This is a genomic window from Streptomyces sp. NPDC048473 (assembly GCF_043200155.1).
Lineage (GTDB): Bacteria > Actinomycetota > Actinomycetes > Streptomycetales > Streptomycetaceae > Streptomyces.
Genome location: NZ_JBICXE010000006.1, coordinates 171278 through 228614 on the forward strand (window position 1 = coordinate 171278; position 57337 = coordinate 228614).

The following is a 57337-nucleotide window of genomic DNA, read 5'->3' on the forward strand; positions in this document are numbered from 1 at the left end:
ACCCGTAAGGGTTTGAATCCGGTCGGCCCCGGAGTGCACGCCATGCACTCCGGGGCCGCTGGGTAATTCGCCCCCGCACGGTCAAGTCCGGGGGTATTCCGGAAGGTAGAAGGCAGGAAACAACCTATGCGACAGGTCACGCGTAAAGGCCTGATCACCATGGCGGCCGCGGGCGGCGTGCTCGCCCTGAGTGGCGGTTATGCGCACGCCGACGCGGGAGCGTCCGGCGGCGCATCAAATTCCCCGGGGGTGCTTTCAGGGAATTCGGTCCAGATCCCGGTCTACGTACCGGTCAACGCATGCGGTAACTCCGTGAGCGTGGTGGGGCTGCTCAACCCGGCGACAGGAAACACCTGCGGAAACGGCTCGCAGAGCACTGCTTCGGGCCGGCACGCTTCGGGCAGCCAGGTGTCCGGCGACCGGACCCGGGCACACCGGGCGGGGACCGGCAAGCACCGGGCCGTCACGAGCGACACCGGGAGCGGGGCAACGGCCGAGGGGGTCACGAGCGGCTCGCCCGGTCTGCTTTCGGGCAACAACATCGCGGTGCCCATCGATATCCCGGTGAATGCATGCGGGAACAGCGTCACCATTGGCGGACTGCTCAACCCCGCCTCCGGCAACGACTGCGGAAACGATGCGGACGTTGTCACGCCGCCGGTCGGCACTCCGGTCACCGAGAACGAGCCCCCGGCACCCGGACCGCGGACCGTGCCGAACGTGCCCGAGACACAGAATGTCGCCGAGCTCGCACACACCGGAGCGGGCGGGCTCGACCTGCTGGTCCCGGCGAGCGCGGGCCTGCTGCTGGCGGGTGCGGGAACGGTGCTGTACCGCCGCGCCCGGATGTCTGCATAGCGGACCGGGGCGGCGACGCAAGCACGGCGAAGGGAGCGGGCCCCGCGACTGCGGGGCCCGCTCCGTCTCACCAGGTGGCCCGGAGCTGGCGGATGATCCGTCGGCGCAGCCGCACCCTGCGGCTGCCGTCACGGCGCAGCGTCAGTCGGTCCAACTCCCAGTGCCCGTACTCGGCATGGTCGGTCAGCAGGCGGGCCGTCTCCTTCCGGGACACCCCGCGCGGTACGTACACATCGACAAATTCGTATTCCGGCATCGCATCTATTGTGCGGGCGGAGCCCGTGTACGGATAGCGTCTGCACTATGTCTGATGCTGCGCAGCCCACCGCTGCCGAGGTACGCGCCGCCGCCGAAGCGATCAAAGCCGCGCTCGACCATCACCTCGAGGCGGTCGAACGCCGGACAGGGGACGACGATCCTGCTGTCTACGACGCGTTCAACGCACTGGCCGCTGCCGCCGAGTTCTACGACGAACTGCTCTACGACCGCTACGACGAGGTCACCCCCTTCGAGATCCCGGGCGCGGAGGACTCCCTGCCGCCGTACACCGGTCCCGAGGAGCCGAACGCGCTCAGTGTGCTGATCCGGCGCGACTACGCGGTGATGGAGCCGCCGCGGCTGCTCGCACAGGCCCAGCGGATCGCCGACCTCGATCCGGACGACCGCGCCGACGGGAGCGCCGCGGTGGTCGGTTCCAGCGTCCACGCCGCGCTCGGAGTGCTCTTCGGTGAGTACGAACCGGACGAGATCGCTTCCCGGCATATGGAGTTCGGTCTGGAGGAGGGTGACTCCACGCTCTGGGTCACGGCTGCGCAGGAGCTGCCCGAGGCGGGGGAGTGGCTCAGCGCACCGTTCGACGAGGCGGACCCGCAGTTGGTGGTCTGCCGCTTCGACGTCAGCGCCGTCTTCGACGAGGACGAAGCGGACGAGAAGCCTGCCGGCCTGGTCGTGGACAGCTCCTGATCAGCCCGCTGGACGGGCTCGGAACCGAGCCCGTCCAGCGGTGGGGGACAGGGCGCGGCCCGGTCATCCGGCCGGAGCCTCCAGCAGGGTGCGCAGTCGCGTGGTGCGGTCCTGGGCCGTGGACTGGGCGACGGCGTGCTGGAGCGCCTGATCCACCCCGTGCACGACGGACAGATGCCGCTCGCCGCGGCTGAATGCGGTGTACACCCAGGGGCGGCTCAGCCCCTGCGCGGCATCGCCCGGCAGCACGACGACCACTGCGGGCCACCGCATCCCGGCCGCCTGGTGAGCGCTGAGGGCCCAGCCGTGGCGTACGGACGACTCCACCCGCTCCTGCGGTACGACGACCTTGGTGCCCGCGCAGTCCAGGTGCAGGCCCTCCTCGTCGGCCGAGACGACCACCCCGGGCACGGTCCTGCCGGGCGTCGGGACATGGACGACACGGTCGCCCGGGTCGAAACCGCCGAACCGCCCCGGGCCGGGGTTGAGTCGCTGCTTCAGTGCCGCGTTCAACGCCCGGGTGCCCGCCGAGCCGCCGTGGCCGACGGTGATCACCTGAGTGTCGGCCGACGGTACGCCGATGGCGCGCGGCACCGAGTCGGCGACCAGCTGCACGGTGCGGTGCACCGCCTCGCCCGCGTCGCGCACGGGGACGATCACCACCTCCTTGCCGGGCGCCGCGACCTGGTTCAGCTCACCGATCCCGATGCCGGAGACCAGTTCGCCGATCGGTCCCGGATCCGGCGTGCGGGACACGATCTGCGGGCAGGCGCGGGCCGCCAGCACATCGGCGAACACCCGCCCCGCACCTGCCGAGCCCAGCACGCCCGGGTCGCCGCTGAGCACCAGCCGGACGCCGTCGGCCAGGGACTCCACGAGGATCGCGGCGGTCTCGACGTCCAGCTGCGGGGCGTCCAGCACGACGAGCAGGTCGACGGCGATCGCCCCCTCCTCGTCCCGCCCCGGGCCCTCCGCGCCGGAGAGCAGCCCGGCGAGTGTGACGGCCGCCGACGGATCGCCGGTCGCCTCGGCCAGCCGACGCCTGCCGTCGACGCTGTGCACGGCACCCAGGGCGCGCAGTCCGAGGCCGCGGGCCGCGGTGATCAGCGCGGCGGGTTCGGCCCTGGCCGCCTCGCCGCCGGTGTGTGCCACGAGGCCATGGGCCGCGACCGCACGGATCAGCTCGGCCGCCGACGGGGAGCCCGCGGCCGAGGCCGCCTCCGTCCAGTCGGCGTCCTTCTCGCAGGCGTTGATGAGGCGGGCCAGGCCATCGGCGAGGCTCTCCTCGGCGAGTGCGTACCGGTCGAGACCGAGCAGCACCTGCACCGGTTCCTGCCCGGCCCGGTCCTCCGCGCCTTCCTCGGCGTCCTCGCCGGGTGCTGTGGGTGCTGTGGGTGCTTCGGATTCCTGGTCGTCCTGCCCGTCCTGGAAGACCAGGACGACGCCCTCGGCCACGGCATGCTGGACAGCCGATTCGGGGTCGCTCACCGAGCGCTCGGTGAGCGCCGCACGTACCGCCGTCGCGTCCAGCGCCGTATGGCCCTGGAGCGCGGCCCGCTCCAGCAGCCAGCCGACCAGGGCCGCGGTGCGCCGCTCGTCGTCCGGACCGCACTCGGCGCCCAGCATCGCCCGTGCGAAACCGTCGGCCTGCTCGGGCCTGACTCCCGGCAGGGCCAGCAACTGCCACGGGTCCTCGCGCAGGGCATCGGCGGCCTGCGCACCGAGGGCCTCGGCCGCCGGGCCCGCCAGCGCTTCGGGCGCCCCGCCCTCGGCAAGTACGGCGGCCGCCGCGGCGACGGCCTCCGGTGAGGCGCCCTGCAGAGCCGCGGCCGGCTCGGGCGCGCGGGGGCGTACCGGAGCGGGCGTGGGAGCGGCCCGCCGGGGCGCGGCGGGTGCGGGCGAGTCGAAGAAACGGGCGGCGGGCTTCTCGCCGCTCTCCACGGCGCGCACGGCCGCCAGCAGATCGGCCGCCGGGCCGCTCAGCTTCGTACCGGCGGCGATGGGGCCTTCCTTCTCGGCCTTGCGCTTCTCGATCCGCTCCCTCAGCTCACGCTGGGCGGCGAGCTCGGCCTCGGCCTCGGAGAGCGGTGCGGGGGTCGTGGCCGCCCCGTCCACGGCGCCGTCGGCCGCGACCGTCCCGTCGGTGTCCGTCGTGCCGTCGGTCTCGGCGGCCGCTTCATCGGTGTCCGTCGTGCCGTCGGTCCCGGTGCCCGCTTCGGCTGTCTCTTCGGTCCCGGGGGATGTCTCGACGTCGACTGTCCCGGCGGCCCGGGAGCCGTCGCCGCCCGTCTCCGCGGTGTCGGCGGCGGCATCGGCCGTCGTCGATCCCTCACCCCCGTCGTGGCCCCCGTCCTCCGCGGACGGGGCAGGCACGGCGGCGGAGGGGTCCGCGACAACGCTGTCGTCGTCGGCGGCCGGGGAGCCGGGGGTTTCCCCCCGGGGAAGCGCAGTCACAGCGTGCTCCAGTCCTGGTCCGGATAGCGGTGCACGGGCGCCGACACATCGTCGAGCGCCTGGCAGATCTCGTCAGGAAGACTAAGCGCCTCCACTGACAATGCCTCCGTGAGCTGCTGCGCGTTGCGTGCGCCGACGATCGGGGCCACCACTCCGGGCCGGTCCCGCACCCAGGCCAGAGCCACCTGGAGCGCCGTCGTGGCCAGGCCGTCGGCCGCTGTCGCCACCGCGTCCACGATGCGGCTAGCCGGGTCGTCGAGATACGGCTCGACGAACGGAGCCAGCAGCTCCGAGGCGCCGCGTGAGTCCGCCGGAGTGCCCGTCCGGTACTTGCCGGTCAGCACCCCGCGGCCCAGCGGGGAGGACGGCAGCAGCCCCACGCCCAGATCGAGCGCGGCCGGCAGCACCTCGCGTTCGACGCCCCGCTGCAACAGGGAGTACTCCATCTGGGTGCTCGCCAGCCGGGTGCGCACCCCGGGCGAGGCGAGCTGCCAGGTCGCCGCCTTGGCCAGCTGCCAGCCGCAGAAGTTCGACACCCCCGCGTAGCGGGCGCGGCCGGTGGACACCGCCAGGTCCACCGCCTGAAGGGTCTCCTCCAGCGGAGTCACGGGGTCGAAGGCGTGGATCTGCCACAGATCCACGTAATCCGTACCGAGCCGTTCCAAGGAGGCGTCCAGCGCGGCCAGCAGATGCCCGCGGGATCCGTTGAACCGGCGGTACGGGTCGGCCACGCTGCCCGCCTTCGTGGCGATGACCAGATCCTCCCGTGGTACGAGGCCTTCGGTGAGCCGCCCGAGCAGATATTCGGCCTCCCCACCGCCGTACACATCAGCCGTGTCGACCAGCGTGCCGCCCGCCTCCCAGAAGGCTTTCAGCTGTTCGGCAGCGTCGTGCTCGTCGGTGTCCCGGCCCCAGGTGAGGGTGCCGAGCCCGATCCGGGACACTCGAAGGCCGGTGCGGCCGAGATGCCTCTGCTCCATGTGCGCTGAGATTACTGGCCAGAGCCCCACTCGGCGGAAGCCTGTGGACAACCCGGCATCAAGTCGCCCCTGCCGGAACACGTTGCCGCGCGCTAGAGTCCGGAGCTCAGGGACGTTACTGATCAGTAAGGGGAGCGGTTATGCGGCTCGGCATCAATCTCGGTTACTGGGGCGCGGGAATGGACGGCGACAACCTCGCCGTCGCCCAGGAGGCCGACCGGCTCGGTTACGACGTCTGCTGGGCGGCCGAGGCGTACGGCTCCGACGGGCCGACCGTGCTCGCCTGGGTCGCCGCCCAGACCGAATCGATCGACGTGGGCTCCGCGATCATGCAGATCCCGGCCCGCCAGCCCGCGATGACGGCGATGACCGCCGCCACCCTCGACTCGCTCTCCGGCGGCCGTTTCCGGCTCGGCCTCGGCGTGTCGGGACCGCAGGTCTCCGAGGGCTGGTACGGCGTCAAGTTCGACAAGCCGCTGGCCCGCACCCGGGAGTACGTCGAGATCGTCCGCAAGGCGATGTCCCGTGAGCGGCTGTCGTACGAGGGGCAGCACTGGACGCTCCCGCTGCCGGACGGCCCGGGCAAGCCGATCAAGCTCACCGTCCACCCGCAGCGCGAGCACATCCCGCTCTACATCGCCGCGATCGGCCCGAAGAACCTGGAGCAGACCGGTGAGATCGCCGACGGCGCGCTGCTGATCTTCCCGTCCGCGGAGCACCTTGAGGACACCGCGGTGAAGTTCCTGCGGGCGGGCCGCGAGAAGGCCGGCAAGACCATGGAGGGCTTCGACGTCTGCCCGACCGTGCCGCTCGCCGTCGGTGACGACATCAACGGCCTCGCGGACACGTTCCGTCCGTACACCGCGCTGTACGTGGGCGGTATGGGCAGCCGCAAGCAGAACTTCTACAACCAGCTCGCACAGCGCATGGGGTACGAGAAGGAAGCCGCCGAGATCCAGGACAAGTACCTGTCCGGCGACAAGAACGGCGCCGCAGCCGCTGTGCCGCACCAGCTGATCGACCAGACCACGCTGCTCGGTTCGGTCGAGCGGATCGCCGAGCGGATGCAGGCGTATGCCGCGGCGGGTGTCACGACGCTGACTCTGGCTCCGGCCGGGTTCACGCTCGATGAGCGGATCACGGCTCTGCGGGCCGGTACGGATGCGCTGGAGCGGTCCGGGCTCGCGTAGCGCGGGCTCCCGGGTTCCGGGGCAGCACTACGGCCGTGGTGGGGGCTCGGGGGTCCTCCCCGCCACGGCCGTTACGCGTAACAACGCATCCGGGGCCGCGCGGTTACGCCTGTGGACGTGCGGTTCGGCGCGGGGCCACCAGGATGACGGTGTCATGTGGTGCGGGGGGTCACCGGGCTTGACGGTTCCGTTCTCAAACGCCGGACGGGCTGGGGAGGCCGCCGGACGGGCTGAGATTGTCGCAGCCCCGTCCGGCGTAGCCCGGGGGCGTTCCTGTTGCTCGGGTGGGCGTGTCGCATTTGACTGGCGATGGGCGGACGCCGGCACGGAGGTGACAGTGATGCTCTCGGCAAGGAACCTGTTCCAGGAGATTCTCGACGAAGACGAGTCGTTCCGGCTGTTCTGTTCCATCGCGGCCGGCGGGGAGTCCCAGGGCGGCTGGGAGAACGGGCGGATCGCGGCCCTCGTGCCCGAGAGCCAGCGGGCCCTGGCGCCCAAGATCGCGCGGCACGGCGCCGACGAGGACAAACACGGCCGGATCTTCAACGCCCTGCTGAAGAGGCGCGGGCTGCAGCCGGTCGAGGTTCCGCACGCGACCGACTACACGATGCTGCTGGAGAAGCACGGCATCGGCCTCGCGCATGAGCAGCTGGGCGGTGAGGAGCCGCTCTCCGAACGCGACATCATCACCTACCTCGCCCACAGCCGCGTCACCGAACAGCGTGCCTCCGAGCAGATGACGCTGCTGCGCAAGTACTTCGCCGACCACCCCGACCTCGGCCGCGCCGTGAAGATGATCTCGGACGACGAGGACAACCACCTGGCGTACTGCCACGAGGAGTTGCTCCGCTTCGCCCGCTTCGGACACGGCCGTACGATCCAGCGCATCCTGCGCGAGTGCGCGCTCACCGAGATCCGGGTGTACCGCGACGTCAGCCTCGCCGTGATGGATCACATGGGCCGCATCCTGCACTGGCCCCGGGCCAAGGCGGCGGTGCTGGCCGCGGGGATCCACGGGGTCTACGCGTACGAACGGCTCGTGGGGTGGCGGCGCATGGTGAGCCTGGCGCCGCCCGAGCGGCGCGACGCACTGGGCGGTCCCGCGGCGCAGACGCCCGAGTTCACCTGATCCGGGTGCCGCGCCCGGCCGCCCGTCAGAGCCAGCCGCGGCGCTTGAACTGCCGGTACAGGCCGAAGACCACGGAGCCCATCAGCACGATCACCGCCGGATAGGCCCACACCCAGTGGAGCTCCGGCATGTGCTCGAAGTTCATGCCGTAGATCCCCGCCACCATGGTCGGTACGGCGGCCATCGCCGCCCATGCCGAGATCTTGCGCATGTCGTCGTTCTGCCGCACGCCCACCTGGGCCAGATGCGCCGAGAGGATGTCGGAGAGCAGTCGGTCCAGCCCCTCCACGTACTCGTTGGCGCGCGTCAGATGGTCGCTCACGTCGCGGAAGAACGGCTGCGAGTGTTCGTGGACGAACGGCACCTCCGCGCTCGCCAGCCGGGTCATGGGAGCGCTCAGCGGACCTGCGGCACGGCGGAACTCCAGGATCTGCCGCTTGAAGGTGTAGATGCGCGACGCCGTGTTCTTGGTGTCCACGGCGCCGGTCGGCGCGAACACCTCGGTCTCCAGCTCCTCCAGGTCGACCTGGAGCTCACCCGCCACGTCGATGTAGTGGTCGACGACGTCGTCGCTTATCGCGTACAGCACCGCGGTCGGCCCGTGCTTGAGAACCTCCGGCTCGGACTCCAGACGACGGCGTACCGCGGCGAGCGGCGCGCCCTCCCCGTGCCGGACCGTCACGACGAACGAATCGCCGATGAAGGCCATCAGCTCGTCGGTGGTGACCGTGTCGCTCAGGTGCTCGTACACCACCGGCTTGATGACCGCGAAGAGCGAGTCGTCGTACACCTCCAGCTTGGGCCGTTGGTGCGCGCTCAGGGCGTCCTCCACGGCCAGCGGATGGAGTCCGAACTCGCTGCTGACGAGCTCGAATTCCTTCTCCGTCGGCTCGTGCAGACCGATCCAGAGAAACGCGTCCCCAGTGGCCCGTGCCTCCGCGAGGGCATCGGAGAGGTCGGCGGGGCCGTCGGTACGCCGCCCGTCCCGGTAGATCGCACTGTCCACAATCACGGCGCGCATTCTGCCCTGCTCCGGTCCCCGGCGCACCTCACCGGCGGCAGCGGCCTACGCTGGCCCGTATGCCCACCCTGATCCTCGTACGCCATGGACGCTCCACCGCCAACACGGCCGGGGTCCTCGCGGGCCGCACCCCCGGTGTCGCGCTCGACGAGCGCGGTGCCGCACAGGCCGCGGCGCTGCCCGGACGGCTGGCCGCGCTGCCCCTCGCCGCCGTCGTCAGCAGTCCCCTGCAGCGCTGCCGGGAGACCCTGCAGCCGCTGCTCGAAGCCCGGCCGGAACTGGTGCTGCACACCGAGGAGCGGATCAGCGAGTGCGATTACGGCGACTGGTCGGGGCGCAAGCTGGCGGAACTCACCGACGAACCGCTGATGAGTGTCGTGCAACAGCATCCGTCGGCCGCGGCGTTCCCCGGCGGCGAGTCCATGCGCGCCATGCAGGCACGTGCCGTCGACGCCGTACGGGACTGGAACGCGCGGATCGAGGCCGAGCACGGTGACGACGCCGCCTATGTGATGTGCTCGCACGGCGACATCATCAAGGCCCTCGTCGCCGACGCGCTCGGCATGCATCTTGACCTCTTCCAGCGGATCCAGGCCGACCCCTGTTCGGTCACCGCGATCCGCTACACCAGGCTGCGGCCCTTCCTGCTGCGGCTCGGCGACACGGGGGACCTCGCCCCGCTGGCGCCCCGTGAGCACACTGCCGGAACGGACCGGGGCCGGCGCCCGGAGGCGGACGCCGATGCGGACGCGGCGGTCGGGGGCGGCGCTGGGGCGCCGTGATCGCTTTGCGCAGTAGGGTGGACGCGCCGTAGGCCCCCCTTCCCGGGGAACCCCCCGGGCCCCGGCCGCCCCTCATCTGCCGTCAATTTTCAAGGGAGACAGGACGTGTCCCGTCAGGTGTTCCTCTACGACCCCCCGGACCGTTTCGTGGCCGGTACGGTCGGGTTGCCTGGACGTCGTACGTTCTTCCTGCAGGCATCCTCAGGCGGACGCGTCACCAGCGTGGCCCTGGAGAAGACTCAGGTCGCCGCGCTCGCCGAGCGCATCGACGAACTGCTCGACGAAGTGGTGCGGCGGACCGGCGGAAACTCGCCGGTGCCCGCCGTGGCGCCAATGGATGTCACCGACACCGCGCCGCTCGACGTGCCCGTCGAGGAGGAGTTCCGGGTCGGCACGATGGCGCTCGCCTGGGACGGCGAGGAACAGCGGATGATCGTCGAGGCGCAGGCGCTGGTCGAGCTGGACGTCGACTCCGACGAGGATCTCGCGGAGGCCGAGGAGCGGTTGCTCCAGGACGAGGAGAACGGCCCGCCGATGCTCCGGGTCCGCCTCAGCGGCGCGCAGGCCCGCGCCTTCGCCAAGCGCGCCCTGGATGTCGTGAACGCCGGGCGACCGCCGTGCCCGCTGTGCAGCCTGCCGCTCGACCCGGAAGGACACGTATGCCCGCGCCAGAACGGATACCGTCGCGGAGCCTGACCGACACCGAGTTGGTGACCCTTCTCACCGAGGGCCGGCTCACCGTCCGCGGCCAGATCCGTGGGGCGTCCAACGCGGTGCTCTACTGCACGGTCGCCCACGAGGGCGACGAGGTGACATGTGTCTACAAGCCCGTGGCCGGGGAACAGCCCCTGTGGGACTTCCCGGACGGCACCCTCGCCCAGCGTGAGGTGGCCGCGTACGAGATCTCCGAGGCGACCGGGTGGGGGCTCATACCGCCCACCGTGCTGCGGGACGGGCCGTACGGCGAGGGCATGTGCCAGCTGTGGATCGAAGCGGCGCCGGACAGCGACGAGCCCTCCGCGGACGGCTCGCCCCCGCTTCTGGCGCTCGTCGAGGACGAGGAGCCGGGCGAGGGCTGGAAGGCCGTCGCTCTCGCCGAGGTCGGAGAGGGGAAGACGGCGCTGCTGGTCCACGCGGACGATCCTCGGCTGCGGCGGCTGGCGGTCCTCGATGCCGTGATCAACAACGGTGACCGCAAGGGCGGCCATCTGCTGCCCGCACCCGACGGCCGGCTCTACGGCATCGACCACGGAGTGACCTTCAACACCGACGACAAGCTGCGCACCCTGCTGTGGGGGTGGGCGGGGGATCCGCTGACGGCCGAGGCCGTGGAGGTCGTGGACCGGCTGGGTACGGAGCTGGCGCCCGGGACCTCGCTCGTCACCCGGCTGGCCGAGCTGATCACCGCGGTCGAGATCGAGGCGTTGCGGGGACGCGTGGAGGGGCTGAGGACATCGGGGCGGCACCCGGAGCCGAGCGGTGAGTGGCCGTCGATCCCCTGGCCGCCGGTGTGACGAGAACAAGCCACACCGGCGGCTGAGGCGCGGGGCGGCACGCGGCGGGGCCCGTACCGAGCAGATGAACCGACGCCGCGCAAGACCGCCTCTTCGGTCAAGATCAGGCATCCGGTTCGTATCCGGAACATGCATCCGGTTACGCTCGTGGCATGCATGCCTGGCCCGCTTCTGAGGTCCCCGCCCTGCCTGGCAAGGGCCGCGACCTTCGGATCCACGACACCGCGACCGGCGGACGGATCACTCTTGACCCCGGTCCCGTCGCCCGTATCTACGTCTGCGGCATCACGCCGTACGACGCGACCCACATGGGTCATGCGGCGACTTACAACGCGTTCGACCTCGTTCAGCGCGTGTGGCTCGACACCAAGCGGCAGGTTCACTATGTCCAGAACGTGACCGACGTGGACGATCCGCTGCTGGAGCGGGCCGTGCGCGACGGTCAGGACTGGACCGAGCTCGCCGAACGCGAGACGGCCCTGTTCCGCGAGGACATGACTGCCCTGCGCATGCTTCCGCCGAAGCACTACATCGGTGCCGTGGAAGCGATACCGGGCATCGTCCCGCTCGTCGAACGGCTCCGGGACGCCGGCGCCGCCTATGAACTCGACGGGGATGTGTACTTCTCCGTCGAGACCGACCCGCACTTCGGCGGGGTCTCGAACCTCGACGCCGAGGCGATGCGACTGCTCTCCGCCGAGCGCGGCGGCGACCCGGAGCGCCCCGGCAAGAAGAACCCGCTCGACCCGATGCTCTGGATGGCCGCCCGTGAGGGCGAGCCGAGCTGGGACGGAGCCTCGCTCGGCCCCGGCCGGCCCGGCTGGCACATCGAGTGCGTCGCCATCGCCCTTGACCACCTCGGCATGGGCTTCGACGTCCAGGGAGGCGGGTCCGACCTCGCCTTCCCGCACCACGAGATGGGCGCCTCGCACGCCCAGGTGCTCACCGGCGAGTACCCGTTCGCCCAGGCGTATGTGCACGCCGGAATGGTCGCCCTGGACGGCGAGAAGATGTCCAAATCCAAGGGCAACCTGGTCTTCGTCTCGAAGCTGCGCCGTGACGGCGTGGACCCGGCGGCGATCCGCCTCGCCCTGCTGTCGCACCACTACCGGTCCGACTGGGAGTGGACCGACCAGGTGCTCGCCGACGCGGTGGAGCGGCTCGGGCGGTGGCGGTCCGCCGTCTCCCGGCCCGACGGACTGCCCGCCGAGGCCCTGGTCGACGAGGTCCGCGAGGCCCTCGCCGACGACCTGGACGCACCGGCCGCCCTGGCCGCCGTGGACCGCTGGGCCGACCGCCAGAACGCCGAGGGCGGTACGGACGAGGGCGCACCGGGCCTCGTCTCGCGCGCCGTCGACGCGCTGCTGGGTGTCGCACTGTAGTGCGGCTGTAGTGCCCCGTTCGGTGACAACCCGCTGATCGCCATCCGATGAGCCGGCCTTGGACTTCTCGACGAAGTTCAGGGCCGGTTCCGTTTTGTCCATGGTCAAGTGCTTGATGTTGCGCTAAAAGCGCTCTATGCAATCATCAACGCGCATCAGAACGGCGGCAGTTGCAGCCTTGCTGGGGCTGATAGCCGTCTTCGCGGGGCCCGGTGCGGCCCAGGCCGGCGCCGCCGAACCGGACACCACCACGGTCGGCGACCTCACCGGCTTCTCCGCCGACGGACCCGTCTACCACTTGAGGGCCGGCACCGCCGAGGCCCGTGTGAGCTTCGTCTCCGCCGAGACCTTCCGTATCGAACTCGCCCCGGACGGTACGTTCTCCGACCCGACCGGCGACGACATCGTCCTGCCGCAGGGCGCCGGGCCGCACACCCGGTGGAAGGAGCGGAGCGACCGCTACGAACTTTCCACCGGCAGCATCACCCTGCGCGCCTACAAGTCGCCCCTGCGCTTCGCGCTGTTCCGGGCGGACGGCACCCGGGTCTGGTCCGAGGCCAAGGGGCTGAGCTGGAACGGCGAGCAGACCACGCAGACGCTGGCCCGCGGTGCGGACGAGCAGTTCTACGGCGCCGGAATGCAGAACGGCCGAGGCAACACCTCGCACCGCGACCGGACCGTCGAGGTCGGCGTCGACTACAACTGGGACGACGGCGGCCACCCCAACTCGGTGCCGTTCTACCTCTCCTCGGCGGGGTACGGCGTCTTCCGCAACACCTATGCGCCGAACACCTACGCCTTCACCGACCCGGTGACCACCAGCGCGAAGGAAGAGCGCTTCGACGCCTACTACTTCGCGGGCGACAGCGCCAAGGACGTCATCGGGCAGTACACGAAGCTCACCGGCAAGCCCTTCCTGCCGCCCGTGTACGGAATGGAGATCGGCGACGCCGACTGCTACCTCCACAACGCCAACCGCGGCGAGCGCCGCACCCTGGACTCCCTGAAGACCGCCGACGGCTACGTCGAGAACGACATGCCGAACGGCTGGATGCTCGTCAACGACGGTTACGGCTGCGGCTACGAGGACCTAGCCGAGACCGCCGAGGGTCTCCAGGACCGCGACATGCAGCTCGGCCTGTGGACCGAGGACGGCATCGACAAGATCGCCGACCAGGTCAAGGCCGGCCAGCGGGTCGCCAAGCTGGACGTCGCCTGGGTCGGCTCGGGCTACAAGTTCGCCCTGGACGGCTGCAAGGACGCGTACAAGGGCATTGAGGACAACAGTGACGCCCGCGGCTTCACCTACGCCCCCGAGAGCTGGTCGGGTGCGCAGCGCTGCGGTGTCCAGTGGTCCGGCGACCAGTACGGCACCTGGGACTACATCCGCTGGCAGATCCCGACCTACGCGGGCGCCACGATGTCCGGTCTCGCCTACACCACCGGCGACGTCGACGGCATCTTCGGCGGCAGCGCCAAGACGTACACCCGTGACCTCCAGTGGAAGATGTTCCTGGGCACCACGATGACCATGGACGGCTGGGCGGCCAGCGACAAGCAGCCCTACCGGTACGGGGAGCCGTACACCTCCATCGACCGCGACTACCTCAAACTCAAGGAGTCGCTGCTGCCCTACCAGTACTCCTACGCGCACGAGGCGACGAAGACCGGCGTCGGCATGGTCAGGCCGCTGGTCCTCGAATACCCGGACGACCCGAAGGCGGCGACGGACGCGGCGAAGTACGAATTCATGTCCGGCGAGGACTTCCTCGTCGCGCCCGTCTACCAGGACAGCACCGAGCGCAACGGCATCTATCTGCCGAAGGGCACCTGGACCGACTACTGGAGCGGCCGCACGTACGAGGGGCCGACCACCGTCGACCACTACAGCGCCCCGCTCGACACCCTGCCGCTGTTCGTCAAGGGCGGTGCCAGTGTGCCCATGTGGCCAGGCATCCGCTCGTACAAGGACCGCACCGCCGGCTCCCCGCTCGCCTGGGACATCTACCCGCAGGGCAAGTCGTCCTTCACGCTGTACGAGGACGACGGCGTCACCCGGCAGCACCGCGACGGCAAGTACGCCACCCAGACCGCCGATATCGACGCACCGGCACGGGGCGCGGGCGACGTCACCGTGCGGATCGGCGAGAGCAAGGGGGACTTCACCGGCAAGCAGAGCACCCGCCCGTACGAGTTCAGCGTGCACACCGGCTCCGCACCGAGCGCGGTCAAGATCGACGGCAAGCTGCCCCGGCTGGGTTCCGCGGCCGCGTACAAGGCCGCGAAGCAGGGCTGGTGGTACGACCGGGACGACCGCGGCGGTGTCGTGAAGATCAAGACCGCGCCGCTCTCCACCGACAGGAAGTTCTCCGTGAAGCTGGAGAAGACGAGCGCGGTCGGCGGGAGGAACGCCGCCGCGACGGCCGTCGTCTCCGCGCCGGCCGGGCAGGAGATCGGTGCCGGGGCCGAAGGCACCGTCGCCGTCGATGTCACCGCGGGCAACGCCGATGTGACGGACGCCGCGGTCACCCTGGACGTCCCCGAGGGCTGGCAGGTCGCACAGGCCGTGACCGTGGACCGGATCCCGGCGGGCACCACCCGGCGGGTAGAGGTGTCGGTCACCCCGGCGAAGGACGCCACGGCGGGGGAGGCGAGGATCACCGCACTCGCCCGCTACCGGGCGGCAGGCGAAGCCCGGACCACCGTCCAGCGGTTCGCTGCCGGCGTGATGCCACCGCCGCCCACCGGCGAGGCATGGGCGAGCGATCTGGTGTGGCTGAAGTCGGTCAACGGATACGGGCCCGCCGAACGGGACCGCAGCAACGGCGAGTCGGGCGCGGCCGACGGAAACCCGCTGACCCTCGCGGGGAAGACGTACGACAAGGGGATCGGTACCCATGCCGACTCCGACATCGAGGTCTATCTCGGCGGGCGCTGCACCGCCTTCACCGCGGACGCCGGGATCGACGACGAGATCAACGGCTACGGCGAAGTGGCGTTCTCCGTCGAGGCGGACGGCAAGGTCCTGTGGACCTCGCCGAAGGTGACGGGGGCGTCGGCGACCGTACCGGTCGATGTGAAGCTCGACGGTGCGCGCCATGTGCACCTGAAGGTCACGGACACCAATGGATCCAAGACCGGTGACCACGGGGACTGGGCCGCTGCGCGGTTCACCTGTTCCTGAATGACCCGGACAGCACAGGAGCGCCGGGCGGGGTGTACCCGCCCGGCGCTCCACCGGTCTCATCAGTCCTCCGAGGATCCCCCCGACGAATCCTCGGACGAATCCTGTGGGCCGTCGTCGTCGCCGTCGTCGCTGTTCTCGTTCTCCTTGTCGGCCGATGGCTGCCGGCCGGGCCCCGTGTCGCCCCCGGCGTCCGGCCGGGCCGGCTTCGGCGGACGGGTGCGGCCGCTGGAGGTGTCGCGCAGATACGAGGCGTCGCCGCCCTCCGTCGCATGTCCGCCGGGCGTCTGGCCCGGACCGACGTCCCTGCGGCGCAGATAGCGCTCGAACTCCCGGGCGATGGCCTCGCCGCTCGCCTCGGGAAGCTCCGCGGTGTCCCGGGCCTCCTCCAGCGTCTGCACGTACTCCGCCACTTCGCTGTCCTCGGCGGCCAGTTGGTCGACGCCGAGCTGCCAGGCGCGCGCGTCCTCGGGCAGTTCGCCCAGCGGGATGCGCAGACCGAGGAGGTCCTCCAGGCGGTTCAGCAGTGCGAGGGTGGCCTTCGGGTTGGGCGGCTGCGACACATAGTGGGGCACCGCCGCCCACAGGCTCACCGCGGGCACGCCCGCGTGCGTACAGGCCTCCTGGAGGATGCCGACGATGCCCGTCGGACCCTCGTACCTGGTCTCCTCCAGGTCCATGGACCGCGCCAGATCCGGGTCGGAGGTGACTCCGCTGACCGGTACCGGGCGGGTGTGCGGGGTGTCGCCGAGCAGTGCGCCCAGGACCACCACCATCTCCACGCCCAGCTCATGGGCGAAGCCCAGGATCTCGTTGCAGAACGAGCGCCAACGCATGGATGGCTCGATACCGCGGACCAGGACGAGATCGCGGGGCTTGTCCCCGCCGATGCGGACCACGGAGAGCCGGGTGGTCGGCCAGGTGATCTTGCGTACCCCGCCGTCCAGCCAGACCGTCGGCCGGTTGACCTGGAAGTCGTAGTAGTCCTCGGCGTCCAGCGCCGCGAACACCTCGCCCTTCCACTCCCGGTCCAGGTGCGCGACCGCCGTGGAAGCGGCGTCACCTGCGTCGTTCCATCCCTCGAACGCGGCCACCATGACCGGGTCGATCAGCTCGGGAACCCCCTCGAGCTCGATCACCCAGGCCTCCTTCCGAAGTTCCCTTGCGTACGCACCAACCTTACGGCTTCCGGCCACTGACGCCGCAGCCCCTGTGCACAGCCGGGTGAACCTGACCCACGGGGGTGCATCACCGGTCGAATCAGGGCATCAGTCTCTGCATACATCCGAGCTGTGTCCAGTCAATTTCGTGCCGACCCTGGACGTTGGGGCCTTCTTGCCGCTATACATCGGATGACCAGAGCAGAGGTCCGATGTTATTCCCCTGGGGGCGCACATGAGTCAGACCGTCACGGATTTCGAGGTCCACGACATCCGTTTTCCGACCTCGGAACAACTGGACGGCTCGGACGCCATGAACCCCGACCCCGACTACTCGGCTGCCTATGTCGTACTGCGTACCGCCCCCGCTGACGGCACCGACAGCACTGACGGCACCGACGTCGAGGGGCATGGCTTCTGTTTCACCATCGGGCGCGGCAACGAGGTGATGGCCGCCGCCATCGAAGCGTTGCGCCCGTACGTGGTGGGGCGCCCGGCGCCCCGCACCGCGGCCGACCTCGCCGCGCTGCACCGCGAGCTCACCCATGACTCCCAATTGCGCTGGCTCGGCCCCGAGAAGGGCGTGATGCACATGGCGGCCGGTGCGGTCGTCAACGCCGCCTGGGACCTGGCGGCGAAGCAGGCCGGCAGGCCCGTCTGGCAGTTCCTCGCCGAGATGACGCCCGAGGAGCTCGTCTCCCTCGTCGACTTCCGCTATCTCACCGATGCACTCACCCCCGATGAGGCCCTCGCGATCCTGCGGGCCGCCGAACCGGGCCGGGCCGAGCGCGCCGAGCGGCTGCGCGCCGAGGGCTACCCGGCGTACACCACCTCGCCCGGCTGGCTGGGATACACCGACGACAAGCTGGTCAGGCTGGCGAAGGAGGCCGTCGCCGACGGCTTCACCCAGATCAAGCTGAAGGTCGGCGGCGACCTCGGAGACGACGTCCGCAGACTCGCCCTCGCCCGCGAGGCCGTCGGGCCGGACGTCCGGATCGCCGTCGACGCCAACCAGCGCTGGGACGTCGCCGACGCGGTGGAGTGGATGACCGCGCTCGCACCGTACGACCCGCACTGGATCGAGGAGCCGACCAGCCCCGACGACATTCTCGGCCACGCCGCAGTCCGCGCCGGACAGCCGGTCAAGGTCGCCACCGGCGAACACGTCGCCAACCGGGTCGTGTTCAAACAGCTGCTGCAGGCCGGAGCCGTCGACTTCGTCCAGATCGACGCGGCCCGTGTCGCGGGCGTCAACGAAAATCTGGCGATCCTGCTGCTCGCCGCCAAGTACGGCGTACCGGTCTGCCCGCACGCGGGTGGTGTCGGACTGTGCGAGCTGGTGCAGCACCTCTCGATGTTCGACTATGTGGCGGTCTCCGGCAGCTGGGAGAACCGTGTGATCGAGTACGTCGACCATCTCCACGAACACTTCGCCGACCCCACCGTGATCGAATCCGGCCGTTACGCCGCCCCGGGTTCCCCGGGCTTCTCCGCCCGGATGCTCCCCGAGTCGATCGCCGCACACCGCTATCCGGAGGGCCCCGTATGGCAGGCCCGCCGCACCACTGAGGAGGCTCACCGATGACCGGCACAAGCGACTTCGAGGGGATGAACGCCCTGGTGACGGGAGGCGCCTCCGGCATCGGGGCCGCCGTCGCGACCATGCTGCTGGCGCGCGGCGCACGCGTGGCCGTGCTCGACCGCGAGACCGCGGGCGCCCCCGACGGCACGCTCGCCCTCAAGGCGGACGTCACCGACGACGCGGCCGTACGCGAGGCGGTCGACCTGGCCGCCGGTGAACTGGGCGGCCTGCACACCGTCGTGTCCAACGCGGGCATCGGCTCCATCGGCACGGTCGAGGACAACGCCGACGACGAGTGGACCCGGGTCCTGGACATCAACGTCCTCGGCATGGTCCGCACCGCCCGGCACGCCCTGCCCCATCTGCGGCGTGCGGCGGCCGAGCGCCCCGGCGCCGTCTCGATCACCCAGACCTGCTCGATCGCCGCGACCGCCGGACTGCCGCAGCGCGCCCTGTACAGCGCGAGCAAGGGCGCGGTCCTCTCGCTGACCCTCGCGATGGCCGCCGACCACGTCCGCGAGGGCATCCGGGTCAACTGCGTCAACCCGGGCACCGCGGACACCCCGTGGATCGGCCGGCTCCTCGGGCAGGCCGACGACCCGGCCGCCGAGCGTGCCGCGCTGGACGCCCGCCAGCCGCTGGGACGGCTGGTCTCGGCCGACGAGGTGGCCGCCGCGATCGTCTACCTGGCGAGCCCCGCCGCTGCCTCGGTCACCGGCACGGCACTGGCCGTCGACGGCGGAATGCAGGGCCTGCGCCTGCGCCCCGCCGAGAGCTGATCAGGGGAGCGCGGCCCCCGGGTCTGCCCGGCGTTTCAGGGCCGGCCGGACAGGCCCGAGCCTTACCGACGGGCCGCACTCCTGCGCACCATGCACCGCCGCTTTGCCAACAGAACTCCGAGCCGGTACTCCACAAAGGACGGGACACCAATGAGAGTGCGTACGACGAGTGCGGCAGCCTGCGCCGTACTGCTGGCCGTTACTGCCCTCGCGGGCTGCAACCGCGAGTCCACCGCTGACGGCGCGGGCGGCGGGAAGGTCGGCATCGACCTGCCGCGCAGCGACAGCGACTTCTGGAACTCGTACCAGAATTACGTGGAGAAGGGGGTCAAGGCGGGCGAGGTCAAGGCACTGCCGCTGACCAACTCGCAGAACGACATCGGCAAGCTGGTCGCCAACGTCCAGACCTTCACCGACCAGGGCGCCAAGGCCGTAGTGATGGCACCCCAGGACACCGGTGCGATAGCCGAGTCGCTCAACACACTGAACGAGAAGAAGATCCCGGTCATCAGCGTCGACACCCGCCCCGACAAGGGCAACATCTACATGGTGGTGCGAGCGGACAACAAGGCGTACGGGACCAACGCCTGCAAGTACCTCGGCGAGCAGCTCAAGGGCAAGGGCAAGGTCGTCGAATTCCAGGGCGACCTCGCCTCGATCAACGGCCGCGACCGGTCCGAGGCGTTCAAGTCCTGCATGGACAAGGAATTCCCCGGCATCAAGGTCTTCGAGCTGGCCACCGACTGGAAGGGCGATGTCGCCTCCGCCAAGCTCCAGGCCACCCTGGCCGCCAACCCCGACATCAACGGCATCTACATGCAGGCCGGGGGTGTCTTCCTGCAGCCCACCCTCGCGCTCCTGGAGCAGAAGAAGCTGCTGAAGCCGGCCGGTGCGCCGGGCCACATCACGATCATCTCCAACGACGGCATTCCGGAGGAGTTCGACGCCATCAAGGCCGGGAAGATCGACGCGACGATCTCCCAGCCCGCCGACCTGTACGCGAAGTACGCGCTGTACTACGCCAAGGCCGCGCTGGACGGGAAGACCTTCAAGGTGGGCCCGACCGACCACGACTCGAACATCATCAAGATCCCCAACGGCCTGGAGGACCAGCTCCCGGCGCCGCTGGTGACCAAGGACAACGTCGACGACCCGAAGCTGTGGGCCAACCAGCTGGAGAAGAAGAACTAGCCATGGACCAGGCACCACCACCTGCCGTACAGGCGGAAGGCGTTGTCAAACGCTTCGGGCCCACCGTGGCGCTCGACGGGGTCCGGCTCACCGTGCAGCCCGGTGAGTCCCATGCCCTCGTCGGCCGCAACGGCGCGGGCAAGTCGACGCTGGTCAGCGTTCTGACCGGACTCCACAAGGCGGACGCGGGCACGGTCACGTTCGGCGGGCAGCCCGCGCCCGCCTTCGGGGACACCACGGCCTGGCAGTCGAAGGTCGCCTGCGTCTACCAGAAGTCCATGGTCGTCCCCGATCTGACGGTCGCCGAGAACCTCTTCCTCAACCGGTTCGACGACAGCGCCCGCTGGATCGGCTGGGGGAAGCTCCGCAGGCGCGCCGAGCGGCTCCTCGCCGACTACGGGGTGCAGGTCGACCCCAGCACCAGGGCGCGCGATCTCGCCGTCGAGCAGCGGCAGTTCGTCGAGATTGCCCGGGCGCTGTCCTTCGGCGCCCGGCTGATCATCCTGGACGAGCCGACCGCCCAGCTCGATGCCCGCGGTATCGGGCGGCTCTTCGACAGGCTCAGGGAACTGCAGAGCCAGGGAGTGGCGTTCCTCTTCATCTCCCACCATCTGCAGGAGGTGTACGAACTGTGCACGGCGGTCACCGTCTACCGCGACGCCCGCCATGTGCTGACCGCCCCGGTCGCCGACATCGCCAAGACGGAACTGGTGGCGGCGATGACCGGAGAGCGGTCCGCCGGCGCCACCGCCTGGCACGCGAACGGTGACGGTCCGGCGGTACGGGACGAGTCGGCCGCCCCCGTCCTGCGTACCGAAGGGCTCACCCTGGAGGGCCAGTTCGAACCGCTGGACCTGGAGGTCCGCCCCGGCGAGGTGCTCGGCCTCGCCGGCTCGGCGGCCAGCGGCAACACGGCCCTGGGCGAGGCCCTGGCCGGTATGCGAAAGGCGGGCGGCGGCACGGTCTCCGTACACGGAAGAACCGTGCGCACCGGCAGTGTGCCGCACGCGCTGGACGCCGGGATCGGCTACATCCCCGAGGACCGGCACGACCAGGGCCTCGTCCTGGAACGCAGCGTCGCCGAGAACGCCACCCTCACGGTCACCGACCAGCTCGGCCCGTGGGGGACCGTACTGCCCTCCCGTACAAGGGAGTTCGCACGGTCGATGATCGCCTCGCTGGACATCAAGACACAGGGGCCCGAGCAGCCGGTCTCCGGACTCTCCGGCGGCAACCAGCAGAAGGTGGTCGTCGCCCGCGCGCTGGCCCGCAAGCCGAGCGTGCTGGTGGCCGTGCGGCCCACCGCGGGTGTGGACGTCAAGTCCAAGGACTCGCTGCTCGGAGTCGTGCGGCGGGTCGCCGACGAGGGAAACGCCGCAGTGATCATCTCGGACGAGCTGGACGATCTGCGGGTCTGCGACCGGGTGCTCGCCCTGTTCCACGGGCGTGTGGTCGCAACATTCGCAAGCGGGTGGACCGACGGGGAACTCGTCGCCGCCATGGAAGGTGTGGGGGAACGGGAATGACCGGCACGGTACGGCCCCCGGCGGCCGACGGCATCGACAGCGGGCCGAAGGGCTCCCTGACGGGCGAGAGCCCGCTGGACCGGCTGAAGCTGATCCGGTGGAGCGACTTCTCCCTGGTACCGGTGATTCTGGTGCTGATGGTGATCGGGTTCATCGTCTCGCCGGTGTTCCTGACCTCCGAGAACCTGATCAGCGTCGTCCAGCAGTCCTCCGAGCTGAGCCTGCTGGTTCTGGGCCAGGCGCTGATCCTGATCTGCGGACGGATGGACCTGTCACTGGAGTCGACGATCGGCATCGCGCCGGTCGTCGCGATGTGGCTGGTCCTGCCCGCCGAGGGCGGCCGCTTCGCCGGCCTCGGCCTGCTGCCCACCTGGTCGGCGATCCCGCTCTGTCTGCTGGTGGGCCTCGCGATCGGTGCGGTCAACGGCTTCCTGATGCTGAAGCTGAGAGTCAACGGCTTCATCGCCACGCTCGGCATGCTCACCATGCTGCGCGGCCTCCACATCGGCATCACCGAGGGCAAGTCCATCACCGACGTCCCGGAGTCCTTCCGCTACCTCGGCAAGAGCGAGTGGCTCGGCGCACCGGCCGCCGTCTGGATCTGCCTGGCGCTGTTCGCCATCGGTGGCGCCGCGCTGGCCTGGCTGCGCCATGGACGCTCGCTGTACGCCATCGGCGGCAACCCGGAAGCGGCGCGCGCCGCGGGCATCCGGGTGGACCGGGTCACCTGGATCGTGCTCGCCATCGGCGGTCTGCTGGCGGCCTTCGCGGGCATCCTCTACACCGGCCACTACGGATCGGTCGCGGCGACGCAGGGCAACGGCTGGATCTTCCAGGTGTTCGCCGCCGCGGTCATCGGCGGCATCAGCCTCAAGGGCGGGCGAGGCACTCTGTTCGGTGCGCTGACCGGCGTACTGACGCTCCAGCTGGTGGTCAATGTGATGACCCTCGGCGGTGTCCCGGCGCTCTGGAACCAGTTCCTCAACGGCGCGATCATCATCGTCGCCCTGGTCATCTCCCGCTTCGCGAGCGGTGAGAAGCAGGACTGACGCCCGCTCACGCAACGCCGGCGGGGCTGATGGTTCTCAGCCCCGCCGGCGTTTGAGGCGCGGGGTCCGGGGCGGAGCCCCGGTCACCCACCGGCCCCGCTACAACGTCGACCGCAACCACTGCTCCACGCTCGCCACATGCACCGTCGCCCAGGCCCGCGCAGCCTCCGCATCCCGGTCCCGCAGCGCCGACACGATCGCCCGGTGCTCATGGAGCGTGCGGCTGACCGCGTCCTCCTGCGTCAGACCGCGCCAGACCCGCGCCCGCGTCGTCGGTCCCGACAGCCCGTCGAGCAGCGAGCAGAGCACCGAGTTCCCGGACGACTGCACGATCCCGCGGTGGAACTCCAGATCGCAGGCGACCAGCTCCTCCACCGATGGCTGCGCGCCCAACGCGTCCAACTGCGAGCTCAGTACGTCCAGTTGGGCCTCGCTGATCCGGGTGGCCGCCATCGCCGTCGCGGCCGGTTCCAGGATTCGGCGGACCGCGAGGAATTCGAGCACCGTGTCGTCGCGGTGGAAGTCCACCACGAAGCTCAGCGCCTCCAGCAGCAACTGCGGATCGAGGCTGGTCACATACGTGCCGTCGCCCTGCCGCACATCGAGAATGCGGATCAGCGACAGGGCGCGCACCGCCTCCCTCAGAGAGTTGCGGGAGAGCCCCAGCTCCGCCGCGAGTTCGCTCTCCTTGGGGAGCCGGTCGCCGGGCCGTAGCGTACCCGAGACGATCATTCCCTTGATCTTCTCGATCGCCTCGTCGGTGACAGCCATGACGGTCCTCCTGGATCCGGACTGGAATCAGACATCCGATGTCTCTCTCCATTATGCGGGTCGGAAGAGGCGGATGGACCAGGTCTGCCGCAGGTCGTCCCAGGTGCGGGGCCACCGCACGTTCATCGGGGCCGGGCGGGATCAGTCCCAGAGCGCGGACGGTGCCTCACGCCGCACCACCGGAGCGATGTCCTCCGCGAACCGCTGCAGCGTCTCGGTCTGCTCCGGGTGGCTCAGTCCGAAGCCGTCCACGGAAATCGACTGGAGATCGTGTCCGTACACCTCGTGCCAGCCGAGGATCTTGTCGATGATCTGCTGCGGGCTGCCGATCAGCTGGGGCCCGTCCGCGATGGCCTCCTCGATCGTCCTGAACGGCGTGTTGTAGCCGGCCCGGCCCTCCAGATGCGGCCGGAAGGACTGCTTCACCTTCGCGTCGTACAGCTCCTTGTAGCGCTCCACCGCCTGCTGCGAACTGTCGGCGATCAGCAGCCCGCCCGACCCCGCCGCCACACGCGCGCGGGCCGGATCGTGACCGTACGCCTCGAACCGTTCCCGGTAGTGGTCGATCAGCCGGGCGTACGCCGCACGGGGCTGGATGGCATTGGCGGTGAACAGCGGATCGCCGTGGAGCGCCGCCAGTTCCGGGGAGTTGAGGCTGGTCGCCGAGCCGTGCCAGATGCGCGGCGCCCCGGCGTACGGGCGCGGCAAGGTCGTCGTGTTCTTCAGCGCGGGCCGGAACTCGCCCTCCCAGTCGACGCCCTCCTCGGTCCACAGCCGCCGCAGCAGCTCGTACTTCTCCTTCTGGAGGTCCCACTGCCGCTCCTCGGCGAGGCCGAAAAGGTCGAAGTGACCGGCCTCCGCGCCCTTTCCGACGACCAACTCGATCCGGCCCCTGGATATCTGGTCGAGCGTCGCGAAGTCCTCGGCCACCCGCACCGGATCGAGGATCGCGACGACCGTGACACCGGTCAGGAGCCGGATGGCGGAGGTACGGGCCGCCAGCGCACCGAGCACCACACTCGGGCTCGACGAGAGGAAAGGACCGGCATGCCGCTCGCCGATCGAGTACGCGTCGAAGCCGAGCCGCTCCGCGACGACTCCGGTCTCGATCACCTCCTCGAACCGCTCGGCGGGGGAGGGGAGGCGGCCGGTCAGCGGGTGCGGGGCGTGGCCGATGAGGGAGAGCACGGAAAACTTCATGGCTCAACTGTCCCCGCGCCGTATTGCACCCGTATGGCGGCCGTATGGCGTGTTCCCCGGACTGCGGTCCTTCCGACGCCGTTCCGGCACACGGACGGGGCGGCTCCCCCCTTGGGAGCCGCCCCGTCCGATCCGTACGACCCCGTCAGCTCCGGTCGCCGAGCATGGACTCGACACCGGCCCGGATCTCGTCCGTCGCCAGGCCCCGGATCGTCAGCGTCGTGCGGCGGCGCAGCACATCGTCCGCCGTCTCGGCCCACTCGTGATCACGTGCGTAGACGACCTGCGCCCAGATCTCCGGCGCGTCCGGGTGGATGCGCTCGGCCAGCGCCGGGTTCTCGTTCGCCAGCCGTGCGATGTCGAAGGAGAGCGAGCCGTAGTGCGTGGCGAGGTGGCGGGCCGTGTCGGCTGCCATCCGCGGACCGGGCGTGCCGCCGTCGACCAGCAGCCGGTGCGCCACCGCGTTCGGGTTGGCGATGCCGGGCAGCGGGAGCTTCTTCGGCAGGCGCGAGATCGGCTCCATGTCCTCCGCGAGGGGGTGCCCGGGGAGCGCGGCCAGCTTGTTCATCACCGTACGGCCGATGTGGCGGAACGTCGTCCACTTGCCGCCCGCGACCGACAGCATCCCGCCGCGGCCCTCCGTCACGACCGTCTCGCGCTTGGCCTTGGACGTGTCGCCCGGGCCGCCCGGCAGCACCCGCAGGCCCGCGAAGGAGTATGTGATCAGATCGCGCGACAACTGCTGGTCCTTGATGGAGAACGCCGCCTCGTCGAGGATCTGCGCGGTGTCCTTCTCATTGACCGCGACGTCCGCCGGATCGCCCTCGTACTCCTCGTCCGTCGTACCGAGCAGCAGCATGTCCTCCCACGGCAGGGCGAACGTGATGCGGTACTTGTCGATCGGGGTGGCCAGCGCGGCCTTCCAGGGACGTGTGCGCTTCAGCACCAGGTGCGCGCCCTTGGACAGACGTATCGAAGGCGCCGCGTTCGGGTCCTCCATCTTGCGCAGGTGATCGACCCAAGGACCGGTGGCGTTCAGCACGAGGCGGGCGGTGACGCCGAACTCCGTGCCGTCCGTACGGTCCTCCAGGTCGGCGCCCGTCACCCGGCCCTTGGTGAACCGAAGCCCGGTCACCGCCGCGTGGTTCAGGACGACCGTACCCGCGTCGACGGCCGCGCGGACCGTCATCAGCGCCATCCGGGCATCGTTCATCTGGTCGTCGCCGTAGACCGCGACGGCCTTCAGATTGTCCGTACGCAGCTCCGGCACATCGCGCTGCGCCTTCGCCGGGCTGATCACATGCCCGACCCCGTCACCGAACGCGGAGAGCGCCGAGTACGCGAACACACCCGCGCCGAGCTTGGCCGCGCCGTGCGGGCCGCCCTTGTAGACCGGCAGGTAGAAGGTGAGCGGATTCGCCAGGTGCGGGGCGACCTGACGGGACACCGCGCGCCGCTCGAAGTGGTTCTCCGCGACCAGCTTCACCGCGCCGGTCTGCAGGTAGCGCAGACCGCCGTGGAGCAGCTTGGAGGAGGCGGAGGAGGTGGCACCGGCGAAGTCGCCGGCGTCCACCAGGGCCACCCGCAGCCCGGACTGCGCGGCGTGCCAGGCGGTGGAGATGCCCAGGATGCCGCCACCGATCACCAGGAGGTCGTACGTCGCCTTGGAGAGCTGCTCCCGAGTCTCGGCGCGGCTCGGAAGGGAGCCGGAGGCCGGGTGCGTCCCGAGTGACGGGACGCTCTGCAGGGTGGTCATTGTGATTACTCCTCGACTGTGCTGTCTTCGAGCCAGCCCATGGACCGTTCCACGGCCTTGAGCCAGCTCTTGTACTCGCGGTCGCGGGTGTCCGCGGCCATGCGGGGTGTCCACTCGGCGGCCCGGCGCCAGTTGGCGCGCAGCGCGTCGGTGTCCGGCCAGAAGCCGACGGCGAGACCGGCGGCGTAGGCGGCGCCGAGGCAGGTCGTCTCGGCGACCATGGGCCGCACCACGGGTGCGTCCAGGAAGTCGGCGAGCGTCTGCATCAGCAAGTTGTTGGAGGTCATGCCGCCGTCGACCTTCAGGGCGGCGAGCTCGACACCGGAGTCCTTCGTCATGGCGTCGGTGATCTCGCGGGTCTGCCAGGCGGTGGCCTCCAGGACGGCACGGGCGATGTGCGCCTTCGTGACGTACCTGGTCAGACCGGCGATGACGCCGCGGGCGTCGGAGCGCCAGTACGGGGCGAACAGACCCGAGAAGGCGGGCACGAAGTACGCACCGCCGTTGTCCTCGACCGACGAGGCCAGCGTCTCGATCTCGGCCGCGGACTTGATCAGGCCCATCTGGTCGCGCATCCACTGCACCAGCGAGCCCGTGACGGCGATGGAGCCCTCGAGGGCGTACACCGGCTTCTGGTCGCCGATCCGGTAACCGACCGTCGTCAGCAGTCCGTTGTACGAGTTGACGGGCGTCTCACCGGTGTTCATCAGCATGAAGGTGCCGGTGCCGTATGTGGACTTGGCCTCGCCCTCGGCGAAACAGGTCTGGCCGAAGAGGGCCGCCTGCTGGTCGCCGAGCGCGGAGGCGACCGGGACACCGTCCAGGACGCCGCCCTTGGCGGTGCCGTACACCTCGGCGGAGGAGCGGATCTCGGGCAGCACGGCCGCCGGGATCTCCATGGACGTGAGGATCTTGTCGTCCCACGCCAGGGAGTGCAGGTTCATCAGAAGGGTGCGCGAGGCGTTGGTGACGTCGGTGACATGGACGCCGCCGTCGGTGCCACCGGTCAGGTTCCAGATGACCCAGGAGTCCATGGTGCCGAAGAGGATGTCGCCGTGCTCGGCGCGCTCGCGCAGTCCCTCGACGTTGTCGAGCAGCCAGCGGACCTTGGGGCCCGCGAAGTACGAGGCGAGCGGCAGACCGGTCTCGCGGCGGAAGCGGTCCTGGCCCACGTTGCGGCCGAGCTCCTTGCAGAGCGCGTCGGTGCGGGTGTCCTGCCAGACCAGGGCGTTGTGGACGGGCTCACCGGTGTTCTTGTCCCAGAGCAGCGTGGTCTCGCGCTGGTTGGTGATGCCGATCGCCGTCACATCGGCGGAGGTGATGCCCGCCTTGACGATGGCGCCGGCGACGACTTCCTGGACGTTCTCCCAGATCTCGGTCGCGTTGTGCTCGACCCAGCCCGGCTTCGGGAAGATCTGTTCGTGCTCCTTCTGGTCGACGGAGACGATCCGGCCGTCCTTGTCGAAGACGATGCAGCGGCTGGAGGTGGTGCCCTGGTCGATGGCCGCGATGAACGGGCCGGTGGTGTGTGCGTCGGTCACGGTGTGCTCCCGGAAGTCTGTGTGGTCTTGAGGGTTACGGCTCTGTGCACCACGGCTCAGGCGAAGGCGACGTTGTAGAGCCCGCCCGCGATCGCGCCGCCGATGAGCGGTCCGACGACCGGGATCCATGCGTAGCCCCAGTCGGAACCGCCCTTGTTCGGCAGCGGCAGCAGCGCGTGCACGATACGCGGACCGAGGTCGCGTACCGGGTTGATTGCGTAACCCGTCGGCCCGCCGAGCGAGAGACCGATGCCGACGACGAGAAGAGCGGTGACGAGGGCACCGAGCGTGCCGAGGCCGTTGCCGTCGTTGTTGAGGCCCTGGGTGAGGATCCCCAGGACGAGCACGACGGTGGCGATGACCTCGGTGACGAGGTTCTGCACGGCGTGCCGGATCTCGGGGCCGGTGGAGAAGATGCCCAGCACCGGGCCCGCCTTCGGGGCGGCGGCCTTGTCGACCATGCCCTCTTCACCCGGCTGGGCGCCCAGGATCTCCGGATCGGTGAGATGCGCCCGGAACTGCCCGTAGTACGTCAGCCAGACCAGGACCGCGCCGATCATCGCGCCGAGCAGCTGGGAGCCGAGGTAGAGCGGTACGTCGCTCCACTTGGTGCCGCCCTCGATCGCGAGACCGATCGTGACCGCCGGATTGAGGTGCGCGCCGGACACGCCACCGGCCAGATACGCGCCCGCCAGCACGGCGAAACCCCACCCGAACGTGATGGCGAGCCAGCCGGCGTTCTGCGCCTTGGAGCGCTTGAGAGTGACGGCGGCACAGACACCACCGCCGAGAAGGATGAGTACGGCGGTACCTATGGTCTCGCCGATGAAGATGTCGGAGCTGGACACCCGCGACTCCTTTGTCCTTGGTCCAGGGAAGCCGAACCCCGGGTCCCTCCGGTGGTCCGCGCCCTCGTGTGAGGGCGTTTTCCGGCCCTTGGCGCTGTCACACCCTAACGCGTATTCCCGTTAGCTGTTCGACAATGCCGACCGATGAACGGCAGTGTTTCTCCCAGGTGAATCAGGCGTCAAGGGTTGTGTGGCCTATAACTCGATCGTTACCGACGGCCCGTCGGTAACGATCATCGCCGTGGCGGTCAGAAGCGCCGGGCGCCCAGATCCCTGGAGACCGCACGGGCGCAGTCCCGTACCGCGGCGATCAGCTCGGGGCGCAGCTCCCCGTCCGCGCAGACCCGCTCCACCGCGCCGGTCACGGCCACCGCGCCGACCGGCATCCGCCGCCGGTCGTGGATCGGGGCGGCCACCGCGGCCACGCCCTCCCAGGTCTCCTCCACGTCGGCCGCCCAGCCGCGGGCCCGGATCAGGTCGAGCATCGCCTCGAACTCCTCCGGGTCGGTGACGGTGTGCGGCGTGAAGGACTGCCGCTCGGCCTCCAGGACCTCGGTGTGCGCCACCGGGTCGTACGCCGCGAGCACCTTGCCCAGGGCTGTGGAGTGCAGGGGCTGCATGGCCCCGACCTCCAGGACCTGCCGGCTGTCGTCGGGCCGGAAGACGTGGTGGACGATGAGGACGCCCTGCTGGTGCAGGACTCCCAGATGGGTGCTCTCGCCGCTGGAGCGGGCCAGGTCGTCCGTCCAGACGAGCGCGCGTGCCCGCAGCTCGTGGACGTCCAGATAGCTGTTGCCCAGGCGCAGCAGCTCGGCGCCCAGCTGATAGCGGCCGGACGCCGCGTCCTGCTCGACGAAGCCCTCGTGCTGGAGCGTGCGCAGGATGCCGTGTGCGGTGCCCTTGGCCAGGCCCAGTGAAGAGGCGATGTCGGACAGACCCAGCCGACGCTCGCCGCCTGCCAGCAGGCGCAGCATCGCCGCCGCCCGCTCCAGCGACTGGATGTTCTTGGCCATCGCGCCGTACTCCTCCACCTCGGTTCGACAATGCTGAACACTATCGGTCGATGCCGACCTATGCTCGATCGCACAGGAAAACCGCGGCACCACTCCGATCCGGACATCCCCCGCACAGCATGCCGTCCGTTCCGTGGGACGGAGTGACGGCCCCGGGCACCGCCCGGCTACGCTGGCCTGGTGCGCCTTCCGCCGAAGACGCAAAGCCGACAGCCGTCGCATCCCAGGGAGTACATCCATGGCCTCGTCGCCGACCCCTTCCGCCGACAGCCGGAACCGAGCCGAAGCCCTCCGCGAGGCACTTGCCACCCGGGTGGTGGTGGCCGACGGTGCCATGGGCACCATGCTCCAGGCGCAGGACCCCACCCTTGAGGACTTCCAGGACCTCGAAGGCTGCAACGAGATCCTGAACGTCACGCGCCCCGACATCGTGCGCTCCGTGCACCAGGAGTACTTCGCCGTCGGCGTGGACTGCGTCGAGACGAACACCTTCGGCGCCAACCTGGCGGCCCTGGGTGAGTACGACATCCCCGAGCGGGTCTTCGAACTCTCCGAGTCCGGCGCGCGCATCGCCCGCGAGGTCGCCGACGAGTTCACCGCCTCCACCGGACAGCAGCGCTGGGTGCTCGGCTCCATGGGCCCGGGTACGAAGCTGCCGACGCTGGGCCACGCCCCGTACACCAAGCTCCGTGACGCCTACCAGCAGAACGCCGAGGGCATGATCGCCGGCGGCGCCGACGCCCTCCTGATCGAGACCACCCAGGACCTGCTGCAGACCAAGGCCTCCATCATCGGCGCCCGCCGCGCCCTGGAGGCCACCGGCGCCAACCTGCCCGTGATCTGCTCCGTCACCGTCGAGACGACCGGCACGATGCTGCTCGGCTCCGAGATCGGCGCGGCGCTCACCGCCCTGGAGCCCCTCGGCATCGATCTCATCGGCCTGAACTGCGCCACCGGCCCCGCCGAGATGAGCGAGCACCTGCGCTACCTCGCCCGCCACGCGCGCATCCCGCTCGCCTGCATGCCGAACGCCGGCCTCCCCGTGCTCGGCAAGAACGGCGCGCACTACCCGCTGTCCCCGGCCGAGCTGGCCGACGCCCAGGAGACGTTCGTCCGCGAGTACGGCCTCTCGCTGGTCGGCGGCTGCTGCGGTACGACCCCGGAGCACCTGCGCCAGGTCGTCGAGCGGGTCCGCGGCGTCGCCGTCACCCCCCGCAGCCCGCACCCCGAGCCGGGCGCCGCGTCCCTCTACCAGACCGTCCCGTTCCGCCAGGACACCTCGTACCTCGCGATCGGCGAGCGTACGAACGCCAACGGATCGAAGAAGTTCCGCGAGGCCATGCTGGCGGCCCGCTGGGACGACTGCGTGGAGATGGCCCGCGACCAGATCCGCGAGGGCGCCCACATGCTCGACCTCTGCGTCGACTACGTGGGCCGCGACGGCGTGGCGGACATGGAGGAGCTGGCCGGCCGCTTCGCCACCGCCTCCACCCTCCCGATCGTGCTCGACTCCACCGAACTGCCCGTCCTGCGGGCCGGCCTGGAGAAGCTCGGCGGCCGTGCCGTCCTCAACTCCGTCAACTACGAGGACGGCGACGGACCCGAGTCCCGCTTCGCCAAGGTCACCGCGCTGGCCGCCGAGCACGGCGCCGCGCTGATCGCCCTGACCATCGACGAGGAGGGCCAGGCCCGTACCGTCGAGCACAAGGTCGCCATCGCCGAGCGGCTCATCGAGGACCTGACCGGCAACTGGGGCATCCAGGAGTCGGACATCCTCATCGACACCCTGACCTTCACCATCTGCACCGGTCAGGAGGAGTCCCGGGGCGACGGCATCGCCACCATCGGGGCCATCCGCGAACTGAAGAAGCGCCACCCCGACGTCCAGACCACGCTGGGCCTGTCCAACATCTCCTTCGGCCTCAACCCGGCCGCCCGCGTCGTCCTGAACTCCGTCTTCCTCGACGAGTGCGTCAAGGCCGGTCTCGACTCGGCGATCGTGCACGCCTCCAAGATCCTGCCGATCGCACGCCTCGAAGAGGAGCAGGTCAAGGTCGCGCTCGACCTCATCCACGACCGCCGCGCCGAGGGCTACGACCCCCTCCAGAAGCTCATGGAGCTCTTCGAGGGCGTCAACATGAAGTCGATGAAGGCAGGCAAGGCCGAGGAACTCCTTGCCCTGCCGCTCGACGAGCGCCTCCAGCGCCGCATCATCGACGGCGAGAAGAACGGCCTGGAGAGCGACCTCGACGAGGCCCTGCAGTCCCGCCCGGCCCTCGACATCGTCAACGACACCCTCCTGGAGGGCATGAAGGTCGTCGGCGAGCTCTTCGGCTCCGGACAGATGCAGCTGCCGTTCGTGCTCCAGTCCGCCGAGGTCATGAAGACCGCGGTCGCCCATCTGGAACCGCACATGGAGAAGTCCGACGCCGAGGGCAAGGGCACCATCGTCCTGGCCACCGTCCGCGGCGACGTCCATGACATCGGCAAGAACCTCGTCGACATCATCCTGTCCAACAACGGCTACAACGTCGTGAACCTCGGCATCAAGCAGCCCGTCTCCGCGATCCTGGAGGCCGCCGAGGAGCACCGCGCCGACGTCATCGGCATGTCCGGTCTCCTGGTGAAGTCCACCGTGATCATGAAGGAGAACCTGGAGGAGCTGAACCAGCGCAAGCTGGCCGCCGACTTCCCGGTGATCCTCGGCGGCGCGGCCCTCACCCGGGCCTATGTCGAGCAGGACCTCCACGAGATCTACGAGGGCGAGGTGCGCTACGCCCGCGACGCGTTCGAGGGGCTGCGCCTGATGGACGCCCTGATCGCGGTCAAGCGCGGCGTCCCCGGCGCCACCCTCCCCGAACTCAAGCAGCGCCGCGTCCCCAAGCGCGACACGGCGGTACTGGAGGTCGACGAGCCGGAAGAGGGCGTCCGCTCCGACGTCGCCGTCGACAACCCGGTCCCCGAGCCTCCGTTCTGGGGCACCCGGGTCGTCAAGGGCATCCAGCTCAAGGAGTACGCGTCCTGGCTCGACGAGGGCGCGCTCTTCAAGGGCCAGTGGGGCCTCAAGCAGGCCCGCGCCGGTGACGGGCCGACGTACGAGGAGCTCGTCGAGACCGAGGGCCGCCCGCACCTGCGCGGCTGGCTCGACAAGCTCCACACCGAGAACCTGCTGGAAGCCGCCGTCGTCTACGGCTACTTCCCCTGCGTCTCCAAGGGCGACGACCTGATCCTGCTCCACGAGGACGGCTCCGAGCGCACCCGCTTCACCTTCCCGCGCCAGCGCCGCGGCCGCCGCCTCTGCCTCGCGGACTTCTTCCGCCCCGAGGAGTCCGGCGAGACGGATGTGATCGGGCTCCAGGTCGTCACCGTCGGCTCCAAGATCGGCGGCGAGACCGCCAAGCTCTTCGAGGCCAACTCCTACCGCGACTACCTGGAGCTGCACGGCCTGTCCGTACAGCTGGCCGAGGCCCTCGCCGAGTACTGGCACGCCCGGGTCCGCTCCGAGCTCGGGTTCGGCGGCGAGGACCCCGCCGATGTCGAGGACATGTTCGCGCTGAAGTACCGCGGCGCGCGCTTCTCGCTCGGTTACGGGGCCTGCCCCGACCTGGAGGACCGGGCGAAGATCTCCGAGCTGCTCCAGCCCGAGCGGATCGGCGTGCATCTCTCGGAGGAGTTCCAGCTGCACCCGGAGCAGTCCACCGACGCGATCGTCATCCACCACCCGGAGGCGAAGTACTTCAACGCGCGGTAAGAAGCTGTTCAGCGCGCGGTCGCAGGACAAGTCGTACACTGGTCGGTCCAGTGCAGGCCGGTCGCCCTTCCCACGGGAAAAGGCGGCCGGCCTTCTCGTCCCTCACGGAAGGTGTGCCGGATGACCAGTACGGTTCCCGCGTCCATGACCCGCACGGCCGAAGGCGCCGCGCTGCAGGCCGTCCTGCTCGACATGGACGGCACCCTCGTCGACACCGAGGGCTTCTGGTGGGACGCCGAAGTGGAGGTCTTCGCCGAGCTCGGGCATCAGCTCGACGAGGCCTGGCGGGACGTGGTGGTCGGCGGGCCGATGACCCGCAGCGCCGGCTACCTCATGGATGTCACCGGCGCGGACATCACCCTCGCCGAACTCACCGTGCTGCTCAACGACCGCTTCGAGAAGCGCATCGGCCGCGGTGTGCCGCTGATGCCGGGCGCGGCACGGCTGCTGGCCGAGCTGGCCAGGCACGAGATTCCCACCGCGCTGGTTTCCGCCTCGCACCGGCGGATCATCGACCGGGTACTGGACTCGTTGGGCCACCACCACTTCTCCCTCACCGTCGCGGGCGACGAGGTCTCCCGTACGAAGCCGCACCCGGAGCCCTATCTCACCGCTGCGTCCGGCTTCGGGGCGGCCCCCGAGCGCTGTGCGGTCATCGAGGACACCGCGACCGGCGTCGCGGCGGCGGAGGCCGCGGGCTGCCGGGTGGTCGCCGTACCGTCCGTCGCACCGATCGCCCCCGCCTCCGGCCGAGTGATCGTACGTTCGCTCGAAGAAGTCGATCTCGCATTTCTCCGGGGCCTGGTCACAGGAATGCAGTGATACGCACACCGAGAGTGTTTCTGTGAATGAATCGAAAAACTCTCGGCGTCGGATGGTGCATTTTCTGTCGTACGCAAGTGTGTGCAAGCCGGGTGCACAACAAAGGACAGAAAAGGTCATGGGCGTGAGCTTTATCACCTGAATGACCTCCAAAGGCTTCTCAAGATCTACCGAGGCGTCCGCTTTGGTGTGTCGAAGTGTCCTGATTAGTGAGGACCTGTACGGAACCGGCCCGGCCGGGGGAAACGGCTAGCTGCTATTTCCCATCACCGTCTGATTGCGCATCGGGACATCTCCGGTCCGGCATTGCCGACGACGCCTACTAATGTCGCTTTCTCAATGCACGGATGAGGGAGAGCGTCCAAGATGAACCGCAAGACTCTGGTGCTGCCGGCCGTCGTCGGCCTGCTCGCACCCGCACTCGCCGCCTGCGGCGCGTCGGGCGACGGGGGCGATGGCAAGGCCGCCATCGTTGTCGGCACCACGGACCAGGTCGTCGCCTCCAAGGACAACCCCGCACCGCTCGACCCCGCCATCGGCTACGAAGCGGGCGTATGGAATGTGCTCCGGCAGACCGTGCAGACCCTGGTGCATGTGCCGCGCGGCGGCGGCGCGCCGGTGCCCGAAGCCGCGGAGAGCTGTACCTTCACGGATACGCAGAACGAGAGCTACCGCTGCAAGCTGCGCAGCGGCCTGAAGTTCGCCGACGGCAAGGCGATCACCGCCGATGATGTGAAGTACTCCATCGACCGGGTCATCCGCATCGATGCCGCCAACGGGCCCGTCGCCCTGCTCGCCGGCATCGACACGATCGAGACGCAGGGCGATCGGGAGGTCATCTTCCATCTCCGCACGCCGGACGCCACGTTCCCGTACAAGCTCGCCACCCCGGTCGCCGGGATCGTGCCGCGGAGCAAGTACGCGGCGAAGTCCGCACGTACCGGATTCCAGGTGGACGGCTCCGGCCCGTACACCATGAAGGCGGAAATCGAACACAACCAGGTCGTCAAGGTCCTCTTCACCAGGAATCCCCACTACAAGGGGGATCTGAAGGTACGGAACGACAAGGTCGAGCTGGATCTCTTCCCCGATTCGAAGTCGATGGGCAAGGCCCTCGACGACAAGAAGATCGACATGATGACCCGCACCATGTCGCCCAAGCAGTCCCAGCAGCTGCTGGAGAACCCCAAGACCGGCATCAAGCTCACCGAGATGCCCGGTCTCGCCATCCGCTTTCTCGGCTTCGACACCAATGACCCGGCCGTGAAGAGCAAGGCCGTCCGCCAGGCCATGGCCCAGGTCATCGACCGCGGCGAGATCGCGAGCAAGGTGTACGGCACCACGGCCGAGCCGCTCTACTCGCTGATCCCGTCCGGCATCGCCGGGCACACCAACTCGTTCTACAACAAGTACGGCGAGCCCAGTACCGCGAAGGCCGCGGCGACCCTGGCCGCCGCGGGCATCGACACCCCGGTGAAGCTCACCCTGCACTACACGACCGACCACCTCGGCGCCGCCACAGTCACCGAGTTCGAAGCCCTGAAGAAGCAGTTCAACGACACGGGGCTGTTCGACGTCACCCTCAAGGGCGCCGCCTGGGAGAAGTACCGCCCCGCGGAGCTGCGCGGCGACTACGCCGTCTACGGCATGGGCTGGTTCCCCGACTTCCCGGACCCCGACAACTACACGGCGCCGTTCCTCGACAAGAACAACTTCCTCAACTCGCCCTACAAGTCGACCCTGGCCCAGAAGACGCTCATCCCGCAGTCCCGCCGGGAGACCGACCGCAGCGCCTCGGCCAAGACCTTCCAGCAGCTCCAGGACATCGTTGCCAACGACGTTCCTGTACTGCCGATCTGGCAGGGCAAGCAGTACGTCGCCTCCCGCGAAGACCTCACCGGCGTCGAGTGGGCGGTCAACTCCTCCGCCGATCTCCAGCTCTGGGAGCTGGGCGACGGCACCGTCTGAGCACGGACGACGCCCCGGCCGTGCGGCCGGGGCGTCGTCGTTCCAGGACCGGCTCCCGGTTCGCTCACTGGGCGCCGGGGCGCACCAGGCCGCTCTCGTACGCGTACACGGCCGCCTGTACCCGGTCGCGCAGACCGAGCTTGGTCAGCACATGGCCGACATGCGTCTTGACCGTCGTCTCACTGACGAACAGATCGGCGGCGATCTCCGCATTCGACAGACCACGTGCCACCAGCTTCAGCACCTCGACCTCACGGTCCGTCAGCGTGTGCAGGGTGTCGGGCACCGGCTCCTCGCCGGACGGCAGATGGTCCGCGTACTTGTCGAGCAGCCTGCGGGTGATGCTCGGGGCGAGCGTTGCCTCGCCCGCCGCGACCACGCGGATGGCCTGCACCAGCTCATTGGCCGGAGCGTCCTTCAGCAGAAAGCCGCTGGCACCGGCGCGCAGCGCCTCCACCACGTACTCGTCGAGATCGAACGTGGTCAGCACCAGCACCTTCGCCGGACCGTCCCGGCCCGGACCGGTGATCTGACGCGTCGCCTCGACGCCGTCCATCCGCGGCATACGAATGTCCATCAGGACCACATCGGGCTGCAGCGCCCGCACCTGGTCGAGAGCCTGGAGACCGTCACCGGCCTCGCCCACCACCGCGAGATCCCCCTCCGCCTCCAGAATCATCCGGAAGCCGGTGCGCAGCAGCGGTTGGTCATCGACCAGTAGGACGCGGATAGCCACAGGGTCTCCTTAAGGTCCTTCGAGGGCCACAGGCCGGCCGGCCTCAGCACGGACCGGATCCATTCTGCCCTGGACATCCTGCTCCGACTCCGCCGGGCGTACCGACAATGGATAAACCGGGGGAGTGCCACCGAATTCGGGGCAGACCGACTGGTGGTCGCACCAGCCGCAGAGCTTCGTCGGCCGGGGCCGCCACTCACCCGTCTCCGTCGCCAGCCGGATCGCGTCCCAGAGCGCCAGCAGCTTCCGCTCGACGCGCTCCAGATCCGCCACCACCGGGTCGTACGTCATGATGTCGCCGCTGCCGAGATAGACGAGCTGGAGCCGGCGCGGCACCACGCCCTTCAGCCGCCAGATCACCAGGGCGTAGAACTTCATCTGGAAGAGCGCGCCCTCCGCGTACTCCGGGCGCGGCGCCTTCCCCGTCTTGTAGTCGACGATCCGGACGTCGCCCGTCGGCGCCACATCGATCCGGTCGATCACCCCGCGCAGCCGCAGCCCCGAGTCCAGCTCCGTCTCGACGAAAAGCTCCCGCTCGGCGGGCTCCAGGCGCGTCGGATCCTCCAGCGAGAACCATCGCTCCACCAGGCTCTCCGCCTCCGAGAGCCAACGCGCCAGCCGCTCGCCCCCGGCATCCTCCGCGAACAGCTCCGACAGCTCCGGCTTCGACTCCAGCAGCCGGTCCCACTGGGCGGGGATCAGCGCTGTGGCCCGGCCGGCCGTGCGTTCCACCGCCGGGTTGTCGAAGAGCCGCTCAAGCACCGCATGCACCAGCGTGCCCCGGGTCGCCGCTTCGCTGGGCTTCTCCGGCAGTTTGTCGATGACCCGGAAGCGGTACAGCAGAGGACACTGCATGAAATCGCTCGCCCGCGACGGCGACAGGGACGAAGGCGGCCGAGGAGGCCGCGGCAGGGAGGTCATGCCGAAGACCCTACGGCCCGCCACTGACAACCGGCGGCATACCATCGACCACACACCCTCGAACACTGCATGATCGTGCCGTACGGCACCGACCGAAGGGACCTCGTGGACGAGAGCGGCGACAGCGGGCGGCCGCAGCCCGGCGCAGGGGGAACGGGCCCCGGCGCCGGCCCCGAGAAGGGCGAACCGCGGCGCCCCGAAGAGCCCGGCGGCGGCCTGCTCATGGGCCGTCCCTTCGGAGTGCCCGTGTACGTCGCGCCCAGCTGGTTCCTCGTGGCCGCACTGATCACCTGGGTGTTCGGCGGTCAGCTCGAACGGGTACTGCCCGAGCTCGGCGCGGCGCGCTATCTGGTCTCCCTCTTCTTCGCGATCGCCTTCTACGCCTCCGTACTCGTCCACGAACTCGCCCACACGGTCGTCGCGCTGCGCTACAAGCTGCCGGTGCGCCGCATCCAGCTCCAGTTCTTCGGCGGTGTCTCCGAGATCGAGAAGGAGTCCGAGACCCCCGGCCGCGAATTCGTTCTCGCCTTCGTCGGCCCCCTGCTCTCCCTGGTGCTCGCCGGGCTCTTCTACGCAGGGATGGCGTTCGTCGAGCCCGGCACCGTGCCCGGTGTCCTCCTCGCCGGACTGATGATCTCCAACCTCCTGGTGGCCGCCTTCAACCTCCTCCCCGGCCTCCCGCTCGACGGCGGACGCATGCTCCGCGCCGTCGTCTGGAAGATCACCGGCCGGCCGATGAGCGGCACCGTCGCCGCCGCCTGGGTCGGCCGCGCGCTCGCCGTCGTCACCCTCATCGGCCTCCCGCTGCTCACCCACACCGGCTCCTTCGGGAACAACCCCCGAGACCTCAGCGGCTTGGACACCGTCACCGACGCGCTGCTCGCCGCCATCCTCGCCGCCATCATCTGGACCGGGGCGGGCAACAGCCTGCGCATGGCCCGTCTGCGCGAACACCTTCCCGAACTGCGCGCCCGCACCCTCACCCGGCGCGCCGTCCCGGTGGAGGCCGCCACCCCGCTCTCCGAGGCCCTGCGCCGCGCCAACGAGGCGGGCGCCCGCGCCCTCGTCGTCGTCGACGGACATGGCGAACCCCAGGGCGTCGTCCGGGAGACGGCCATCGTCACCGTCCCCGAACACCGCCGCCCCTGGGTCGCCGTCAGCGGCCTCGCCCAGGACCTCACCGAGGGCATGAAGATCTCCGCCGAGCTGTCCGGCGAAGCACTCCTGGACAGGCTCAAGGCCAACCCCGCCACCGAATACCTCGTCCTTGAGGAGACCGGCGAGATCTACGGCGTGCTGTCCACCTCCGACGTCGAACGGGCATTCGTGGCCGCCCTGGCCAGGCCCGCCGCCTGACCGCCCGGTATCTGCCCGGGCTCGCGGTCGGAGCGTGGGGAATCACCGGTACGCTGGTCACATGTCTGAACCGACCGGTGCCGCCCGCCGACGCGGGCCCTTCAAGGTCGGGGACCAGGTCCAGCTCACCGATCCCAAGGGACGCCACTACACCTTCACGCTCGAAGCCGGAAAGAATTTCCACACCCACAAGGGTTCTTTCCCGCACGACGAGCTGATCGGTGCCCCCGAGGGCAGTGTTGTCCGAACCACGGGAAACGTCGCCTACCTCGCGCTGCGCCCCCTGCTCCCCGACTACGTCCTGTCCATGCCCCGCGGCGCCGCCGTGGTCTACCCCAAGGACGCGGGGCAGATCCTGGCCTTCGCCGACATCTTCCCCGGCGCCCGCGTCGTGGAAGCCGGCGTCGGCTCCGGCTCGCTCTCCACCTTCCTGCTGCGCGCCATCGGCGACCAGGGCATGCTGCACTCCTACGAGCGCCGCGAGGACTTTGCCGAGATCGCCCAGCAGAACGTGGAACGCTACTTCGGCGAACCGCACCCCGCCTGGCAGCTCACCGTCGGCGACCTCCAGGACAACCTCTCGGACACCGATGTCGACCGTGTCATCCTCGACATGCTCGCCCCCTGGGAGTGCCTGGAGGCTGTTTCCAAGGCGCTCGTGCCCGGCGGCATCCTCTGTGCCTACGTCGCGACCACCACCCAGCTGGCGCGGACCGTCGAGTCCATTCGCGAGATCGGCTGCTTCGCCGAACCGCAGCCCTGGGAATCGATGATCCGCAACTGGCACGTCGAGGGTCTGGCCGTCCGCCCGGACCACCGGATGATCGGCCACACCGGCTTCCTCGTCACCGCCCGCCGTCTGGCCGACGGTGTGGAGGCCCCGCTGCGCCGCCGCCGCCCGGCCAAGGGCGCCTACGGTGAGGACTACGACGGTCCCGGCAGCCAGAGCGGCTCCTCCCGCGGCTGAGCCGCACAACGTACCGGCGCCGCCGCCGAGTTCCCGGACCGACCCGGGAACTCGGCGGCGGCGCCTTTTCGTTGTGCGGTACGCAAGCGCATCCGTGCCGACCCCACCGTTCCCCTGTGCTGTGAGGTGTGGCACGATGCTGGCCACCCCCACGCCACCGCGGACGTCCCACCGGCGGCACCGCCCACCCAGGCATCCTCGAACCACAGGAACCACAGGAGACATCCCGCGTGCAGACCTCCGAGCTCCCGGACCTCGCGCACACCGACACCAAGCCGCTGCACTGGCTCGCCACCGCGACAGCCATGGCCGCTGTCGTCGCAGCCGCAGGCATGCTCCAGCCGGACCCCGCGGCCTCCGCCTCGACCCCCCACGGCACCACCGCGCAGCACGGCACCGCGGCAGTCGCCGCACCTGATCCGGAGCGGGCGGCCTTCCCACTGGAATGCGGCGGGCTGGAGAACACAGTGGCCAAACAGGCACCTGGCGACCTCGACGGCGACGGCCGCCCCGAGACCGTCGCCGTGGTCCACTGCGCGGCCGGATCCGGCACCCCGCCCAGCGGCGTCTACGTCCTCACACAAGGAAGCGGGGCCGCACCCAGGATCGTGGCGACCCTGGTGGACCCCGCCCAGAAGATGAGCGTCGGCGATTTCGCGGTGCGTGACGGAATCATCTCCGCCACCCTGCTCGGCTACTCCTCGGCCGCGGTACCGGGCTGCTGTCCCGACCAGCAGGAAAAGGTCACCTGGCAGTGGCAGAGCGGCGCATTCGTCCGCGCCACGCATGCCGCCCCGAGCAGCGCCTGAGCGGTCACTGTGCGTGATCGTCCGCCCGGAACCGCCGGATCAGGCGGCCTCGGGACCGTACACCTCGACGCTGTCCGAAACGCGACGTACATGGATGCAGTCGCCCGGGCACTCCTTGGCCGAATCGACCACATCCTGAAGAAGCGGCAGCGGTACGGGTGTCGTCGCGCCTTTGTCCTGCAGCAGCTCGTCGTCGCTGCTCTTCACATACGCCAGACCGTCGATGTCCAGCTCGAACACCTCGGGTGCGTACTGCACGCAGATACCGTCTCCCGTGCAGAGGTCCTGGTCGATCCAGACCTCCAGGTCCTGCGTCTCGCTGCCGGTGGGAGCGTCCTGCTGCACGGTCATTTCTCCTGCCGTTTTCTGCGTATCCGGACCAAAAGTAGCCAGTCCTGACGGGTGTTGAACGGTTCGACGATACAACCGGCCGCTTTCCGATGTTGAAGGGTGGGTATCCCCCTGACACGAGGGGGAACGCAAGGGTGAAGATCGGACACACCCCGCAGTCTTTGTGATCTAGGGGTTTCAATCATCACCCACCCAGGTAGGGTCAGGAAGCGTCCAGCTCCCCTTGGAGGAGGTGAGGACCGTGGCAGCCCACGACGACGACATCAACCGCGGCATCCGGCCCGGGCGGGGGTCAGAAGACCCAGCCGGCCAGGTCGCCTATCTCGAGCAGGAAATCGCCGTCCTGCGACGTAAGCTCGCCGACTCTCCGCGCCATACGAGGATTCTCGAAGAGCGGATCGTCGAGTTGCAGACCAACCTGGCAGGCGTGTCCGCGCAGAATGAGCGGCTAGCCAACACACTCCGCGAGGCCCGCGACCAGATCGTGGCCCTCAAGGAAGAAGTCGACCGGCTCGCACAGCCGCCGGCCGGCTTCGGTGTGTTCTTGCAGGGCAATGAGGACGGCACCTGCGACATCTTCACCGGGGGCCGCAAGCTCCGGGTGAATGTCAGCCCCAGCGTTGAGCTCGACGACCTCCGGCGCGGCCAGGAAGTCATGCTCAATGAAGCGCTCAACGTGGTCGACGCCATGGAATTCGAGCGGGCCGGAGACATCGTCACCCTCAAGGAAATCCTTGAGGACGGCGAGCGGGCCCTGGTCATCGGGCACACCGACGAGGAACGGGTGGTACGGCTCGCCGAGCCACTGCTGGACATCACCATCCGCCCCGGCGACGCCCTGCTGCTCGAACCCAGGTCCGGCTACGTCTACGAAGTGGTCCCCAAGAGCGAGGTCGAAGAGCTCGTCCTCGAAGAAGTACCGGACATCGACTACGACAAGATCGGCGGCCTGGGCGACCAGATCGAGCTGATCCGGGACGCGGTCGAGCTCCCCTACCTCCACCCCGACCTCTTCAAGGAACACGAACTGCGGCCACCGAAGGGCATCCTGCTCTACGGTCCGCCCGGCTGCGGCAAGACACTCATTGCCAAGGCAGTGGCCAACTCCCTTGCCAAGAAGGTCGCCGAAGTCACCGGCCAGCCCACGGGCAAGAGCTACTTCCTCAACATCAAGGGCCCGGAACTCCTCAACAAGTACGTCGGCGAGACCGAGCGGCACATCCGCCTGGTCTTCCAGCGTGCCCGTGAGAAGGCGAGCGAGGGCACCCCTGTCATCGTCTTCTTCGACGAAATGGAGTCCCTCTTCCGCACCCGGGGATCCGGCGTCAGCTCGGACGTGGAGAACACCATCGTCCCCCAGCTGCTCGCCGAGATCGACGGCGTCGAGGGCCTGGAGAACGTCATCGTCATCGGCGCCTCCAACCGCGAGGACATGATCGACCCCGCGATCCTGCGCCCCGGCCGCCTCGATGTGAAGATCAAGATCGAGCGCCCCGACGCAGAGGCCGCGAAGGACATCTTCGCGAAGTACCTCACGCCTTCGCTGCCCCTGCACGCGGACGACCTCTCGGAGCACACCGGCTCCAAGGAAGCCGCTGCGCACGCCATGATCCAGTCGGTCGTCGAGCGGATGTACACCGAGTCCGAGGAGAACCGCTTCCTCGAGGTCACGTACGCCAACGGCGACAAGGAAGTCCTCTACTTCAAGGACTTCAACTCCGGCGCGATGATCCAGAACATCGTCGACCGGGCCAAGAAGATGGCCATCAAGGCCTTCCTCGACCAGGGCCAGAAGGGCCTTCGCGTCTCCCATCTCCTCCAGGCATGCGTGGACGAGTTCAAGGAGAACGAGGACCTGCCGAACACCACGAACCCGGACGACTGGGCCAGGATCTCCGGCAAGAAGGGCGAGCGGATCGTCTTCATCCGTACGCTCGTCACCGGAAAGCAGGGCGCAGACACCGGTCGTTCCATCGACACGGTGGCGAATACCGGGCAGTACCTGTAGAACGCAGACCGGCTGCGGATGCCCGGCCGGGCATCCGCAGCCGGTTGCTTTCCGGACAGCTCACGCGACACCGCAGCAATGACGTAATTGATCTCCCCACCAGCACAGAGTCGCTCTAGGCTCTTGCGTACCGCCCGGTCGCGCAGTGCGGGGACGGGCACCGCACACGCACCGGACAAGCAGCGGTACTTGAGCGCCGCCCCCTCAAGGGAGCGCCGCCGGGCAAGGAGGGCCGCATGACCGTACGGCGAGTAATGGGCATCGAGACGGAGTACGGGATCTCCGTCCCCGGCCACCCCAACGCCAATGCCATGCTCACCTCATCCCAGATCGTCAACGCCTACGCAGCGGCGATGCACCGGGCGCGCCGCGCCCGCTGGGACTTCGAGGAGGAGAACCCGCTGCGGGACGCGCGAGGTTTCGACCTCGCCCGCGAGACCGCGGACTCCAGCCAGCTCACCGACGAGGACATCGGCCTTGCCAATGTCATTCTCACCAACGGCGCCCGTCTCTACGTCGACCATGCGCACCCCGAATACAGCTCCCCGGAAGTCACCAATCCACGGGACGCGGTCCTCTGGGACAAGGCCGGCGAACGCATCATGGCCGAAGCGGCCGAACGTGCGGCCCAGCTCCCCGGCGCCCAGCCGATCCACCTCTACAAGAACAACACCGACAACAAGGGCGCCTCGTACGGCACGCACGAGAACTACCTGATGAAGCGGGAGACCCCGTTCTCTGACATCGTGCGCCATCTGACCCCGTTCTTCGTCTCCCGCCAGGTGGTCACCGGGGCGGGACGCGTGGGAATCGGCCAGGACGGCCATGAGCACGGCTTCCAGATCAGTCAGCGCGCCGACTACTTCGAGGTCGAGGTCGGCCTGGAGACCACCCTCAAGCGCCCCATCATCAACACCCGCGACGAACCCCACTCCGATGCCGAGAAGTACCGCCGGCTCCATGTGATCATCGGCGACGCGAACCTCTCGGAGATCTCCACCTATCTCAAGCTGGGCACCACCGCCCTGGTCCTCTCCATGATCGAGGACGGCTTCATCAACGTCGATCTCGCGGTCGACCAGCCGGTACGCACCCTGCACCACGTCTCCCACGACCCGACGCTGAAGCATCTGATCACGCTGCGTAGCGGCCGTACCCTCACGGCGGTGCAGCTCCAGATGGAGTACTTCGAGCTGGGCCGCAAGTACGTCGAGGAACGGTACGGGGTGGATGCCGACGAGCAGACCAAGGACGTCCTTGTCCGCTGGGAGGACACTCTCAACCGGCTGGAGAACGATCCGATGAGCCTGTCCGGCGAGCTCGACTGGATCGCCAAGCGGGAGCTCATGGAGGGCTACCGCCGCCGGGACAGCCTGGACTGGGACGCGGCGCGCCTGCACCTGGTGGATCTCCAGTACGCCGACGTGAGGGCCGAGAAGGGCCTCTACAACCGTCTGGCGGCCCGCGGGAAGATGAAGCGCCTGCTGGACGAGGGCGCGGTCGAGAAGGCCCGTACGAAGCCTCCGGAGGACACCAGGGCCTATTTCCGGGGCCGCTGCCTGGAGCAGTACGCGGACGACGTGGCTGCGGCCTCCTGGGACTCGGTCATCTTCGATCTGCCGGGCCATGACTCACTGCAACGGGTACCCACCCTGGAACCGCTCCGCGGCACCCGTAATCACGTCAAGGAGCTCCTGGACCGCTGTCGCACGGCGGAAGAGCTGGTCCAGGTGCTGTCGGGCGGCTGAAAGGGCCGCGATCGGGGAAACATCGTGATGACCCCCGGACGTTGAGACAACTACCGGGCCAATGTCGGACCCCGTAGGTAGGGTCTGATCAAGTGCTTCGAACCGAGCGGGGTGAGCTATATGGCGACCAAGGACACCGGCGGCGGACAGCAGAAGGCGACGCGCTCCACCGAGGAGGTCGAGGAGCAGGCGCAGGACGCGCAGGCGACCGAGGACCTCAAGGAGCGCCAGGAGAAGCTGAGCGACGATGTCGACTCGGTTCTGGACGAGATCGATGACGTACTCGAGGAGAACGCAGAGGACTTCGTGCGTTCCTTCGTTCAAAAGGGTGGACAGTAGTTCACAAATGTGAACTCGGGGGAGTGGAGAGGTGCGCGCGGTACGGGCCGGGTCGGCCCGTACCGCGCGGGCACAAGCGGCACCGCAGGCTGTACAGCCGCCCCCTCGGTTCATGTGGATCACTGCCGCGGGACGGGTAGGGTCCGTGGCGTAAACGCATCAACTGCAATTCGGCCATCGGCACGTTGGGAGACGATCCTGACACCTTGCAGGGCCGTCGCATACCTGGAGGGAAACGCGTGGAAGCCAACACTCGTAGCACCGGGCGTCTACCAGCTGCCTTCCTGACGCCGGGATCCTCTTCGTTCATGGATTTCCTGTCCGACCATTCTCCCGAGATGCTCCCGGGCAACCGGAACCTGCCGCCCCTGCAGGGGGCCATCGAGGCGCCGCACGGGACGACCATCGTCGCGGCGACGTTCCCCGGCGGTGTGGTCCTGGCCGGCGACCGGCGGGCGACCATGGGCAACGTGATCGCACAGCGCGACATCGAGAAGGTCTTCCCGGCCGACGAGTATTCGGCGGTGGGCATCGCCGGCACGGCCGGACTGGCCGTGGAGATGGTCAAACTCTTCCAGCTGGAGCTGGAGCACTTCGAGAAGGTCGAGGGCGCACAGCTCTCCCTGGAGGGCAAGGCGAACCGGCTCTCCACGATGATCCGCAGCAACCTGGCGATGGCCATGCAGGGCCTCGCCGTCGTGCCGCTCTTCGCCGGCTTCGACGTCGACCGCGAGAAGGGCCGGATCTTCTCGTACGACGTCACCGGCGGCCGTTCCGAGGAAGTCGGCTACGCGGCCACCGGCTCCGGGTCGATCTTCGCCCGTGGCTCGATGAAGAAGCTCTACCGCGAGGATCTGACGGAGCAGCAGGCCCTCACCCTGGTCATCCAGGCGCTGTACGACGCCGCGGACGACGACTCGGCGACCGGCGGTCCCGATGTGGCCCGGCGGATCTACCCGATCGTCACCGTCATCACCGACGAGGGCTTCCGGAAGCTGACCGAGACGGAATCCTCCGAGATTGCCCGCTCGATTCTGGAACGCCGGATGGAACAGCCCGACGGCCCGCGCGCCGCGCTGCTCTGACCCCCGTTCCGCTGCTTCTTCGATGCTCTTGTCACTGACAGAAAGGGACGGATAACCGGTGTCGACGCCGTTCTATGTCTCACCTCAGCAGGCCATGGCCGACCGGGCGGAATACGCCCGGAAGGGCATCGCCCGTGGTCGCAGCCTGGTTGTGCTGCAGTACGCCGACGGCATTGTGTTCGTCGGCGAGAACCCGTCCCGTGCGCTGCACAAGTTCAGCGAGATCTATGACCGGATCGGTTTCGCCGCCGCCGGTAAGTACAACGAGTACGAGAATCTCCGCATCGGCGGTGTGCGCTACGCCGATCTGCGTGGATACACCTACGACCGTGACGATGTGACGGCCCGTGGGCTGGCCAACGTCTATGCGCAGACGCTGGGCACCATCTTCTCCAGTGCGGCCGAGAAGCCGTACGAGGTGGAGCTGGTGGTCGCCGAGGTGGGCGCCGAGCCGGAGGGCGACCAGATCTACCGGCTGCCGCACGACGGCTCGATCGTCGACGAGCACGGCTCGGTCGCGGTCGGCGGTAACGCCGAGCAGATCAGCACCTTCCTGGACCAGCGGCACCGGGACGGCATGACGCTTGCCGAGGCGCTCAAGCTGGCGGTGCAGGCGCTGTCCCGCGATCCCAACGGGAGCGAGCGGGAGATCCCCGCGGAGCGGCTGGAGGTCGCGGTCCTGGACCGTACGAGGCCGCAGCAGCGGAAGTTCAAGCGGATCGTCGGCCGGCAGCTGGCGCGGTTGCTGGAGGCGGACGGCGGCTCCGCGCCGACGGATGCCCCCTCCGACATCGAGGACGGAGAGGGGACCGAGTCCCCCACGAGCACGACGGATGTCACCAAGTCCACCGATTCCGGTGGGGACGTGGAGTCCTCCGAGGAGTAGCCCACCGCTGTGACGGTGCCCCGGTCCGCCCTTCCCGGCGGGCCGGGGCACCGTCATGAGCGCGGACCGTCCGCGGGCGGGGGTGCTGAGGAGCCGCGTGCCACCAGGTGAACGGGCAGGCTGCCGGGCTCGGCCGGGCGGCCGTCCAGGACCGCCAGCAGGGCGGCCATGCCGCGTTCGCCGACCTGTTCGGCGGGCAGCTGCACGGTGGTGAGCTCCGGTTCGACGGCCGTGGCCAGGGCCAGATCGTCGAAACCGGTGACAGAGAGGTCGTCGGGGACACGGAGTCCGAGTCTGCGGGCGGCCTTGCAGGCGCCCGCGGCGAGGATGTCGTCGTCGCAGACGATGGCGGTGGGCCGGGGGCCGGAGGCGGCGAGTGCGTGCTCCGTGGCTTCGCGTCCTGCCTGTACGTCGAGCGCCGCCGTGACGGTCCGTACGGAGGTGCCGGGCACCGCCCCCAGGGTGTCGTGGAGCGCCCGGGCACGGACCGCGAAGGTCCAGGTGTCGACCGCCGACGCGAGGTGGACGAAGCGGCGGTGGCCGAGCGCGAGCAGATGCTCCGCGACCTGCCGCATGCCGTCGGCGATGTCGAGGTTGACCCGTGCCGCGACGCCGGTGTCCGCCGGGTCGCTGTCGAGCATGACCAGCGGCAGGCCGGCGCCGCGCAGCGCGTCGAGTGCGCCGGCGGCCATGGAGGAGGCGATCACCCCGTCGAGGGAGGCACGCGCCGAGGCGAAGGGATCCCTGGCCGGCCCCGTGCCCTCGGGGGACGGGTAGAGGACGACCCCGAAGCCGTGCTCGGCGGCGACCGCGGCGGCGCCGGTGTAGACACGCGCGAAGAATTCGCTGGTGAGCGCGGGGACGACCAGCAGCGCGGTCCTGGTGCGGCCGAGGCGGAGGTTGCGGGCGGCGAGATTGGGCTGGTAGCCGAGTTCATGCGCGGCGTGCCGTACGCGCTCGGCGGTGGCCGTCGAGACCCGGCCGTGCCATTTGTCGCCGAGCACGAGGGAGACGGTGGCCTGCGAGACGCCTGCGGCCTGCCCGACATCGCGGCTGGTGGGCCGGGTCGGGGCGGGCTGTGACTGTGGTGCGCCGGTCACTCGGGCCTCCGGGCCGGTCGGGGGGCAGGCGCCGTGAGGTGGACCTGCGGACTGGGCACATGGTACGTATGAACCTCGACGTTATACGTAAAACCTCAGGGTGCGGTAGAGCACCCAGGGAGAGGGGCGGGACATGGCCGCGGGATATCTGGACATCCTCCGGGCGCGGCATGCCGCCCGGCTGCTGGCAGGGACCCTGGTGGGGCGGCTGCCCAGCGGCACCGCCCATATCGCGATCGTGCTGTTCACCCGGGCCGAGGGCGGCAGCTACACCCTCGCCGGTGCGCTCGCGGCCGTGTACGGGCTGTCCACCGCGGTCGGACAGCCGCTGCTGGGCCGCGCCGTGGATCTGTACGGCCAGCCACGCGTCCAGCTCCCGGCCTCCGTGGTGTCGGCGCTGGGCATGGCTTTGCTGGCCCTGGTGGGCCTGGGGTCGCTGCCGCTGGCCTATGGGGCGGTGATGGTGGCCGGTGTGTTCACCCCGCCGCTGGAGGGCGGTCTGCGGGCCCTGTGGCCGACCGTCCTGGGTGGCGAGGACCGGGTGCACCGGGCGTACGCGCTGGACGCCGTCGCCCAGGAGGTCATGTTCACCGTGGGCCCGCTGCTGGTGACGCTGCTCGTCTCCCTCTGGTCGCCCGCCGCCGCCCTCTTCGTCATCAACGCGATCGGGGTCCTCGGGGCGCTCTCCGTCGTCCTCTCCGAGCCCTCCCGCGCCTGGCGTTCGGCGCCCCGTGAGGCGCACTGGCTGGGCGCGCTGCGCTCGCCGGGGCTGCTGGCACTGCTCGGCTCGTTCTTCTTCGTCGGGCTCGCGCTCGGTTCGATCACGGTGGCCGGGGTGGCGTACGCCGACGACCACGGCCGGGAGTCGGTGTACGGCTGGCTGATGGCCGCGCTCGGGCTGGGTGCGCTGGTCGGCGGTGCGGTGTACGGGGCGCGGCAGTGGGCCGGGGCGCCGGAGCGCCGGCTGCGGGTCATTGTCGCGCTGCTGGCACTGGGGTATCTGCCGCTGATGCTGACCCCCGGAGTGGCCGCCATGACCGCTCTGGCGGCAGTGGCCGGAGTCTTTCTGGCGCCCGCGATCGCGTGCTCGTTCATCGTGGTCGACCGGCATGCCCCGCGGGGCACGGTGACCGAGGCGTTCTCCTGGCTGGTGACGACGTTCGGCGTGGGCGCGGCGGCGGGAACGGCCGTGGCGGGCCCGGCCGTCGAGCTGGGCGGCACGACATGGAGCTTCGCCGTCGCGGGGGCCGGCGGGGTGGCGGCGCTGCTGGTCCTGCTGGCCACGGGAAGGGTCCTCGCAGTTCCCGGGCGTACGGCCGTTGCTGTACAAGGATCGGAAAATGATCGAAACGGTGCTGTCGAACCCGGTTTCAGCTCAGGCCATCAGGCGTAATGTTCAGTCATGGACCGCCGCATTTTCGGGCTGGAGAACGAGTACGGCGTCACGTGCACGTTCAGGGGACAGCGCCGACTGTCTCCTGATGAAGTGGCGCGCTACCTCTTCCGCCGTGTTGTGTCATGGGGCCGCAGCAGCAATGTCTTTCTGCGGAACGGCGCCCGCCTCTACCTCGACGTGGGATCGCATCCGGAATATGCAACCCCCGAATGCGACAACCTGACCGAGCTGGTCACCCACGACAAGGCCGGCGAGCGCATTCTCGAAGGTCTGCTCGTCGACGCCGAACGCCGCCTGCACGAGGAGGGAATCGCGGGCGACGTCTATCTCTTCAAGAACAACACCGACTCGGCGGGAAACTCCTACGGGTGTCACGAGAACTATCTCGTGGCGCGGCACGGAGAATTCTCCCGGCTCGCGGACATCCTCATTCCCTTCCTCGTCACGAGGCAACTGATCTGCGGCGCGGGCAAGGTGCTGCAGACACCGAGGGGCGCCGTCTACTGCGTCAGCCAGCGTGCCGAGCACATCTGGGAGGGCGTCAGTTCCGCGACGACGCGCTCCCGCCCGATCATCAATACGCGTGACGAACCGCATGCGGACGCGGAGCGGTACCGCCGCCTCCATGTCATCGTCGGTGACTCCAACATGTCCGAGACGACCATGCTGCTCAAGGTCGGCGCGACCGATCTGGTGCTCCGCATGATCGAGGCGGGCACCGTGATGCGTGATCTGACGCTGGAGAACCCGATCCGGGCGATCCGTGAGGTCAGTCACGACACCACGGGTCAGCGCAAGGTGCGCCTGGCCAGTGGCCGTGAGGCATCCGCCATCGAGGTGCAGCGCGAGTACTACGAGAAGGCCGTCGACTTCGTCGACCGCCGTGGCATCCGCACCGGAACCGTCGCTCAGGTCCTGGAGCTGTGGGGCCGTACGCTCGACGCGATCGAGGCCGAGGACCTCGGCCGGATCGAGACCGAGATCGACTGGGTGATGAAGTACAAGCTCATCGAGCGGTACCGGGCCAAGCACAACATGACCATGTCGCACCCGCGGGTCGCCCAGATAGACCTCGCGTACCACGACATCCACCGCCGCCGCGGCCTGTACTACCTGCTGGAGCGCAAGGGACAGGCCGCCCGCATCTGCAACGACCTGAAGATCTTCGAGGGCAAGTCCGTGCCCCCGCAGACGACCAGGGCGCGGCTGCGCGGTGACTTCATCCGCAGGGCCCAGGAACAGCGGCGGGACTTCACCGTCGACTGGGTCCATCTCAAGCTCAACGACCAGGCGCAGCGCACGGTGTTGTGCAAGGACCCGTTCCGTTCGGTGGACGACCGAGTGGAGAAGCTGATCGCGGGTATGTGAGCCGGCAACAGGACAACCTCGGCTCCCGACGCGACGCGGGCCCCGTACGTTCCTCGTACGGGGCCCTGCGTACGCCCTAGAGTGTCGAGGACTCAACCAACTGTGCCGTCTGAGATCTGAGGAACAAGTGCGCCGACTTGCCGGCCTTCTCGTCGTCCCCCTGTTGCTGCTGACAGCGGCCTGCGGCGACGACAAGGGCTCCGCTTCCGATTCCGTTTCCGCTTCCGCCGCGTCCAAGGACGGGTTCCCCGCGATCACCGCGGGCGCGAAGTTCGGCGAGAAGCCCACCCTGTCCAAGGGCAAGGGGAACCCGCCCAAGGAGCTGAAGACCAGGGTCGTCAGCCAGGGTGACGGCGCCACGCTCAAGAACGGCGATGCGATCCAGGTCAACTACCTCGGTCAGTCCTGGGACTCCGACAAGCCGTTCGACAACAGCTTCGACCGCAAGCAGCCCTTCGATCTGACGCTCGGTGCGGGCATGGTCATCAAGGGCTGGGACCAGGGCCTCGTCGGCCAGAAGGTCGGCAGCCGCGTCGAGCTGGTCATCCCGCCGGATCTCGGCTACGGAGCGCAGGGCCAGGGCGACATCAAGCCGAACGCCACGCTCGTCTTCGTCGTCGACATTCTGAAGTCGACGCAGATCCCGACGTCCGCCAAGGGCACCGCGGTCGCCCAGGACAACATCGACCTGCCCAAGGTCGGCACCAACACCGACGGCAAGGCCCCCAAGGTCACCATCCCCACCAAGACCGACCCGCCGGCGAAACTTGTCTCCAATTACATCCTGGAGTCCAAGGGCGACGTCGTGAAGGACACCGACAGCGTCATCGTGAACTACGTCGGTCTGCTGTGGAAGGACGGCAAAACGTTCGACAGCACCTATTCGGCGGGCAAGACGCAGACCTTCCCGCTGGCCCAGGTCACCCTGAAGGGGCTGAAGAACGGTCTGGTCGGCAAGAAGATCGGCAGCCGTGTGCTCCTCGTCATCCCGCCGGACCAGGCGTTCGGTGACAAGGCGCAGCAGACCATCCCCGCGAAGTCCACGCTGGTGTTCGCCGTGGACATCCTGGCAAAGATGTAAGACTGTCCCGGTTGCCCAGTTCATCATTAAGAGGAGCAAGTCAGTGAGCATCGAGAAGCCCGAGATCGACTTCCCGGGTGGCGAGCCGCCGGCCGACTTGGAGATCAAGGACATCTGGGAAGGCGACGGCGCGGTGGCCAAGGCGGGCGACACCGTCTCCGTCCACTACGTGGGCGTGGCCTTCTCCAGCGGCGAGGAGTTCGACGCCTCCTGGAACCGCGGCACTCCGCTGAAGTTCCAGCTCGGTGTCGGTCAGGTCATCTCCGGCTGGGACCAGGGCGTGCAGGGCATGAAGGTCGGCGGCCGTCGCCAGCTGACCATTCCCGCGCACCTTGCGTACGGCGACCGCGGCGCCGGTGGCCGCATTGCACCCGGCGAGGCACTGATCTTCGTCTGCGACCTGGTCGCCGTCTGATCCGCATCCGTGCGATACGAGGGCCCGTGCCGCAAGGCACGGGCCCTCGCTTTTGTCCGGACAGCGCGTAGCGGTACGGTCGACGGTCGTAGAGCAAAACAGAAAGGGCGTCGATGGCGATTGCCAAGGCCGAGCGGCTGATGAACCTGGCCCTGTGTCTGCTGGGGACCCGGCGCCCGCTGAGCAAGCGCGAGCTGCGCGGCTCCATCGAGGCCTATCTGGAAGCGGGTTCCGACGACGCCTTCAACCGGATGTTCGAGCGCGACAAGGACGATCTGCGCGAGCTCGGTCTGGTCATCGAGACCGTGGAGAACCTGGACGGCGACACGGGATACCTCGCCCGCCGCGACAGTAACCGGCTGCCCCCGATCACGCTGGACGCCGAGGAGGCCGCCGCGCTCGGACTGGCCGCCAAGGTCTGGCAGCAGGCGCGGCTGGCCGGTGCAGCCAGCGGCGCGCTGCAGAAGCTGCGGGCCGCGGGCATGCCGGAGGCCGAAGACGCGTACGAGGTGCACAGCGCCCTCGAACCCCGTATCCCCGTTCATGAGGCCGCCTTCGAGCCGTTGATGCTGGCCTGCCGGGACCGCCGCCCGGTGACCTTCGACTACCGCAAGGCCAACGCCGCCCGGCCCGAACAGCGCCAGGTCGAGCCGTGGACGCTGGAGTGCTGGCGCGGCCACTGGTATCTGGCCGGCTGGGACCGGGACCGCGGCGCCGAGCGGGTGTTCCGGCTCTCCCGGATCACCGGCCGGGTCCGCTCCCGGGCCGGGGCGTTCACCGCCGAGGTGCCCGACGTCGTGACCGTCCGCGAGACCGTCGAGAGCTGGGCGGGGGAGACGGCGACCCGGACCGCGCGGATCAGGCTGCGGGCCGGTGCCGGATACCCGCTGCGCTCGCGCGCCATATCGGTCCGGGAACTCGGGGACGGGTGGGACGAGTTGGAGATTCCGTACGGACACGGTCTGGATGCCTGGCTCGTCGAGTTCGGTCCGGACGTCGTCGTACAGGAACCTGCCGATCTGCGGGCCGACGTGGTGGACCGGCTGCGCGCCGTGGCCAAGGACTGAAGGGGACCGTATTCATGGCCACGAACGCGATCGACCAGACCCGCCGGATGCTCTCCCTGGTGACGTATCTGCGTGAGCGCCCCGGCGCCCATGTCCAGGACGTCGCCCGCGCCTTCGGGATCACCGAGGACGAGCTGATCTCGGACCTCGATGTGCTGCCCATGTGCGGTACGAGCTTCCGCGGCGGGGATCTGCTGGACATCGACACCGACGGCGACCGGATCTGGTGGCACAACCCGGACGATGTCGCGGAGCCGCTGCGGCTCGCGGCCGACGAGGCGACGGCGCTCCTGGTCGCCGCCCGCGCCGTGTCCACGCTGCCCGGGCTGCGCGAGAGCGACCGCCAGGCGCTGCTGCGGGCCACCGCGAAGCTGGAGACCGCGGCCGGTGAGGTGGGGGCGGCGAGCTCACGGCTTTCGGTCACCTTCGAGTCCGAGGGCGGTGTCTTCGCCGACGTCGACCGGGCGATCTCCGAGCGGCGCCGGCTCTGGCTGCGCTACTACTCGCCCGCGCGCGATGAACTCACCGAGCGCGAGGTGGACCCGATCCGGCTGTTCGCCGTGGGGCATACGTACATGGAGGCCTGGTGCAGGTCCTCCGAGGACCGGCGTACGTTCCGGCTCGACCGGGTCGCCGAGATCCGGCTGCTGGACGAGCCGGCCGCGCCGCCCGAGCTCGAACTGCGGGACCTGTCCGAAGGGCTCGTCCAGCCGGCGGCCGAGGACCCGGAGGTCGTGGTCGAGGTCGGCCCCGGCGGACGGTGGGTCGCCGAGTACTACCCGCACGACAGCGCCCAGGAGCTGCCCGACGGCGGGCTGCGGATCACCCTGCGCACCCCCGATCCGGCCTCGCTGCGCAGGCTCGCGCTGCGACTGGGCAGGGAAGGCCGCATCGTCTCCCCGCCGGAACTGGCGCAGAGCGCGCAGCAGGCGGCCCGTGCGGCGCTCGCTGCCTATGACGGTCCGGCCTGAGCGGATACCTGAGGGAGATATGAGCAATATGTCTGTGGTGTCAGGTGTTCCGACCGTGGTGGTGCCCGAGTCCGTACGGTTCAAGGCCGCCTGCCCGGACTGCCGCGAGCGGTTCGAGCTGGCGGCGGGCGCCATCCGCCTCGCCGTGGGCGCCAGCCGCCGGACGACGTTCTACTCCTTCACCTGCCCGAAGTGCGGTGCGGCCGTCCGTAAGCCCGCCGGGGAACGGATAGTTGAGCTCCTCACCGGTGGCGGGGTGCGTACGCTGCGCCTCCACACCAGCCTTTAGAACTTCGGACACCTAGACACATCGAGGCTCTGCGCATGTTCTGGCCCATGCTCGCCATCGCCCTGGGGTTCCTCGGGATCGCCGTCCTCGGCGTGCTGGCCGTCAAGGTCTTCATCGAGGCCCAGCGTCTGGGGCGTCAGGTGACGCGAACCACCCAGCGCATCAACCGGGCGGCGGAGGACCTCGAACGGGCCGCGACGGATCTTGCCGCCACCGGTGAGGCGTTGCGCTAGATGTACTGCCCCCACGTTTCTGTGAGCCTGTGAGCAGGGACGATGGATCGGGGAGGGCGCGGCCTGCAGTTTCTCGGGTTCGCGGGGTACGCTGCTGAACGCGGCCCTGAGAGCGAGGCATGGGCCGTAATCGCAAGGATGCATGGGTATTGCCCTGCGTTTACTCCTGCGGGATACGATCGCTGACAGTACGACGATCGGACGTCCGTCCGACGTTCGATCCGCCCCACCCCTGCTGCCTCGGTGAGAAGGTACACGCATATGTTCGGAAGGCTCGGCGCTCCCGAGATCATCCTGATCCTCGTCGTCATTGTTCTGCTGTTCGGCGCGAAGAAGCTTCCTGACATGGCTCGCTCGCTCGGCAAGTCGGCCCGCATCCTCAAGAGCGAGGCCAAGGCCATGAAGTCCGAGGGCAGCCCGTCGGCCACCCCGGCCGAGCCGGCGAACGACGCCGCCCAGGACCAGGCCGCCCCGCGCACCATCAAGGCCGCACCCGGTGACGTGACCAGTTCGCGTCCGGTCGCAGAGCCGACCGACTCGACCAAGCGCTGACAACCGGGCCGACGCAGGCGCCGCGATCGGTGACGGCCTGCTGCACGAGATGAGGACGTGGGTTGCTCAAGTCTGCCCGCAAACAGGAGACGGACCCAGAGGGCCGCATGCCCCTGGTGGAGCACCTGCGTGAGCTGCGTAACCGGCTGGCGAAGGCGTTGCTCGGGATCGTCGTCGTCACGATCGTGGCCGCGTTCTTCTACAAGGGGATCATCGAGTTCTTCACCGACCCGGTACTGAAGTCGGTCGGGTGCGAGTCCAGCTTCGCCGAACTCGCCAAGAAGGAGGACGGTACGTGCGCGCGTATCGTCCTGAACGGTCTGCTCACCCCGTTCACCCTCGCCCTCAAGGTCTCCTTGATGGCGGGAGTCGTCCTTTCCTCGCCGATCTGGCTCTACCAGCTGTGGGCCTTCGTCGCCCCGGGGCTGCACAAGCACGAGAAGAAGTACTCGCTCGGCTTTGTGGGTGCGGGATTCCCACTCTTCCTCGCCGGTGGCTTCTTCGCGTACAAGACCCTGCCCACGATGGCGCGGGTGCTCCTGGAGTTCTCGCCGGCCGGGCTCGACAACCAGCTGCCGCTGGACGATCTGCTGGATCTGATCACGCGCATGGTGGTGGTCTTCGGGCTCTCCTTCGAGCTGCCCCTGCTGCTCGTCATGCTGAACTTCGGCGGGATCATCACCGGCAAGCGGATGCTCGGCTGGTGGCGGGCCATGATCATGGGCATCACGGTCTTCGCCGCGCTGGCCACTCCCAGTACCGACCCGCTGACGATGCTGGCGCTCGCCGGACCGATCTGGGTTCTCTACTTCGTGGCCACGGCGATCTCGCTCCTCAACGACCGCCGCAAGGCACAGCTCGCGGCGGCGGGGCCCGACGACGACGAGGCGTCGGAGCTGGACCTCACTCCCGAGGACATCGGTGAGATCGAACCGGTCACGTCCGGCCGGTCGTTGCCCACGCAGGCGAGCTCGGACCGTGACCGGGTCAACGGTTACGACGACATCACCTGACCTTGTAAGGTCCCCCGGGTGACCAGCGAGATCACCCTTTTCGTCAATCCCACCGCAGGACGCGGCCGGGGCGCGCACGCCGCGCAGCCGGCCGCTTCCGCTTTGCGGGACGCCGGATTCTCCGTACGTACGGTTCTCGGCGTGGACGCCGACGACGCCCTGCGGCGGGCCCGTGAGGCCGTCGCCGGTGGGACCGGTGCGCTGATAGCGGTGGGCGGGGACGGCATGATGT

At 69.2% G+C, this 57337-nt stretch carries 51 protein-coding genes and 1 pseudogene (1 of these 52 only partly in view); 37 read left to right on the forward strand and 15 right to left on the reverse strand.

Annotated features, from left to right (window positions below):
* The first annotated feature begins 126 nt into the window (after positions 1-126).
* Positions 127-858 carry a chaplin gene (locus ACGFU7_RS13210; protein ID WP_393695185.1) on the forward strand — a complete coding sequence of 244 codons (732 nt, stop codon included), beginning with the start codon at positions 127-129 and terminating at the stop codon, positions 856-858.
* Between the two features lie 67 nt (positions 859-925).
* On the opposite strand, the gene ACGFU7_RS13215 is transcribed toward ACGFU7_RS13210, so the two are convergent.
* Positions 926-1114: a DUF5703 family protein gene (locus tag ACGFU7_RS13215; RefSeq protein WP_030918345.1), complete on the reverse strand. Its 189-nt coding sequence runs from the start codon at positions 1112-1114 to the stop codon at positions 926-928.
* A gap of 47 nt (positions 1115-1161) precedes the next feature.
* On the opposite strand from ACGFU7_RS13215, the gene ACGFU7_RS13220 reads away from it, so the two are divergent.
* The gene (locus ACGFU7_RS13220; RefSeq protein ID WP_393695187.1) at positions 1162-1821 is read left to right on the forward strand and encodes a hypothetical protein; all 660 of its coding nucleotides are present in this window, start codon (positions 1162-1164) and stop codon (positions 1819-1821) included.
* 63 nt (positions 1822-1884) lie between these two features.
* Here ACGFU7_RS13220 and ACGFU7_RS13225 read toward each other — a convergent pair whose 3' ends face one another.
* Both ACGFU7_RS13225 and ACGFU7_RS13230 read right to left on the reverse strand, forming a co-directional pair.
* Positions 1885-4275: a helix-hairpin-helix domain-containing protein gene (locus ACGFU7_RS13225; RefSeq protein WP_393695189.1), complete on the reverse strand. Its 2391-nt coding sequence runs from the start codon at positions 4273-4275 to the stop codon at positions 1885-1887.
* Positions 4272-5255, reverse strand: coding sequence for an aldo/keto reductase (locus ACGFU7_RS13230; protein WP_393695191.1), 984 nt, complete (start codon positions 5253-5255; stop codon positions 4272-4274). The genes ACGFU7_RS13225 and ACGFU7_RS13230 overlap by 4 nt, the downstream gene beginning before the upstream one ends.
* Positions 5256-5395: 140 nt before the next feature.
* Between ACGFU7_RS13230 and ACGFU7_RS13235 the strand changes: the two genes are divergently transcribed.
* Positions 5396-6445: an LLM class F420-dependent oxidoreductase gene (locus ACGFU7_RS13235; RefSeq protein WP_393695193.1), complete on the forward strand. Its 1050-nt coding sequence runs from the start codon at positions 5396-5398 to the stop codon at positions 6443-6445.
* A gap of 340 nt (positions 6446-6785) precedes the next feature.
* Positions 6786-7574: a ferritin-like domain-containing protein gene (locus ACGFU7_RS13240; RefSeq protein WP_393695195.1), complete on the forward strand. Its 789-nt coding sequence runs from the start codon at positions 6786-6788 to the stop codon at positions 7572-7574.
* Positions 7575-7599: 25 nt separating this feature from the next.
* Here the strand turns inward: ACGFU7_RS13240 and corA are convergent, their stop codons facing one another.
* Positions 7600-8595, reverse strand: coding sequence for a magnesium/cobalt transporter CorA (gene corA, locus ACGFU7_RS13245; RefSeq protein WP_393695197.1), 996 nt, complete (start codon positions 8593-8595; stop codon positions 7600-7602).
* Positions 8596-8654: 59 nt separating this feature from the next.
* Between corA and ACGFU7_RS13250 the strand changes: the two genes are divergently transcribed.
* The 5 genes from ACGFU7_RS13250 to ACGFU7_RS13270 all read left to right on the forward strand — a co-directional run bounded on the left by ACGFU7_RS13250 (position 8655) and on the right by ACGFU7_RS13270 (position 15457).
* A complete protein-coding gene (locus ACGFU7_RS13250) occupies positions 8655-9377 on the forward strand; it encodes a histidine phosphatase family protein (protein ID WP_393695199.1) in 723 nt (240 codons plus the stop codon).
* Positions 9378-9482: 105 nt separating this feature from the next.
* The gene (locus ACGFU7_RS13255) at positions 9483-10073 is read left to right on the forward strand and encodes a DUF3090 domain-containing protein (protein ID WP_072484378.1); all 591 of its coding nucleotides are present in this window, start codon (positions 9483-9485) and stop codon (positions 10071-10073) included.
* A complete protein-coding gene (locus ACGFU7_RS13260) occupies positions 10037-10891 on the forward strand; it encodes an SCO1664 family protein (RefSeq protein WP_393695201.1) in 855 nt (284 codons plus the stop codon). The genes ACGFU7_RS13255 and ACGFU7_RS13260 overlap by 37 nt, the downstream gene beginning before the upstream one ends.
* A 152-nt stretch (positions 10892-11043) precedes the next feature.
* On the forward strand, positions 11044-12273 hold the full coding sequence (gene mshC, locus ACGFU7_RS13265) for a cysteine--1-D-myo-inosityl 2-amino-2-deoxy-alpha-D-glucopyranoside ligase (RefSeq protein WP_393695203.1): 1230 nt from the start codon (positions 11044-11046) through the stop codon (positions 12271-12273).
* A 136-nt stretch (positions 12274-12409) separates the two neighbouring features.
* A complete protein-coding gene (locus ACGFU7_RS13270) occupies positions 12410-15457 on the forward strand; it encodes an NPCBM/NEW2 domain-containing protein (protein ID WP_393695205.1) in 3048 nt (1015 codons plus the stop codon).
* A 62-nt stretch (positions 15458-15519) separates the two neighbouring features.
* On the opposite strand, the gene ACGFU7_RS13275 is transcribed toward ACGFU7_RS13270, so the two are convergent.
* Positions 15520-16596, reverse strand: a complete 1077-nt coding sequence (locus tag ACGFU7_RS13275; protein WP_393695207.1) for a PAC2 family protein — start codon at positions 16594-16596, stop codon at positions 15520-15522.
* Positions 16597-16852: 256 nt separating this feature from the next.
* Here ACGFU7_RS13275 and ACGFU7_RS13280 point away from each other — a divergent pair, with 256 nt between their 5' ends.
* The 5 genes from ACGFU7_RS13280 (at position 16853) to ACGFU7_RS13300 (ending at position 22744) form a co-directional block, all read left to right on the forward strand.
* A complete protein-coding gene (locus ACGFU7_RS13280) occupies positions 16853-18202 on the forward strand; it encodes an L-fuconate dehydratase (protein ID WP_393695209.1) in 1350 nt (449 codons plus the stop codon).
* Positions 18199-18978 (forward strand): SDR family NAD(P)-dependent oxidoreductase, encoded by a 780-nt coding sequence (locus ACGFU7_RS13285; RefSeq protein WP_393695211.1) that lies wholly within the window; start codon positions 18199-18201, stop codon positions 18976-18978. The genes ACGFU7_RS13280 and ACGFU7_RS13285 overlap by 4 nt, the downstream gene beginning before the upstream one ends.
* A 150-nt stretch (positions 18979-19128) precedes the next feature.
* On the forward strand, positions 19129-20169 hold the full coding sequence (locus tag ACGFU7_RS13290; protein ID WP_393695213.1) for a sugar ABC transporter substrate-binding protein: 1041 nt from the start codon (positions 19129-19131) through the stop codon (positions 20167-20169).
* A gap of 2 nt (positions 20170-20171) precedes the next feature.
* Entirely contained in the window at positions 20172-21695 is a 1524-nt protein-coding gene (locus ACGFU7_RS13295) for a sugar ABC transporter ATP-binding protein (RefSeq protein ID WP_393695214.1), read from the forward strand.
* A complete protein-coding gene (locus tag ACGFU7_RS13300) occupies positions 21692-22744 on the forward strand; it encodes an ABC transporter permease (protein WP_393695216.1) in 1053 nt (350 codons plus the stop codon). Before ACGFU7_RS13295 ends, ACGFU7_RS13300 begins: the two co-directional genes overlap by 4 nt.
* 99 nt (positions 22745-22843) lie before the next feature.
* Here ACGFU7_RS13300 and ACGFU7_RS13305 read toward each other — a convergent pair whose 3' ends face one another.
* From ACGFU7_RS13305 to ACGFU7_RS13330, 6 genes are all read right to left on the reverse strand, one after another.
* Positions 22844-23515 (reverse strand): FadR/GntR family transcriptional regulator, encoded by a 672-nt coding sequence (locus tag ACGFU7_RS13305; protein WP_393695218.1) that lies wholly within the window; start codon positions 23513-23515, stop codon positions 22844-22846.
* A gap of 141 nt (positions 23516-23656) precedes the next feature.
* Entirely contained in the window at positions 23657-24715 is a 1059-nt protein-coding gene (locus tag ACGFU7_RS13310) for an LLM class flavin-dependent oxidoreductase (RefSeq protein WP_393695220.1), read from the reverse strand.
* Positions 24716-24860: 145 nt separating this feature from the next.
* Complete coding sequence (locus tag ACGFU7_RS13315; protein ID WP_393695222.1) at positions 24861-26471, reverse strand: FAD-dependent oxidoreductase; 1611 nt, start codon at positions 26469-26471, stop codon at positions 24861-24863.
* Between the two features lie 5 nt (positions 26472-26476).
* Entirely contained in the window at positions 26477-28012 is a 1536-nt protein-coding gene (gene glpK, locus ACGFU7_RS13320) for a glycerol kinase GlpK (protein ID WP_393695224.1), read from the reverse strand.
* Between the two features lie 56 nt (positions 28013-28068).
* Entirely contained in the window at positions 28069-28860 is a 792-nt protein-coding gene (locus tag ACGFU7_RS13325) for an MIP/aquaporin family protein (RefSeq protein WP_393695226.1), read from the reverse strand.
* 248 nt (positions 28861-29108) lie between these two features.
* Positions 29109-29873: an IclR family transcriptional regulator gene (locus ACGFU7_RS13330; RefSeq protein ID WP_393695228.1), complete on the reverse strand. Its 765-nt coding sequence runs from the start codon at positions 29871-29873 to the stop codon at positions 29109-29111.
* 238 nt (positions 29874-30111) lie between these two features.
* On the opposite strand from ACGFU7_RS13330, the gene metH reads away from it, so the two are divergent.
* From metH to ACGFU7_RS13345, 3 genes are all read left to right on the forward strand, one after another.
* Positions 30112-33624: a methionine synthase gene (gene metH / locus ACGFU7_RS13335; RefSeq protein ID WP_393695230.1), complete on the forward strand. Its 3513-nt coding sequence runs from the start codon at positions 30112-30114 to the stop codon at positions 33622-33624.
* Between the two features lie 120 nt (positions 33625-33744).
* Positions 33745-34446, forward strand: a complete 702-nt coding sequence (locus ACGFU7_RS13340) for an HAD family hydrolase (RefSeq protein ID WP_393695232.1) — start codon at positions 33745-33747, stop codon at positions 34444-34446.
* A gap of 366 nt (positions 34447-34812) precedes the next feature.
* Positions 34813-36414: an ABC transporter substrate-binding protein gene (locus ACGFU7_RS13345; RefSeq protein WP_393695234.1), complete on the forward strand. Its 1602-nt coding sequence runs from the start codon at positions 34813-34815 to the stop codon at positions 36412-36414.
* A 64-nt stretch (positions 36415-36478) separates the two neighbouring features.
* Here the strand turns inward: ACGFU7_RS13345 and ACGFU7_RS13350 are convergent, their stop codons facing one another.
* Together ACGFU7_RS13350 and ACGFU7_RS13355 are read right to left on the reverse strand one after the other, a co-directional pair.
* A complete protein-coding gene (locus tag ACGFU7_RS13350; RefSeq protein ID WP_393695236.1) occupies positions 36479-37150 on the reverse strand; it encodes a response regulator in 672 nt (223 codons plus the stop codon).
* A 9-nt stretch (positions 37151-37159) separates the two neighbouring features.
* On the reverse strand, positions 37160-38005 hold the full coding sequence (locus ACGFU7_RS13355; RefSeq protein WP_393695238.1) for a RecB family exonuclease: 846 nt from the start codon (positions 38003-38005) through the stop codon (positions 37160-37162).
* 171 nt (positions 38006-38176) lie between these two features.
* Here ACGFU7_RS13355 and ACGFU7_RS13360 point away from each other — a divergent pair, with 171 nt between their 5' ends.
* The 3 genes from ACGFU7_RS13360 (at position 38177) to ACGFU7_RS13370 (ending at position 41203) form a co-directional block, all read left to right on the forward strand.
* Entirely contained in the window at positions 38177-39427 is a 1251-nt protein-coding gene (locus ACGFU7_RS13360; RefSeq protein WP_393695608.1) for a site-2 protease family protein, read from the forward strand.
* Between the two features lie 61 nt (positions 39428-39488).
* Positions 39489-40394 (forward strand): tRNA (adenine-N1)-methyltransferase, encoded by a 906-nt coding sequence (locus ACGFU7_RS13365; protein ID WP_093541283.1) that lies wholly within the window; start codon positions 39489-39491, stop codon positions 40392-40394.
* Between the two features lie 230 nt (positions 40395-40624).
* Positions 40625-41203: a hypothetical protein gene (locus tag ACGFU7_RS13370; RefSeq protein ID WP_393695240.1), complete on the forward strand. Its 579-nt coding sequence runs from the start codon at positions 40625-40627 to the stop codon at positions 41201-41203.
* 39 nt (positions 41204-41242) lie between these two features.
* On the opposite strand, the gene ACGFU7_RS13375 is transcribed toward ACGFU7_RS13370, so the two are convergent.
* The gene (locus tag ACGFU7_RS13375; protein WP_393695242.1) at positions 41243-41554 is read right to left on the reverse strand and encodes a ferredoxin; all 312 of its coding nucleotides are present in this window, start codon (positions 41552-41554) and stop codon (positions 41243-41245) included.
* A 241-nt stretch (positions 41555-41795) separates the two neighbouring features.
* Here ACGFU7_RS13375 and arc point away from each other — a divergent pair, with 241 nt between their 5' ends.
* From arc to prcA, 6 genes and pseudogenes are all read left to right on the forward strand, one after another.
* Positions 41796-43562, forward strand: coding sequence for a proteasome ATPase (gene arc / locus ACGFU7_RS13380; RefSeq protein WP_393695244.1), 1767 nt, complete (start codon positions 41796-41798; stop codon positions 43560-43562).
* Positions 43563-43798: 236 nt separating this feature from the next.
* Complete coding sequence (dop, locus tag ACGFU7_RS13385) at positions 43799-45310, forward strand: depupylase/deamidase Dop (protein ID WP_393695246.1); 1512 nt, start codon at positions 43799-43801, stop codon at positions 45308-45310.
* A 120-nt stretch (positions 45311-45430) separates the two neighbouring features.
* Positions 45431-45649, forward strand: coding sequence for a ubiquitin-like protein Pup (locus tag ACGFU7_RS13390; protein WP_324771669.1), 219 nt, complete (start codon positions 45431-45433; stop codon positions 45647-45649).
* 90 nt (positions 45650-45739) lie between these two features.
* Positions 45740-45937: pseudogene (locus tag ACGFU7_RS13395) on the forward strand (endonuclease domain-containing protein); the annotation flags it as partial.
* Entirely contained in the window at positions 45889-46734 is an 846-nt protein-coding gene (gene prcB, locus ACGFU7_RS13400; RefSeq protein WP_393695248.1) for a proteasome subunit beta, read from the forward strand. The pseudogene ACGFU7_RS13395 and the gene prcB, both read left to right, overlap by 49 nt.
* 58 nt (positions 46735-46792) lie before the next feature.
* Complete coding sequence (gene prcA, locus ACGFU7_RS13405; protein WP_389604282.1) at positions 46793-47620, forward strand: proteasome subunit alpha; 828 nt, start codon at positions 46793-46795, stop codon at positions 47618-47620.
* Between the two features lie 53 nt (positions 47621-47673).
* On the opposite strand, the gene ACGFU7_RS13410 is transcribed toward prcA, so the two are convergent.
* A complete protein-coding gene (locus ACGFU7_RS13410; RefSeq protein WP_393695250.1) occupies positions 47674-48720 on the reverse strand; it encodes a LacI family DNA-binding transcriptional regulator in 1047 nt (348 codons plus the stop codon).
* A 133-nt stretch (positions 48721-48853) separates the two neighbouring features.
* Here ACGFU7_RS13410 and ACGFU7_RS13415 point away from each other — a divergent pair, with 133 nt between their 5' ends.
* The 11 genes from ACGFU7_RS13415 to ACGFU7_RS13465 form a co-directional block, all read left to right on the forward strand.
* Positions 48854-50113 carry an MFS transporter gene (locus tag ACGFU7_RS13415; protein WP_393695252.1) on the forward strand — a complete coding sequence of 420 codons (1260 nt, stop codon included), beginning with the start codon at positions 48854-48856 and terminating at the stop codon, positions 50111-50113.
* 9 nt (positions 50114-50122) lie between these two features.
* Positions 50123-51484 carry a Pup--protein ligase gene (pafA, locus tag ACGFU7_RS13420; RefSeq protein ID WP_393695254.1) on the forward strand — a complete coding sequence of 454 codons (1362 nt, stop codon included), beginning with the start codon at positions 50123-50125 and terminating at the stop codon, positions 51482-51484.
* Positions 51485-51611: 127 nt separating this feature from the next.
* Positions 51612-52565 (forward strand): FKBP-type peptidyl-prolyl cis-trans isomerase, encoded by a 954-nt coding sequence (locus tag ACGFU7_RS13425; protein ID WP_393695256.1) that lies wholly within the window; start codon positions 51612-51614, stop codon positions 52563-52565.
* A gap of 43 nt (positions 52566-52608) precedes the next feature.
* Positions 52609-52980 carry an FKBP-type peptidyl-prolyl cis-trans isomerase gene (locus tag ACGFU7_RS13430; protein ID WP_393695258.1) on the forward strand — a complete coding sequence of 124 codons (372 nt, stop codon included), beginning with the start codon at positions 52609-52611 and terminating at the stop codon, positions 52978-52980.
* Between the two features lie 113 nt (positions 52981-53093).
* Positions 53094-54047: a helix-turn-helix transcriptional regulator gene (locus ACGFU7_RS13435; RefSeq protein WP_383963753.1), complete on the forward strand. Its 954-nt coding sequence runs from the start codon at positions 53094-53096 to the stop codon at positions 54045-54047.
* A gap of 14 nt (positions 54048-54061) precedes the next feature.
* Entirely contained in the window at positions 54062-55018 is a 957-nt protein-coding gene (locus tag ACGFU7_RS13440; RefSeq protein ID WP_393695260.1) for a helix-turn-helix transcriptional regulator, read from the forward strand.
* 19 nt (positions 55019-55037) lie between these two features.
* Positions 55038-55307, forward strand: coding sequence for a hypothetical protein (locus ACGFU7_RS13445; protein ID WP_393695262.1), 270 nt, complete (start codon positions 55038-55040; stop codon positions 55305-55307).
* A gap of 35 nt (positions 55308-55342) precedes the next feature.
* Positions 55343-55540 carry a hypothetical protein gene (locus ACGFU7_RS13450; protein ID WP_259933213.1) on the forward strand — a complete coding sequence of 66 codons (198 nt, stop codon included), beginning with the start codon at positions 55343-55345 and terminating at the stop codon, positions 55538-55540.
* Between the two features lie 261 nt (positions 55541-55801).
* Complete coding sequence (gene tatA / locus ACGFU7_RS13455) at positions 55802-56092, forward strand: Sec-independent protein translocase subunit TatA (protein ID WP_327276145.1); 291 nt, start codon at positions 55802-55804, stop codon at positions 56090-56092.
* A gap of 62 nt (positions 56093-56154) precedes the next feature.
* Positions 56155-57105 carry a twin-arginine translocase subunit TatC gene (gene tatC / locus ACGFU7_RS13460; RefSeq protein ID WP_393695264.1) on the forward strand — a complete coding sequence of 317 codons (951 nt, stop codon included), beginning with the start codon at positions 56155-56157 and terminating at the stop codon, positions 57103-57105.
* Positions 57106-57123: 18 nt separating this feature from the next.
* On the forward strand, positions 57124-57337 hold the start of the coding sequence (locus tag ACGFU7_RS13465; RefSeq protein ID WP_393695266.1) for a diacylglycerol kinase. It continues 695 nt past the right edge of the window; the window shows 214 of its 909 coding nt (coding positions 1-214); the start codon lies at positions 57124-57126; its stop codon lies beyond the right edge, outside the window.

What these genes read in the sequence shown, in the direction of transcription:
- ACGFU7_RS13310 (WP_393695220.1), bottom strand. Translation starts at nt 24,715, where the DNA reads ATGAAGTTTTCCGTGCTCTCCCTCATCGGCCACGCCCCGCACCCGCTG.
- tatA (WP_327276145.1), top strand. Translation starts at nt 55,802, where the DNA reads ATGTTCGGAAGGCTCGGCGCTCCCGAGATCATCCTGATCCTCGTCGTC.
- ACGFU7_RS13240 (WP_393695195.1), top strand. Translation starts at nt 6,786, where the DNA reads ATGCTCTCGGCAAGGAACCTGTTCCAGGAGATTCTCGACGAAGACGAG.
- ACGFU7_RS13290 (WP_393695213.1), top strand. Translation starts at nt 19,129, where the DNA reads ATGAGAGTGCGTACGACGAGTGCGGCAGCCTGCGCCGTACTGCTGGCC.
- ACGFU7_RS13450 (WP_259933213.1), top strand. Translation starts at nt 55,343, where the DNA reads ATGTTCTGGCCCATGCTCGCCATCGCCCTGGGGTTCCTCGGGATCGCC.
- ACGFU7_RS13210 (WP_393695185.1), top strand. Translation starts at nt 127, where the DNA reads ATGCGACAGGTCACGCGTAAAGGCCTGATCACCATGGCGGCCGCGGGC.
- ACGFU7_RS13235 (WP_393695193.1), top strand. Translation starts at nt 5,396, where the DNA reads ATGCGGCTCGGCATCAATCTCGGTTACTGGGGCGCGGGAATGGACGGC.
- ACGFU7_RS13365 (WP_093541283.1), top strand. Translation starts at nt 39,489, where the DNA reads ATGTCTGAACCGACCGGTGCCGCCCGCCGACGCGGGCCCTTCAAGGTC.
- metH (WP_393695230.1), top strand. Translation starts at nt 30,112, where the DNA reads ATGGCCTCGTCGCCGACCCCTTCCGCCGACAGCCGGAACCGAGCCGAA.
- ACGFU7_RS13300 (WP_393695216.1), top strand. Translation starts at nt 21,692, where the DNA reads ATGACCGGCACGGTACGGCCCCCGGCGGCCGACGGCATCGACAGCGGG.
- ACGFU7_RS13445 (WP_393695262.1), top strand. Translation starts at nt 55,038, where the DNA reads ATGAGCAATATGTCTGTGGTGTCAGGTGTTCCGACCGTGGTGGTGCCC.
- ACGFU7_RS13315 (WP_393695222.1), bottom strand. Translation starts at nt 26,471, where the DNA reads ATGACCACCCTGCAGAGCGTCCCGTCACTCGGGACGCACCCGGCCTCC.
- ACGFU7_RS13355 (WP_393695238.1), bottom strand. Translation starts at nt 38,005, where the DNA reads ATGCAGTGTCCTCTGCTGTACCGCTTCCGGGTCATCGACAAACTGCCG.
- dop (WP_393695246.1), top strand. Translation starts at nt 43,799, where the DNA reads ATGACCGTACGGCGAGTAATGGGCATCGAGACGGAGTACGGGATCTCC.
- ACGFU7_RS13270 (WP_393695205.1), top strand. Translation starts at nt 12,410, where the DNA reads ATGCAATCATCAACGCGCATCAGAACGGCGGCAGTTGCAGCCTTGCTG.
- ACGFU7_RS13345 (WP_393695234.1), top strand. Translation starts at nt 34,813, where the DNA reads ATGAACCGCAAGACTCTGGTGCTGCCGGCCGTCGTCGGCCTGCTCGCA.
- ACGFU7_RS13340 (WP_393695232.1), top strand. Translation starts at nt 33,745, where the DNA reads ATGACCAGTACGGTTCCCGCGTCCATGACCCGCACGGCCGAAGGCGCC.
- corA (WP_393695197.1), bottom strand. Translation starts at nt 8,595, where the DNA reads ATGCGCGCCGTGATTGTGGACAGTGCGATCTACCGGGACGGGCGGCGT.
- ACGFU7_RS13230 (WP_393695191.1), bottom strand. Translation starts at nt 5,255, where the DNA reads ATGGAGCAGAGGCATCTCGGCCGCACCGGCCTTCGAGTGTCCCGGATC.
- ACGFU7_RS13435 (WP_383963753.1), top strand. Translation starts at nt 53,094, where the DNA reads ATGGCGATTGCCAAGGCCGAGCGGCTGATGAACCTGGCCCTGTGTCTG.
- ACGFU7_RS13280 (WP_393695209.1), top strand. Translation starts at nt 16,853, where the DNA reads ATGAGTCAGACCGTCACGGATTTCGAGGTCCACGACATCCGTTTTCCG.
- ACGFU7_RS13375 (WP_393695242.1), bottom strand. Translation starts at nt 41,554, where the DNA reads ATGACCGTGCAGCAGGACGCTCCCACCGGCAGCGAGACGCAGGACCTG.
- ACGFU7_RS13285 (WP_393695211.1), top strand. Translation starts at nt 18,199, where the DNA reads ATGACCGGCACAAGCGACTTCGAGGGGATGAACGCCCTGGTGACGGGA.
- ACGFU7_RS13260 (WP_393695201.1), top strand. Translation starts at nt 10,037, where the DNA reads ATGCCCGCGCCAGAACGGATACCGTCGCGGAGCCTGACCGACACCGAG.
- ACGFU7_RS13305 (WP_393695218.1), bottom strand. Translation starts at nt 23,515, where the DNA reads ATGGCTGTCACCGACGAGGCGATCGAGAAGATCAAGGGAATGATCGTC.
- pafA (WP_393695254.1), top strand. Translation starts at nt 50,123, where the DNA reads ATGGACCGCCGCATTTTCGGGCTGGAGAACGAGTACGGCGTCACGTGC.
- mshC (WP_393695203.1), top strand. Translation starts at nt 11,044, where the DNA reads ATGCATGCCTGGCCCGCTTCTGAGGTCCCCGCCCTGCCTGGCAAGGGC.
- ACGFU7_RS13215 (WP_030918345.1), bottom strand. Translation starts at nt 1,114, where the DNA reads ATGCCGGAATACGAATTTGTCGATGTGTACGTACCGCGCGGGGTGTCC.
- ACGFU7_RS13440 (WP_393695260.1), top strand. Translation starts at nt 54,062, where the DNA reads ATGGCCACGAACGCGATCGACCAGACCCGCCGGATGCTCTCCCTGGTG.
- ACGFU7_RS13415 (WP_393695252.1), top strand. Translation starts at nt 48,854, where the DNA reads ATGGCCGCGGGATATCTGGACATCCTCCGGGCGCGGCATGCCGCCCGG.
- ACGFU7_RS13220 (WP_393695187.1), top strand. Translation starts at nt 1,162, where the DNA reads ATGTCTGATGCTGCGCAGCCCACCGCTGCCGAGGTACGCGCCGCCGCC.
- ACGFU7_RS13250 (WP_393695199.1), top strand. Translation starts at nt 8,655, where the DNA reads ATGCCCACCCTGATCCTCGTACGCCATGGACGCTCCACCGCCAACACG.
- ACGFU7_RS13330 (WP_393695228.1), bottom strand. Translation starts at nt 29,873, where the DNA reads ATGGCCAAGAACATCCAGTCGCTGGAGCGGGCGGCGGCGATGCTGCGC.
- ACGFU7_RS13390 (WP_324771669.1), top strand. Translation starts at nt 45,431, where the DNA reads ATGGCGACCAAGGACACCGGCGGCGGACAGCAGAAGGCGACGCGCTCC.
- ACGFU7_RS13295 (WP_393695214.1), top strand. Translation starts at nt 20,172, where the DNA reads ATGGACCAGGCACCACCACCTGCCGTACAGGCGGAAGGCGTTGTCAAA.